This is a genomic window from Marinospirillum perlucidum (assembly GCF_003336805.1).
Classification (GTDB): Bacteria; Pseudomonadota; Gammaproteobacteria; order Pseudomonadales; family Halomonadaceae; genus Marinospirillum; species Marinospirillum perlucidum.
Genome location: NZ_QFWJ01000007.1, coordinates 1 through 57671, shown reverse-complemented (window position 1 = coordinate 57671; position 57671 = coordinate 1). Strand labels below are relative to the sequence as shown.

52 protein-coding genes and 4 tRNA genes (1 of these 56 running past the window's edge) are annotated in these 57671 nt (G+C 53.4%); 27 read left to right on the top strand and 29 right to left on the bottom strand.

Annotated elements, in window-relative coordinates:
• Both DFK18_RS10000 and DFK18_RS09995 read left to right on the top strand, forming a co-directional pair.
• Window positions 1–403, top strand: the 3' portion of a protein-coding gene (locus tag DFK18_RS10000) for an LPP20 family lipoprotein (protein ID WP_114418119.1). The gene continues 206 nt to the left of window position 1, outside the view; only the last 403 of its 609 coding nucleotides appear in the window; its start codon lies off the left edge, out of view; its stop codon occupies window positions 401–403.
• A 91-nt stretch (window positions 404–494) separates the two neighbouring features.
• Entirely contained in the window at window positions 495–1700 is a 1206-nt protein-coding gene (locus DFK18_RS09995; protein ID WP_162299753.1) for a flagella assembly protein FlgT, read from the top strand.
• A gap of 18 nt (window positions 1701–1718) precedes the next feature.
• On the opposite strand, the gene glpE is transcribed toward DFK18_RS09995, so the two are convergent.
• The 6 genes from glpE to DFK18_RS09965 form a co-directional block, all read right to left on the bottom strand.
• Window positions 1719–2033, bottom strand: coding sequence for a thiosulfate sulfurtransferase GlpE (gene glpE / locus DFK18_RS09990; RefSeq protein ID WP_114418117.1), 315 nt, complete (start codon window positions 2031–2033; stop codon window positions 1719–1721).
• 66 nt (window positions 2034–2099) lie between these two features.
• The gene (locus DFK18_RS09985) at window positions 2100–2918 is read right to left on the bottom strand and encodes a symmetrical bis(5'-nucleosyl)-tetraphosphatase (RefSeq protein ID WP_114418116.1); all 819 of its coding nucleotides are present in this window, start codon (window positions 2916–2918) and stop codon (window positions 2100–2102) included.
• Window positions 2919–2938: 20 nt separating this feature from the next.
• Window positions 2939–3742, bottom strand: coding sequence for a 16S rRNA (adenine(1518)-N(6)/adenine(1519)-N(6))-dimethyltransferase RsmA (gene rsmA / locus DFK18_RS09980; protein WP_114418115.1), 804 nt, complete (start codon window positions 3740–3742; stop codon window positions 2939–2941).
• 20 nt (window positions 3743–3762) lie between these two features.
• Window positions 3763–4764, bottom strand: a complete 1002-nt coding sequence (gene pdxA / locus DFK18_RS09975) for a 4-hydroxythreonine-4-phosphate dehydrogenase PdxA (protein ID WP_218563937.1) — start codon at window positions 4762–4764, stop codon at window positions 3763–3765.
• Window positions 4757–6046 carry a peptidylprolyl isomerase gene (locus DFK18_RS09970; protein ID WP_114418114.1) on the bottom strand — a complete coding sequence of 430 codons (1290 nt, stop codon included), beginning with the start codon at window positions 6044–6046 and terminating at the stop codon, window positions 4757–4759. The genes pdxA and DFK18_RS09970 overlap by 8 nt, the downstream gene beginning before the upstream one ends.
• A 15-nt stretch (window positions 6047–6061) precedes the next feature.
• Window positions 6062–8689, bottom strand: coding sequence for an LPS-assembly protein LptD (locus tag DFK18_RS09965; RefSeq protein ID WP_114418113.1), 2628 nt, complete (start codon window positions 8687–8689; stop codon window positions 6062–6064).
• A 173-nt stretch (window positions 8690–8862) separates the two neighbouring features.
• Here DFK18_RS09965 and DFK18_RS09960 point away from each other — a divergent pair, with 173 nt between their 5' ends.
• From DFK18_RS09960 to djlA, 3 genes are read left to right on the top strand one after another with little or no spacing between them, the layout of a single operon-like run.
• Complete coding sequence (locus DFK18_RS09960; protein WP_162299752.1) at window positions 8863–9876, top strand: aminoglycoside phosphotransferase family protein; 1014 nt, start codon at window positions 8863–8865, stop codon at window positions 9874–9876.
• Window positions 9873–10580, top strand: a complete 708-nt coding sequence (gene murU / locus DFK18_RS09955) for an N-acetylmuramate alpha-1-phosphate uridylyltransferase MurU (protein WP_114418111.1) — start codon at window positions 9873–9875, stop codon at window positions 10578–10580. The genes DFK18_RS09960 and murU overlap by 4 nt, the downstream gene beginning before the upstream one ends.
• Window positions 10577–11416, top strand: coding sequence for a co-chaperone DjlA (gene djlA, locus DFK18_RS09950; RefSeq protein WP_114418110.1), 840 nt, complete (start codon window positions 10577–10579; stop codon window positions 11414–11416). Before murU ends, djlA begins: the two co-directional genes overlap by 4 nt.
• 41 nt (window positions 11417–11457) lie before the next feature.
• Here djlA and DFK18_RS09945 read toward each other — a convergent pair whose 3' ends face one another.
• Both DFK18_RS09945 and DFK18_RS09940 read right to left on the bottom strand, forming a co-directional pair.
• Window positions 11458–12465 carry a DUF3530 family protein gene (locus DFK18_RS09945; protein WP_114418109.1) on the bottom strand — a complete coding sequence of 336 codons (1008 nt, stop codon included), beginning with the start codon at window positions 12463–12465 and terminating at the stop codon, window positions 11458–11460.
• Window positions 12466–12552: 87 nt separating this feature from the next.
• Window positions 12553–13767: an ammonium transporter gene (locus DFK18_RS09940; RefSeq protein ID WP_114418108.1), complete on the bottom strand. Its 1215-nt coding sequence runs from the start codon at window positions 13765–13767 to the stop codon at window positions 12553–12555.
• A gap of 361 nt (window positions 13768–14128) precedes the next feature.
• Here DFK18_RS09940 and rpe point away from each other — a divergent pair, with 361 nt between their 5' ends.
• From rpe to trpE, 3 genes are read left to right on the top strand one after another with little or no spacing between them, the layout of a single operon-like run.
• Window positions 14129–14824 carry a ribulose-phosphate 3-epimerase gene (gene rpe / locus DFK18_RS09935; protein ID WP_114418107.1) on the top strand — a complete coding sequence of 232 codons (696 nt, stop codon included), beginning with the start codon at window positions 14129–14131 and terminating at the stop codon, window positions 14822–14824.
• Window positions 14821–15507 (top strand): phosphoglycolate phosphatase, encoded by a 687-nt coding sequence (locus DFK18_RS09930; RefSeq protein WP_114418106.1) that lies wholly within the window; start codon window positions 14821–14823, stop codon window positions 15505–15507. Before rpe ends, DFK18_RS09930 begins: the two co-directional genes overlap by 4 nt.
• 11 nt (window positions 15508–15518) lie before the next feature.
• Entirely contained in the window at window positions 15519–17015 is a 1497-nt protein-coding gene (gene trpE / locus DFK18_RS09925) for an anthranilate synthase component I (protein WP_114418105.1), read from the top strand.
• Window positions 17016–17059: 44 nt separating this feature from the next.
• Here trpE and DFK18_RS09920 read toward each other — a convergent pair whose 3' ends face one another.
• From DFK18_RS09920 to DFK18_RS09880, 9 genes are all read right to left on the bottom strand, one after another.
• Window positions 17060–20809, bottom strand: a complete 3750-nt coding sequence (locus tag DFK18_RS09920) for a translocation/assembly module TamB domain-containing protein (RefSeq protein WP_114418104.1) — start codon at window positions 20807–20809, stop codon at window positions 17060–17062.
• Window positions 20806–22545: an autotransporter assembly complex protein TamA gene (locus DFK18_RS09915; RefSeq protein ID WP_162299751.1), complete on the bottom strand. Its 1740-nt coding sequence runs from the start codon at window positions 22543–22545 to the stop codon at window positions 20806–20808. The genes DFK18_RS09920 and DFK18_RS09915 overlap by 4 nt, the downstream gene beginning before the upstream one ends.
• Window positions 22526–23350 (bottom strand): DUF2797 domain-containing protein, encoded by an 825-nt coding sequence (locus DFK18_RS09910; RefSeq protein ID WP_114418102.1) that lies wholly within the window; start codon window positions 23348–23350, stop codon window positions 22526–22528. Before DFK18_RS09910 ends, DFK18_RS09915 begins: the two co-directional genes overlap by 20 nt.
• A 1-nt stretch (window position 23351) precedes the next feature.
• On the bottom strand, window positions 23352–23606 hold the full coding sequence (locus DFK18_RS09905) for a DUF1315 family protein (protein WP_114418101.1): 255 nt from the start codon (window positions 23604–23606) through the stop codon (window positions 23352–23354).
• Complete coding sequence (locus DFK18_RS09900; protein ID WP_162299750.1) at window positions 23603–24469, bottom strand: rhomboid family intramembrane serine protease; 867 nt, start codon at window positions 24467–24469, stop codon at window positions 23603–23605. The genes DFK18_RS09905 and DFK18_RS09900 overlap by 4 nt, the downstream gene beginning before the upstream one ends.
• 116 nt (window positions 24470–24585) lie before the next feature.
• Window positions 24586–25599 carry a metallophosphoesterase gene (locus tag DFK18_RS09895; protein WP_342769756.1) on the bottom strand — a complete coding sequence of 338 codons (1014 nt, stop codon included), beginning with the start codon at window positions 25597–25599 and terminating at the stop codon, window positions 24586–24588.
• Window positions 25599–26489, bottom strand: coding sequence for an NAD(+) kinase (locus DFK18_RS09890; RefSeq protein ID WP_114418098.1), 891 nt, complete (start codon window positions 26487–26489; stop codon window positions 25599–25601). Before DFK18_RS09890 ends, DFK18_RS09895 begins: the two co-directional genes overlap by 1 nt.
• Window positions 26489–27001, bottom strand: coding sequence for an outer membrane beta-barrel protein (locus DFK18_RS09885; RefSeq protein ID WP_162299749.1), 513 nt, complete (start codon window positions 26999–27001; stop codon window positions 26489–26491). The genes DFK18_RS09890 and DFK18_RS09885 overlap by 1 nt, the downstream gene beginning before the upstream one ends.
• 71 nt (window positions 27002–27072) lie before the next feature.
• A complete protein-coding gene (locus DFK18_RS09880; RefSeq protein ID WP_114418096.1) occupies window positions 27073–27957 on the bottom strand; it encodes a carboxylate/amino acid/amine transporter in 885 nt (294 codons plus the stop codon).
• A gap of 133 nt (window positions 27958–28090) precedes the next feature.
• Here DFK18_RS09880 and DFK18_RS09875 point away from each other — a divergent pair, with 133 nt between their 5' ends.
• The 4 genes from DFK18_RS09875 (at window position 28091) to gshA (ending at window position 32610) form a co-directional block, all read left to right on the top strand.
• Entirely contained in the window at window positions 28091–29533 is a 1443-nt protein-coding gene (locus tag DFK18_RS09875; RefSeq protein WP_114418095.1) for a dihydrolipoyl dehydrogenase, read from the top strand.
• 3 nt (window positions 29534–29536) lie between these two features.
• Window positions 29537–29953: a CBS domain-containing protein gene (locus tag DFK18_RS09870; protein ID WP_114418094.1), complete on the top strand. Its 417-nt coding sequence runs from the start codon at window positions 29537–29539 to the stop codon at window positions 29951–29953.
• A 154-nt stretch (window positions 29954–30107) separates the two neighbouring features.
• Complete coding sequence (locus tag DFK18_RS09865) at window positions 30108–30818, top strand: SapC family protein (protein ID WP_114418093.1); 711 nt, start codon at window positions 30108–30110, stop codon at window positions 30816–30818.
• A 196-nt stretch (window positions 30819–31014) separates the two neighbouring features.
• On the top strand, window positions 31015–32610 hold the full coding sequence (gshA, locus tag DFK18_RS09860; RefSeq protein ID WP_114418092.1) for a glutamate--cysteine ligase: 1596 nt from the start codon (window positions 31015–31017) through the stop codon (window positions 32608–32610).
• Between the two features lie 48 nt (window positions 32611–32658).
• On the opposite strand, the gene DFK18_RS09855 is transcribed toward gshA, so the two are convergent.
• Window positions 32659–34683 carry an NADPH-dependent 2,4-dienoyl-CoA reductase gene (locus DFK18_RS09855; RefSeq protein ID WP_114418091.1) on the bottom strand — a complete coding sequence of 675 codons (2025 nt, stop codon included), beginning with the start codon at window positions 34681–34683 and terminating at the stop codon, window positions 32659–32661.
• Between the two features lie 217 nt (window positions 34684–34900).
• Here DFK18_RS09855 and DFK18_RS09850 point away from each other — a divergent pair, with 217 nt between their 5' ends.
• Window positions 34901–36109, top strand: a complete 1209-nt coding sequence (locus DFK18_RS09850; RefSeq protein WP_114418090.1) for an ABC transporter substrate-binding protein — start codon at window positions 34901–34903, stop codon at window positions 36107–36109.
• A 266-nt stretch (window positions 36110–36375) separates the two neighbouring features.
• On the opposite strand, the gene DFK18_RS09845 is transcribed toward DFK18_RS09850, so the two are convergent.
• The 9 genes from DFK18_RS09845 to DFK18_RS09805 all read right to left on the bottom strand — a co-directional run bounded on the left by DFK18_RS09845 (window position 36376) and on the right by DFK18_RS09805 (window position 42193).
• Entirely contained in the window at window positions 36376–37656 is a 1281-nt protein-coding gene (locus DFK18_RS09845) for an MgtC/SapB family protein (protein ID WP_114418089.1), read from the bottom strand.
• A gap of 51 nt (window positions 37657–37707) precedes the next feature.
• Window positions 37708–39000, bottom strand: coding sequence for a branched-chain amino acid ABC transporter permease (locus tag DFK18_RS09840; RefSeq protein ID WP_114418088.1), 1293 nt, complete (start codon window positions 38998–39000; stop codon window positions 37708–37710).
• The gene (locus tag DFK18_RS09835) at window positions 39000–40004 is read right to left on the bottom strand and encodes a branched-chain amino acid ABC transporter permease (RefSeq protein ID WP_114418087.1); all 1005 of its coding nucleotides are present in this window, start codon (window positions 40002–40004) and stop codon (window positions 39000–39002) included. The genes DFK18_RS09840 and DFK18_RS09835 overlap by 1 nt, the downstream gene beginning before the upstream one ends.
• A gap of 31 nt (window positions 40005–40035) precedes the next feature.
• Window positions 40036–40740, bottom strand: a complete 705-nt coding sequence (locus tag DFK18_RS09830) for an ABC transporter ATP-binding protein (protein WP_114418086.1) — start codon at window positions 40738–40740, stop codon at window positions 40036–40038.
• A gap of 30 nt (window positions 40741–40770) precedes the next feature.
• Window positions 40771–41556 (bottom strand): ABC transporter ATP-binding protein, encoded by a 786-nt coding sequence (locus tag DFK18_RS09825; RefSeq protein ID WP_114418085.1) that lies wholly within the window; start codon window positions 41554–41556, stop codon window positions 40771–40773.
• A gap of 241 nt (window positions 41557–41797) precedes the next feature.
• Window positions 41798–41873: transfer RNA gene (locus DFK18_RS09820), tRNA-Val, on the bottom strand.
• A 20-nt stretch (window positions 41874–41893) separates the two neighbouring features.
• Window positions 41894–41970, bottom strand: a tRNA-Asp gene (locus DFK18_RS09815).
• A 37-nt stretch (window positions 41971–42007) separates the two neighbouring features.
• A tRNA-Asp gene (locus tag DFK18_RS09810) sits at window positions 42008–42084 on the bottom strand.
• 33 nt (window positions 42085–42117) lie between these two features.
• Window positions 42118–42193: transfer RNA gene (locus tag DFK18_RS09805), tRNA-Val, on the bottom strand.
• A 489-nt stretch (window positions 42194–42682) separates the two neighbouring features.
• Here DFK18_RS09805 and ccoN point away from each other — a divergent pair.
• The 12 genes from ccoN to DFK18_RS09745 all read left to right on the top strand — a co-directional run bounded on the left by ccoN (window position 42683) and on the right by DFK18_RS09745 (window position 54557).
• The gene (ccoN, locus tag DFK18_RS09800) at window positions 42683–44104 is read left to right on the top strand and encodes a cytochrome-c oxidase, cbb3-type subunit I (RefSeq protein ID WP_114418084.1); all 1422 of its coding nucleotides are present in this window, start codon (window positions 42683–42685) and stop codon (window positions 44102–44104) included.
• A gap of 17 nt (window positions 44105–44121) precedes the next feature.
• A complete protein-coding gene (gene ccoO, locus DFK18_RS09795) occupies window positions 44122–44727 on the top strand; it encodes a cytochrome-c oxidase, cbb3-type subunit II (protein WP_114418083.1) in 606 nt (201 codons plus the stop codon).
• A gap of 4 nt (window positions 44728–44731) precedes the next feature.
• On the top strand, window positions 44732–44932 hold the full coding sequence (locus DFK18_RS09790) for a cbb3-type cytochrome oxidase subunit 3 (protein WP_114418082.1): 201 nt from the start codon (window positions 44732–44734) through the stop codon (window positions 44930–44932).
• Window positions 44925–45926 carry a cytochrome-c oxidase, cbb3-type subunit III gene (ccoP, locus tag DFK18_RS09785; RefSeq protein WP_114418081.1) on the top strand — a complete coding sequence of 334 codons (1002 nt, stop codon included), beginning with the start codon at window positions 44925–44927 and terminating at the stop codon, window positions 45924–45926. Before DFK18_RS09790 ends, ccoP begins: the two co-directional genes overlap by 8 nt.
• Before the next feature lie 196 nt (window positions 45927–46122).
• A complete protein-coding gene (ccoG, locus tag DFK18_RS09780; RefSeq protein WP_114418080.1) occupies window positions 46123–47568 on the top strand; it encodes a cytochrome c oxidase accessory protein CcoG in 1446 nt (481 codons plus the stop codon).
• A complete protein-coding gene (locus DFK18_RS09775; protein ID WP_114418079.1) occupies window positions 47568–48077 on the top strand; it encodes a FixH family protein in 510 nt (169 codons plus the stop codon). The genes ccoG and DFK18_RS09775 overlap by 1 nt, the downstream gene beginning before the upstream one ends.
• A gap of 119 nt (window positions 48078–48196) precedes the next feature.
• Window positions 48197–50668 (top strand): heavy metal translocating P-type ATPase, encoded by a 2472-nt coding sequence (locus DFK18_RS09770; protein ID WP_114418078.1) that lies wholly within the window; start codon window positions 48197–48199, stop codon window positions 50666–50668.
• Window positions 50665–50895: a cbb3-type cytochrome oxidase assembly protein CcoS gene (gene ccoS, locus DFK18_RS09765; protein WP_114418077.1), complete on the top strand. Its 231-nt coding sequence runs from the start codon at window positions 50665–50667 to the stop codon at window positions 50893–50895. The genes DFK18_RS09770 and ccoS overlap by 4 nt, the downstream gene beginning before the upstream one ends.
• On the top strand, window positions 50892–51593 hold the full coding sequence (locus tag DFK18_RS09760) for a sulfite exporter TauE/SafE family protein (protein WP_114418076.1): 702 nt from the start codon (window positions 50892–50894) through the stop codon (window positions 51591–51593). Before ccoS ends, DFK18_RS09760 begins: the two co-directional genes overlap by 4 nt.
• A 12-nt stretch (window positions 51594–51605) precedes the next feature.
• Window positions 51606–53003, top strand: a complete 1398-nt coding sequence (gene hemN, locus DFK18_RS09755) for an oxygen-independent coproporphyrinogen III oxidase (protein WP_114418075.1) — start codon at window positions 51606–51608, stop codon at window positions 53001–53003.
• A 194-nt stretch (window positions 53004–53197) separates the two neighbouring features.
• Window positions 53198–53977 (top strand): fumarate/nitrate reduction transcriptional regulator Fnr, encoded by a 780-nt coding sequence (fnr, locus tag DFK18_RS09750; RefSeq protein WP_218563936.1) that lies wholly within the window; start codon window positions 53198–53200, stop codon window positions 53975–53977.
• A gap of 40 nt (window positions 53978–54017) precedes the next feature.
• A complete protein-coding gene (locus tag DFK18_RS09745) occupies window positions 54018–54557 on the top strand; it encodes a purine phosphoribosyltransferase family protein (protein WP_114418073.1) in 540 nt (179 codons plus the stop codon).
• Here DFK18_RS09745 and ttcA read toward each other — a convergent pair whose 3' ends face one another.
• Window positions 54558–55412, bottom strand: coding sequence for a tRNA 2-thiocytidine(32) synthetase TtcA (gene ttcA / locus DFK18_RS09740; protein WP_114418072.1), 855 nt, complete (start codon window positions 55410–55412; stop codon window positions 54558–54560).
• A 146-nt stretch (window positions 55413–55558) separates the two neighbouring features.
• On the opposite strand from ttcA, the gene DFK18_RS14690 reads away from it, so the two are divergent.
• Together DFK18_RS14690 and DFK18_RS09730 are read left to right on the top strand one after the other, a co-directional pair.
• The gene (locus DFK18_RS14690) at window positions 55559–56164 is read left to right on the top strand and encodes a DNA-J related domain-containing protein (protein ID WP_162299748.1); all 606 of its coding nucleotides are present in this window, start codon (window positions 55559–55561) and stop codon (window positions 56162–56164) included.
• A gap of 14 nt (window positions 56165–56178) precedes the next feature.
• Complete coding sequence (locus DFK18_RS09730; protein WP_114418070.1) at window positions 56179–57312, top strand: polysaccharide deacetylase family protein; 1134 nt, start codon at window positions 56179–56181, stop codon at window positions 57310–57312.
• Between the two features lie 69 nt (window positions 57313–57381).
• Here the strand turns inward: DFK18_RS09730 and DFK18_RS09725 are convergent, their stop codons facing one another.
• Window positions 57382–57525, bottom strand: a complete 144-nt coding sequence (locus tag DFK18_RS09725) for a hypothetical protein (protein ID WP_178006185.1) — start codon at window positions 57523–57525, stop codon at window positions 57382–57384.
• Between the last annotated feature and the right edge of the window lie 146 nt (window positions 57526–57671).

The window sequence follows — 57671 nt, the reverse complement described above, 5'->3', positions numbered from 1 at the left end:
CGGTCAGGCGGCAACAGCGACCAACAGCCAGCAACGTCGTCTGCTCGCCATGCGCGCCTCCAAAATGGATGCTTATCGGGCTATGGCCGAACGAGTTTATGGTGCACGTATTCAAGGTAATACCAGTGTTCAGAACCTGGCGACCCGCGACGATAACATCCGCGCCTTTGTTGATAACCTGGTTCGTGGCGCCAAGGTCATTTCCACCAAAATGGAAGACGACGGCACCTATGTCACAGAAATGGAACTGGTACTTGAACCCCGCTTCCAGCATTGCATGGTTAACCCTGGCTCCATGGCGGCCGACCCCACCTGTAACCAGTACACGGTTCATGGTGAACAGCCTAACCAGCGGATTCCGGTTTCCCAGTCTCAGCCCAGAACCCGCTATCACCTAAACTAAGCGGTTGATTTGGAGTCTTAGGGGTTAGACTTTAATGGCGGGAAGTGTCATCTTTGACACTTCCCGCTTTAGCTTATACGGATCCTGTTTTATGTACAAAGCAATCATCTTTAGCCTTTTGTTCTTCTTGGCTCTTCCCGCCCAAGCCAACTGGGTCGAAGCGACTGGCTCCTCAGTCATTCACCAGCAGGACCTGATCTCAGCACGGCGGGCAGCAATTCGTGATGCACTTCGCCAAGCCAGCTTTCAGGGAGCTCTGCAGGTCAATGGCTACCAGGCCATGAACCAGGGCGAAGTCCATACAGATCAACTTTCCATTAGCACGCAAAGCAGCATCAGTGAAATGGAAGTGCTCAACGAAGAAGTGAACAATGGCATTCTCTTTGTACAGGTACGTGCCCGTATTGAAAGCAGTGGCAGCTGCGAAGGCGGTAACTATGCCAATGGCTATAAACGCAGTCTTGCCATCAGCAACTTCTATCTGGAAGACACCCTTTCGGCCAATATGGGTGCCCTGCATGACGTCAACGAAAGACTTCCCAAGGAAATTCTGAGACGGCTGCAAAACCAGGACAATATGCGAGTCCTTGATGCTGTGCGCTTTCAGCTCTATCCCGATGTTTCCAGCATCCCGACTTCAGTCAGCGATCGCGGCACCCTAACAACAGCCGTGGATACCGCAACTCGCATTGGTGCTCAATACGTCCTCACCGGTGTTGTTCGGCATCTGGATCTGCAAAACCCTGAGCTGGCCCAGGAAAGAAGCACGCTTCAGGGAATTTATGAACGCATGCGTTTTCAGGAAGAACGTTTTGCCCGCGATTTTGCCGTAGACCTCTTCATTCATGACGGTTTCAGCGGCAATCTGGTTGCCAGCCGCAGCTACTCAACCAGTGGTTACTGGACCGAGAACCGCACTGAGAAAGTCGGCTTTGCAACTAACCGTTTTTGGGAAATTGACTATGGTCAGCAGGTGGATACCCTGATCGAACAGATGATCAGCGACCTTACCGTTCAAGTGGGCTGTCAGCCCTTTATGGCAAGAATTACTCGAGTTGATAACCGCAATATTTATATCGATACGGGATCCGATGCAGGCCTGCAACCCGGTGATACCCTCAGTGTCTATCGCAAAAACACCTTTTACGATAATACTCAGCGCCCCTATACCGAGCTACAGCCGGTTGACCTGACACTGAGTCTGGAACGTATCCAGCCTAATTTTGCGGTAGGAGAAGTCCAGACCCTGCCGGAAATCTATAATATCCAGCAAGGGGATCTGGTGATTGCCTGGTAGAAGAGCTAGTAGCCGGGCTCAGTGGCACCAGTCCGGCTGACAAGTCTTCCAGAATTCGAAGCCACCTTCCAGGCTGTAAACCTCTTCAAAGCCCTGATCAGAGAGGAACTGGGCTGCATTCTGGCTACTCATGCCGTGGTAGCAGACCACGATCAACGGCTGCTTCTTATCGGCACTGGCAACAAAATCAGCGACTGAATTATTGTCCAGATGGATGGCACCCTTGATACAGGATTGCTGATAGCTTTGTGGATCACGAATATCCACTACCTTGGCCTTGCCTGCTTCCAGCAGCTCACAGGCAGCCTGGGCGTTAATTACTTTAAAAGACATTGACTTTCCTCGGCATCAAAACCCTTAATTATATAAGCATCAGCTTACTTATTACAGGCTTCGCAGTTATTTTTTCGCCCCTGCTTTGACCTGGAAGATCTGCTGGTCTTCCAGACAGAGGGCCGTCAACTGGTTACCCCAGACGCAGCCGGTATCCAATGCATAAATGCCCGCCACGCCAGTATGGCCTTCCAGCGCTGCCCAGTGGCCAAAGAGCAGGCGGGTTTCCTGAAGCGCCGGACTGGGATAGGTAAACCAGGGTGCAAAGCCCTTGGGTGCCTTGTTGGCTTCACTCTTGGTTTCCAGCTCCAGGCTGCTGTCCGGCGCGCAAAAACGCATGCGGGTCAGGTAATTGACGATACAGCGGTGACGCTCATAACCCTTGAGATCATCCGACCAGCGCCGTGGCTGATTGCCAAAGAGATGCTCCAGTAATTGCTTCTGGCGCGAAGAACGCATTTCCAGCTCGACTTCCGCGGCCAGCGCCTTGGCCTTGGCCAGGTTCCAGGCCGGTGGAATACCAGCATGGGTCATGACAAAATTCAGCTCCGGATCATGATGCAAGAGCGGTTGCTGGCCCAGCCAGGCCAATAATTCTGGTGCATCCTTGGCCTTGAGCAGAGCATCCAGCGTGTCTGAGCGTTTGCTTTTACGCAGACCACAGGCAACGCCCAAGAGATGAAAATCATGGTTGCCCAGCACAACGCGTACAGCGTCACCCAGATCGGCGACATAGCGCATCACTTCCAGCGAACCCTCACCGCGATTGACCAGATCACCAGCCAGCCAGAGCTGGTCTCTTTGCGGATGAAATTTGATTTCTTTCAGCAGCTGCCTGAATTCGCTATAGCAGCCCTGGATATCACCGATTGCATAGGTTGCCATGATTCAATCCTTGCTAGCATTTATGAAGCCAGGTCTTCTTGCAGCTTTGCCAACTGCACAAATTCTTCCAGCTTAAGTGTTTCCGGGCGTCTTTGCGGATCAATGCCCAGGCTTAGTAGGTGTTCACTATCGAGAATACCCTTGAGGTTGTTTCTCAGGGTCTTGCGGCGCTGGGCAAAAGCCTGGCGCACCAGACGTGAGAACACCTCCAGATCCACTGACTCGCGTTCGGCAGCAGGTTTCGGTGTCAGGCGCACTATGGCCGAATCCACCTTGGGACGCGGGTGAAAACATTCCGGCGGCACCAGGAAAAGATTGTCGATGCTGCAGAAATACTGGGCCATGACACTTAAACGGCCCCACTGCCCACTTCCCGGCTCAGCCGCAAGACGCTCCACCACTTCCTTTTGCAGCATGAAGTGCATGTCTTCAATCAGACCTTCAAAGCCCAGTAGATGAAAGATCAAGGGCGTGGAAATGTTGTAGGGCAGATTGCCGACAATTCTCAGTTTTTCACCCGCTTCCTGCAGGGAAGAGAAATCAAATTTCAGCGCATCGGCTTCGTGAACCTGGAAATTGGGATGATTGAAAAACTTGACCCTTAAACCGGGAATCAGGTCTCTATCCAGCTCCACGGCATCCAGACGCGCGTCTGAATCCAGCAATAATTCAGTAATCGCCCCCATACCCGGTCCAATTTCCACCAGGTGATCACTGGCTGTGGGGCCGATGGATTTGACAATTCGCCGGATAATACCCGGATCCTGCAAAAAATTCTGACCGAAACGCTTGCGCGCCCGATGCCCGTTCAGGGGTGCAGACATGCTTTTCTCTCAAAAGGTTGCTAGTGCTTGAAACGACTGGCGTAGTGGATGGCTGTCAAAAGACTGCCTGTTGAAGCCTGCCCGCTGCCGGCCAGATCCAGCGCCGTACCATGATCCACGGAGGTTCGAATAATCGGCAAACCCAGGGTAATATTAGCGGCCCGACCAAAGCCCTGGTATTTGAGTACCGGCAATCCCTGGTCGTGGTACATGGCCAGAACCGCATCCCCCTGTTGCAGGTTTTTTTCGGTAAACAGGGTATCGGCAGGCCAGGGGCCTAGTAGCTGCATACCGGCTTCGCGGCGCATTTTTTCCAGCGTGGGAATAATGATATCCAGTTCCTCACGCCCCAGGTGTCCATCTTCTCCAGCATGGGGGTTGAGTCCGCAAACCAGAATGCGTGGTTGAGTGTAACCAAAGCGCTGCGTCAGGTCACGGTGCAAAAGAGTAAGTATTTGTTCCAAACGTCGGGGCGTAATGGCTTCCGCCACCTTTTGCAGGGGTAAATGCGTTGTTACCAGTGCCACTCTTAATTCTTCGGTAGCCAGCAGCATAACCACCTGCTCGCAACCGCAGCGTTCCTGCAAAAATTCAGTGTGACCGCTAAATGCCTGACCGGCTTCGTTGATAATTCCCTTGTGCACCGGCCCGGTAACCAAACCATGAACCCAGCCATCCAGGCAGGCTGCCGTAGCCTTCTCCAGGGTTTCCAGAACATACTGGGCATTGGCTTTATTCAGCACACCCGCTTTGACCTCGGCCTGAAGCTCAACAGGCCAGACCCGCAAACAGCCGGGTTTGACTGCTGGCAACTGACCTGTCTCAAGATCAGTAGTGGTGACCTTTTGTATCTCCAGATTCAGTCCCAGCTGGCGGGCTCTTTGCTGCAGCAGCTCAGGGGCAGCCACCACCACCCAGTTGCCGTTCAGGCCCTGGGCAGCCAGTTGAACAACAAGATCAGGTCCTATGCCCGCCGGCTCACCCGGGGTGATCACCAGGGGGCGTTGGCAAGTATCAGTCACGAATTTCCACCCAGGTATTAGCACGAATTTCACGCAGCCAGTTCTGCACTTCTTCTTCAAAACGTCTTTCCGATAGCAGCTGACGCACCTGCTGGCGGCGTAGATTGGCGGTTTGATCCGACTGGCGTTTATCCTCGACCTCGATCAGATGCCAACCGAAACGACTTTGCACCGGACGCGAGACTTGCCCCGGTTGCAGCGCCAGCATGGCGGCTTCAAAAGCAGGCACCATCTGGCCGGGGCTCACCCAACCCAGATCTCCGCCGGATTGCTGACTGGCCTTATCATCGGAATATTCCCGTGCCAGGTCAGTCAGACTTTCTCCGGCTTGAATACGCTGATACAGATCTTCAATCAACTGTCGGGTTTCGCTGGGGCTGCGTAGAGCATTGGGGGTTAATAGCAGGTGACGGGCGCGGGTCTGCTCTACCAACTGTTTGTTTTCGCCACGGGTTTCCAGCAGCTGGATCAGATGAAAGCCACTGGGGCTGCGCAGAGGACCAGCAGTTTCGCCCACATCCAGGGTCACCACCTGGTCTGCAAACAAGGATGGCAGTGCAAGCGCCGAGCGCCAACCCAGGTCACCGCCACTAAAGGCTTGATCACCGGCAGACGCCGAGACGGCCAATTCCTGAAAATCTTCACCTCGGCGTACCCGCGCCAGCAATGCCTGGGCCTGATCTTCAGCAGCAGCAATTTGCTCCGGTGATGGATCTTCAGGAACAGGGATCAGAATATGCCCGACCCGAAATTCCAGTCCGGATTCCTCCAGGGCTTCCGGTGAAGAAAGGTAGTTATCCACTTCCTGGGGGCTGATTTGAACCCGGGAGCCCACCTGACGCTGACGAACCTGGGAAATCAGCATTTCCTGACGGATTTGTTCGCGAAAAGCAGAAAAGCTCATGCCATCGGCCTCAACGGCACGGCGAAAGGCCTCACGCGAGAGGTTGTTCTGCTGGGCAATTCGATCGAGCGTGGCATTCAGGGTCTGTTCATCGATTCTCAGCCCCATCTGATCGGCCAACTGCAGCTGGATGGTTTCCAACACCAGGCGTTCCAATACCTGATCACGCAGGACATCATCAGGCGGCACCCCTAGCCCACGTTCGCTGATCTGGCTACGTACCAGGCGCATGCGCTGCTCCAGCTCACTTTGCATCAGAGCTTCTTCACCAACCACAGCAATAACCCTGTCCAGCAAGCGGGGTTCAGCAGATAGGGGGGCAGCCACCAGAAGCAGGAAGCAACCCAGGCCAACAAGCAATTTCTTCGCGTTCAGCACTCTTAGCACCTTGTTTTATCTTTCATTTGTATAATTTCGTGGAGAATAGCCCTGAAGCTCTTCGGTCAATACATCATCAACGCCCTGGCCCGCTCCACCCAGGCCCCGGAAAATCACCTGGAAGAAAATACCGGCATCTCTTTCCCGCTCGGCAAAACCATCAGTGTAGCTGGCTGGCTGATAGGCTGGACTGACATCGGGATTCTTGACCCAGTCACGGTACATCAACTGCAGCTGCCAGCAACAGGAAGAGTATTCGATGCCCAGCAGGCTATCCAGACTTTCGTCCCTTTTCCAGTCCCAGGACTGCTTGAAGAACATACGCAGCTGATGATTACGCAGGGGGAGAACACCGGATACATAGGCCTGTTCCTCCGCCGAATCCAGGTAGGAGTAATTTTCTATCAGGGAAGGATCGGGGTCCTTGCCCAGGGGATTGATATCCAGGTAGTTGGAGGTGTAGCTATAGCCCAGATTCAGATGGGTACCTAGAGGGTCCTGGTAACTCAAGGAGAAGTTGGAGCGGTCGGTTTTTTCAAAATGATCGTCCCATAAAAGGCTGGAGCGCACTTGCAGGTTAGAGGTCAGCGACCAGTTAAGCTGTACGGCCAGATTGGATTGCTCACGAACCTGTGAATAGGGACGTTGATCAGCGGCCAGATTTTCCAGACGCCCGGGATCCTCTGGGTGCAAAGTCTGCTGGCTAAGACGGCGATCGGCAAAATAAAACTCTCTTGCAATCCCCAAGCTGGCAATTTCGCGGCCGGATGAGGGGCTCAACAAGCGCTGGGTTACGCCCAGGGTCACTTTTTGCTGGTCTCCCACCCGATCACGACCTGTACTCCGTTCAGCCTGATACAGCTGGTTAATATTGAATTCGGAAAAGCCGCCATCGAAAATCGGCGGTATTTCATATTGTTCTTCATAGGGGATGTAGGCGGCAAAAAGGCGTGGCTCCAAGGTTTGGAGCCAATCTTCGCCCAAAATACGTGCCTCCCTTTCCAGAAACAGGCCGGTATCCAAGGTGTAAACGGGCAGGGTGACTTGAGGTTCCAGATTCACCGCCTCACGCTTGTCTGCGTCTGCCAAATCTTGGGCCGGGTTCCAATAGGGGTCCAGTTGGTAGCGATTGTGTTTCAGATGAACACCAGGGCGAAGATAGGCCCAGGGCCAGCTGAAATCAGCTGCCAAGCCGGCATCCAGATGCAGGCGTAGAGCCTGGGTGGCGCCCCAACTGCGCAGGTAGTAGTCATCACTACTGCCCGGAATCAGCGTCGGTGAGGGTGCATACTGACTGCTACCACTGACTTCTGGGTCAAACAGCTTGTCAAACTGAGTAAGATCAACCAGTAAAGAGGTATTCAGGTAACGCCCCCAGTTTTCACGGCCACTCAGTTGCAACTGCGGAAAACGATAGTAATCCTGATTACTGGCTTGCCGTCCCTGCTCAATATCAAACAGTGCGAAGGTTTCTTCAGCAGTGGCCAGGCTGCTATTGGGGTCTTGTGAAGGCAGGAGCTTCTGATAGCCCATCCATTGCAACTGCCCCTGCCAACCCCGGCCTAAGTCAGTATCCAGCTGCAGCTTCTGCAGGAGTTGATCGCTATCACTTTCACCAAAAGCCCCCTGCCCTAATTCCAGAAAGTAACGATGATCACTGACCTGGGAAAAATCCCAGGTGTAACTGAGCGGCAGGCTAGCAAAACGCCCCTGATGGTTCGTACTCAGGTGCCAGCGATCCAGATCATAATAACGCTCATCGCCGGGCAGGTAGGCATAGAAGATTTCTCCCCGATCCCTGGCTTGTAGATAACGCAGCTCCGTACCCAGCATCTGTCCACGATCACTGATATGACGAGGATAGAAGGTGGCATCATAATTGGGTGCCAGATTCCAGTAAAAAGGCTGGGTAAAATCCACCACCTCGTCGCTGGTAGAAACAGAAAAACTGGGGGGCAAAAGACCGGTATGGCGTTTGCCATCAATGGGAAAACGCAGCCAGGGCCAGTAGAAAATCGGTAGGTCGCGTACCTCCAGACGCACATGGTAAGCATCACCAAAACCGCTGTCCCGGTTCAGGTCGATACGACCGGCGACCAGTTGCCAGGCGGCATCCTGGGGAGCACAGGTGGTCATACTGGCGTCTTTCAGACGCACGCGTCCATCCGGTAGCTGCTGCAGTTGCCAGGCTGAGCCACGAAGATGCTGATCATGCAGCAGGTAATAGGCTTCACGGGCTGAAAAATACTCATCATCCAGCCGGTATTCGCCTTCCCGGGCACGTAGCAGCAAGCCTTCTTCACGCACCTGAAGGTTACCACTCAAGCGGGCGCGGGTGCGCTCGGCATTGATCCAGGCCTGATCCGAAAGCAGATAGAGCGGCCCCTTGCGCAGGCGCACGCCGCCACTGAGATTGAGGCCACCTTCCTGGGAATAACTCAAATCCTGAGAGTCAGCAAAAAGCCGGGCCGCTTCGGGCGACAAATGAGCTTCCGGCAAATCCAGAGCAGGTGCCAGATAATAGCCCGAGCAAAGCTGGCCAGCTTCTGCCCCGGGCCTTGTCTGCCAATCCAGCTGCTCGGGCGGCAACTCTGGAGGCAAAGCAGCTGAGGCCAGGGTGGCAGTGGCGAGCCAGAGACCCAAACAGGAACCCCTTAAATAGACTGGCTTCAAAAGCAACTCCCAGACAACGGCAAGGCAATAGCAGACCTGCTAAAGGGTGAAAAAAGGCGTATTATAGCGATTCTACTCATCACTGCCATGCTTGCTTGATTATGATTCAGGAAGAAAGATCTCAGGATACTCGCCAACAGCAAATGTTGAACTGGCTGCAACCCTGGCTGACAAGCGCCAGCCCGGCTCTGGAAAAGGTTGCCGGAGACGCCAGTTTTCGCTGCTACTACCGCCTACCCGCCAGTAATAGCCGCTTTCAGGAAGACGCCATCATCATGGATGCGCCCCCGGAAAAAGAAAGCTCGGAGCGGTTTTTGCACCTGCTGGATCTTTGGCAGCAAGCTGGCATTGCAGTTCCCCGCCTCTATGCCTCCAGCCTCGATGAAGGCTTTGCACTGCTGGAGGATCTGGGGGACCGGCAATTCATGCAGGTGGTTGCCCAGCTTACACCCGCAGCAGCCGATCCCTATTATCGCCAGGCGCTGGACCATCTGGCTCACCTGCAGCAAGCCAGCATCCCCGATGAAAAACTGCCCGCTTATGATTACGCCTTGCTAAAGCGCGAGGTCGAGCTGTTCAATGACTGGTTGCTGGACCGGCTCTTGCAGTATCCACAGGAGCAGCGCCCCGACCGTTGGGAGCTCTTCTGTGAACAGCTGATTCAGGAAGCCCTGGAACAACCCCGCACCCGAGTTCACCGCGATTATCATTCGCGCAACCTGATGCTGGTCACGGATAACCGCCTGGGCATCATCGATTTTCAGGATGCTGTCCTGGGCCCCTACACCTATGACCTCGTCTCCCTGGTACGCGACTGCTATCTGGATTGGCCCCAGCAATGGCAAGACAACTGGCTGCAATATTTCCATCAGCAAGCCGGAATCACGACCGATGAACAGGCCTTCAGACGTCATTTTGACTGGATGGGCATGCAAAGGCATCTGAAAGCTGCCGGTATTTTTGCCCGCCTTTGGCTACGCGATGGCAAGCCCGGTTACCTGCAGGACCTGCCGTTAACCCTCCAGCATTTATCCCTGGCCCTTAAAAATTATCCACAATGGGCCGATATACAAGCTTGGCTGGATGCGGACATCATCCCCCGAGTCAGCCAGTATTTGCAGTACCGAGATTCCCAGACCATTCAGGAAGATGCATGAAGCAGGCCATGATTTTTGCGGCCGGGGAGGGCAAACGCATGCGCCCCCTGACCCTGCAGACCCCCAAACCTCTGCTCCCGGCAGGTGGCAAGCCTCTGATCGTTTGGCAGTTGGAAAAACTGGCTCGACAAGGGGTAGAAAGGGTCGTCATCAATACCGCCTACCTGGGTGAACAGCTTCCTCCGGCACTGGGCAAGGGCGATCGCTGGGGACTGGAGATCCGTTATTCACCGGAATCCCAAGCCCTGGAAACCGGCGGAGGCTTGCTTCAGGCCCTGCCTCTACTGGAGCCTCAGGATTTCCTGCTGGTCAATGGTGATGTCTGGTGTGATCCCCTGCCACAACTAAGACTAGAAGCTGGCAAACTGGCGCAACTCCTTTTGGTGCCCAATCCTGAACACAACCCTGAAGGGGATTTTTTCGTGGATTCGCAAACCGGGCGAGTCTACAACCAGGCGGCAACGCCCGCCTGTCGGGCTTTTACTTTTGCTGGCATCAGTCATTTGCATCCAGCCTGTCTAGAGCCCACTTATCTCCAGCAGGCCTACCAGCGCAGCTATCAACCCGGTGAGGCTTTTGCCCTAACCCCCTTGCTACGGTTGCTGGTCGACCAGGATTTGGCCGCCGCCGAAGTCTACAAGGGCCAGTGGCTGGACGTAGGCACACCGGAGCGACTTCAATACTTGCAAGAGCAGTTGGCATGAAGCTGAGATTCCCTACATTTGCAGGCAAGGCCCTGGGCGCACTCCTGGGGTATGTGATTGGAAACTGGGTGGGTATGGCCTTGGGCATTATCCTGGGCCACAGTTTTGACTACCACCGAACTTCACTGATTTCCCAGTTGAAGCGCTTGCCACGAGGCCGCCTGCCCCGGCCCAACGAACGTTTTTATCGCGACACGCTTTTTGTCAGTCTGGGCCATCTGGCCAAGCAGGATGGCCGCGTTTCACCCCAGGAAATTGCTGCCGCCGAAGCCCTGTTCAAACGCCTTAAACTCAAACAAAAAGAGCGGCAGGAAGCTATCGACCTTTTTAACCAGGGCAAACTGACTGCCAGCGAGGAAGTCGATCAAAAGCTTTATGAAGTGGGTAAATGCTATGCCAGCCGCAAGGCCAAGCGTCTGGAGTTTATCGATCAGCTACTGATTATGGCCTATGCCGAAGGTGGCCCCCGAGAAGCCCAGCTGCAAAGACTACAAGGTTTGCTGCAACCCCTGGATATCAGCCCCACCGACTTTAATCGCCTGCATCGGCGTCTGCGTCAGAACAAGGGCTATCAGCAGGAACAACAACAAAAGAAACAACAGCGAGATAAGAACGAAGAGCAGGGCAAGCTGGTCTCTGCCTATCGAACCCTGGGCTTGAACTCCTCGGCCAGTAACGAGGAGATTAAATTAACCTACCGTCGCCTGATGAGCCAGAACCATCCGGACAAGCTCATGGCGCAGGGATTAACGGAAAGAGCTCTGGGCCAGGCCAAATACCGGGCCCAGGAGATTCAGCAAGCCTATGCGCTACTCAAGAAAGCCAGAGGCATCTAAGAAACCTCCAGCCATTGTAGCCCCGGCCTGCAATGCCGGTATCAGTTGAGGCTACGCAACCAGCCTTCCACGCGTTGAACCAGCCAGGTATTCATTCCCCGGGCTGCAACACCGGTTTCCTGTCTGACCGGCAGTTGCACCGCCAGATCATTACCGGCACGCAAATAAGCCCGACGGCGCTCTTCAGCAGCCCTGGCCTGGGCAGGCTGTTCACTGGAATAGATATCCAGCAGAGGCTGGCGACCCAATTCCTGGAGCACCCGGATTGCAGTTTGCAAGTCCGCTCCTTCAGGCACCTGCAAATTCAACAGCACCAAAGGAGCCCGCGCTGGCCAGTTGCCTTCTTCGAGCCAGGGAAGAATCCAGAAAAGGCTTTCTCCCTGGAGTACCAATACTTGACGCGAAGGGTCGGCAAAAGGATGCGCCAAGGCAGCTTCAACACGCTCCAGAATTTGCACCCGATGTTCGGCCAAGCGTTCAGCGGGATCAGCCCTTTCCGGAGGGGGAGCTTCTTCCTCTTCCTCTTCTTCACCAAAAGCACCGCCAAAGGCAGATGCCGGATTCTCTTCCTCGCTGCCCTCGTCTTCGGCTGGCTCGGGATTGTTATCCATCCGAGTCAGCAGAGGGCCGGGAGGTAGAGTTCTGGGGGGCGGCCCCAGTGGCTTGTAATTGGGAAGGGCCAGGGCCAGGGTGCTCCAGCCATAGTCGGGCAGTTGGCGCCTCAGACTGGCCAACCCCAGGGGGTTGTCCGGATGTTGTCCATCAGCAGGCAGCAACAACAGCCGCCCCTTGGGGTTAGCACTCAATCCCTGACGCTGTAAGGTCAGGAATTCACGGTCTTCATCCAGGGGCAGGTAGAGCACCTCCTGATCATCAACCTGCTTGAGCAGAGCATTCAATTGCAACTGCTGATAGTTGACGTCCGCTCTTTCCGGAGCCTGATCTTCTTCACTCTCCTCCTCTTCACCGAACCCGGGAGGAAGGCCTGCCGCCCCGACGGGCGGCAGGATAAAGGCGAGTAAAAACAGAGCAATCAATAAACCCTTCACGAGGTAGCATCCTTTACTGACAAGCCAGCGAAAAAGTCAGTATAAACAGCTGGGACGCTACAACCAAGCTCCCTGGATAAAACCGGATTAACGGTCTTCTGAAGTCGCTGCAATCTTGTGGATGGCCAGGTCGGCGCCATCAAACTCCTGTTCTTCAGACAAACGCAGACCGCTGACCAGCTGTACGCCACCATAAATCAGGCCACCGCCGACCAGAGCAACAGCAATACCCACCAGCGTACCCACCAGCTGAGCCATCATGGAGACGCCGCCCAGACCACCCAGGGCCTGAGTACCAAAGATGCCTACAGCAATTGCACCCCAGGCCCCACAAAGACCGTGCAGAGGCCAAACACCCAGGACATCGTCAATACGGGGCACCTTGTTCTGGAAGAGGGTAAAGGTGTACACAAACAGGGCACCGGCAACACCACCTACCGCCAAAGCTCCCAGAGGGTGGAAGAGGTCAGAACCGGCGCAAACCGCCACCAGACCGGCCAGAGGGCCATTGTGAATAAAGCCGGGGTCGGTTTTACCCAGCAGCATGGCCACCAGCGTACCGCCCACCATAGCCATCAGGGAGTTGACCGCGACCAGACCACTCACTCCATCCAGTGTTTGCGCCGACATGACATTAAAACCGAACCAGCCGACAGTCAGTATCCAGGCACCCAGGGCCAGAAAGGGAATACTGGAAGGCGCAAAAGCCTTGGGGCGACCATCGCGGTAACGACCCTGGCGTGCTCCCAGCAGCAAAATGGCAGTTAAAGCCAACCAGCCACCCATGCCATGAACCACCATGGAACCGGCAAAATCATGGAAACCAGCACCAAAAGCAGCAGCCAGCCAATCCTGAAAACCGTAATTGCCGTTCCAGATCATGCCCTCAAAGAAGGGGTAAACCAGGGCTACCAGCAAAGCGGAAGCAATCAAAAACGGATAAAAGCGGGCTCTTTCCGCAATACCACCGGAGACGATAGCCGGAATCGCTGCAGCAAAAGTCAGCAGGAAGAAAAACTTAACCAGCTCATAGCCGTTATTTTGCGTCAGCTCACTGGCGTCAGCAAAAAAGTCAGCACCATAAGCGATTGAATAGCCAACAAAAAAGTAGGCCAGCGTTGAAACACCAAAATCGGTAATGATTTTGACCAGGGCATTGACCTGATTCTTATGCCGGACGGTGCCCACTTCCAGAAAAGCAAAGCCGGCATGCATGAAAAGCACCATGATGGCGCCCAGCAAAATAAACAAAGTATTGGAGCTGCTAACCAACAACTCCACTGCACTATTTAGGTTATCCACGAATCTCTCCAGGCTTTTGGTTTGGCCTTAACAACCGGCAAATCATTTATTTTTTATCTTTGCCGCCCAAAACGCCCTACAAGCAAGCACAAAACATGCCAAGCGCATCAATTTAAAGCTATTAAAGCGCCAAGGCCGCACCATAAAAGCCATAAAGCAAAACCATTAAAGTGCAAGCTCACCAAACTAGAGCATCATCTTTTTGGAGATCGTGAATAAAAATGCACTAACCCTTAACTCAATGATCTATATTGGTGCACATCAAAAAACTACACGACCACTGACCTGAGCCCCGTTTAGGCCTCTGCATCCAGCATTTTCTGTTAAAATGCAGCAAATTTTCTCTTGCAGGTTTTCCTTTATGTCTCAACAAGATTTTGTTCTGGCGCCTTCCATTCTCTCGGCCAATTTCACCCGCCTGGGCGAAGAAGTGGATCAGGTGTTAAGCGCCGGTGCTGATTGGATTCATTTTGATGTCATGGACAACCACTATGTCCCCAACCTCACCCTCGGCCCTATGGTGTGCAAAGCCCTGCGTGACGAAGGTGTCCAGGCTCCCATCGATGTCCACCTGATGGTCAAACCCGTGGATACCATGATCCAGGCTTTTATTGAAGCCGGCGCCACCAGCATCACCTTTCACCCGGAAGCTTCCGAACACCCGGACCGTAGTCTGCAAATGATCCGCGATGGCGGCTGCAAGGCTGGACTGGTTTTTAACCCAGCCACCCCCCTGACTTGGATGGACCATGTAATGGACAAGTTGGATATGGTGCTGCTGATGAGTGTAAACCCCGGTTTTGGTGGCCAGAAATTTATTCCTCACACGCTGGAAAAACTGCGCAGCGCACGCGCCAAAATTGATGCCAGCGGCTTGCCCCTTCGCCTGCAAGTGGACGGGGGCGTTGGCCTGGGCAATATTGCCGAAATCGCCGCAGCAGGTGCCGATACCTTTGTTGCTGGCTCAGCCATCTTTGGTGCTCGCTCGGCTGACGACCCTCATCAGTTTGATAGTGTTCTCCAACAGATGCGTGCTGAACTGGCCAAAAGCCAATGAAGCTGCACCCGCGTTTGCAAGAAATCCGGCTGCTGGCTTTTGATCTGGACGGCACCCTGATTGATTCAGTGCCCGATCTGACCACAGCCGTGGATCAGGCGCTGAAGCAAATGCATCTGCCTCTGGCTGGCCCCGGCCAGGTTCGTCATTGGGTGGGTAATGGCAGCCAGGTACTCATCCAGAGAGCCGTAACCGGCCAGGACCAGGGCGAAAAACTGATTGCAGCCGATGATCCCCGGGTTATTCAGGCTCACGACCTTTTTCTGGAGGCCTATGCCGCCACCCAGGGTGAAGCGACCCGTCTCTATCCCGGGGTGCTGGAAACCCTGGATCAATTAAGCCGGTTGCCCCTGCCACTGGCTCTGATCACCAACAAGCCAGCCCGTTTTTTGCCAGAACTCCTGGCTGGACTGGGTATCGACCACTATTTTCAGTTACTTTTGGGCGGTGACAGCCTAGCGCAAAAGAAGCCCCATCCTGCCCCACTGCTGCATGCTGCCGAACATTTTGCCTGCCCACCCAAGGCAGCGGCCCTGGTTGGTGATTCCCGCCATGATATTGAAGCGGCCAGGGCTGCCGGTTTTATCAGTGTTGGTGTACCCTATGGCTACAACCACGGGCAACCCATCAGCCAGAGTCAACCGGACCTGCTGATTAATCATCTGACTGACTTGCTGAACTAAGGATTACTGGCATGACCCCCGAACTCTTTGCCTCTCTGGCCGCACAAGGCTATAACCGCATCCCGGTCGCCAGAGAAGTGCTGGCCGATCTCGATACGCCCCTGTCCACCTATATGAAGCTGGCTCAGGCACCCTACACCTACCTGCTGGAATCGGTTCAGGGTGGTGAAAAATGGGGGCGTTATTCAATTATCGGACTGCCCAGTGAAGAGCGCATTGAAATTACCGGTAAAACCTTCACCCATTGGCGTGCCGGTGAGGTTTTACAGCGTGAAGAAGTGCTCGACCCCCTGCAAAGAATCGAGGACTTTCAGGCTAGCTTTAAAGTAGCACCCCTCCAGGGCCTGCCTCTGTTTACCGGTGGCCTGGTGGGTTATTTTGGCCATGACACCATTCGCTATATTGAACCTCGGTTACAAAACAGTCCGAGTGCCAACGACAAAGCCGATCCGTTGGAAGTACCTGATATCCTGCTGATGGTGTCCGAAGAAGTGGTGGTTTTTGATAATCTTTCCGGCAAGCTGTATCTGATCACCCATGCTGATCCTAACCAGGAAGCACCACTGGAAACCGCTTATCAACGCCTTGAAGCCCTGGAAATCCAGCTGCGGACAGCCACCCTGACCACCACCAGCCCCGGCACCGGTCGTGCCCAGGTGGAAGAAAGCGATTTCAAGGCCGGCTTTAGTGAGCAGGATTTCAAACAGGCAGTCGAGCGCATCAAGGAATACATTCTTGCCGGTGACATCATGCAGTGTGTGCTGTCCCAGCGCATGAGCCTGCCGTTTCAGGCCCAGTCGCTGGATCTCTACCGAGCTCTTCGCTGCCTGAATCCTTCGCCCTACATGTTCCACCTGCAACTGGACGAATTCCAGGTGGTGGGCTCCTCGCCGGAGATTCTGGCACGCCTGGAAGAAGGCGAAGTCACGGTTCGCCCCATTGCCGGCACACGCAAGCGGGGCAACAGCGAAAAAGAGGATCAGGCGCTGGAAAAAGAACTTCTGGCCGATCCCAAGGAACAGGCTGAGCATTTGATGCTGATTGATCTGGGGCGCAATGATGTTGGCCGTATCGCGCAAACCGGTAGTGTCCAGGTCACTGATAGCATGGCGGTGGAGCGCTATTCCCACGTGATGCACATCGTCTCCAATGTAGTGGGGCAGCTTAAACCGGAACTCACGGCCATGGATGTCCTCAGAGCCACCTTCCCGGCGGGAACGCTTTCCGGTGCGCCCAAGATCAGGGCCCTGGAAATTCTCGATGAACTGGAACCGGTTAAACGCGGCGTCTACGGTGGAGCAGTTGGCTACCTGGGCTGGCAGGGCAATATGGATACAGCCATTGCCATACGTACCGCTGTGATCAAGGGTGGAGAACTGCACATTCAGGCCGGGGCCGGTGTTGTTGCCGATTCTCAGCCCCAGCTGGAATGGGAAGAAACCCTGAACAAAGGGCGTGCGGTTTTTAGGGCTGTAGCCATGGCCGAAAAAGGATTGGATAATCTCTGATTCTTGAGCCCCTCTGCTGCAGAGGGGCCAGGTACCCACTCCGATCAGTAATCCACTTCCCAGAAAATATCCAGGGAGTTTTCCAGGGAACTGACCACCTCGATATACAACTGCCGGGTCAGCTCGTAGCGCACGGCAACCCGGTTGATATCATCATAGATACCCACCCCATAGCGCACACTCAAATCCGAATTCAGATAGCCAGCCGCAACCAGGCTCTGCTCTTGACCCTTGCCCTCGGCAGCCAGTTCAAATTCCTCCACCCCAAAAGCTTCACCCACCGCCTGGGTGTAATCGGAAATACCTGCCAGGCCCATGGATAGGGCCAGGGAGTTCATATCCACTTCTTCATCCAGGGGGCTTCCGGTTAACAGCCAGGATAAAGCCTGCTCACTCGACATGGCTGGCTCGGAGAAGATTTCTGTTTCCGGCTCATCGATCCGCCCGGTTACACGAACCCCAACCAGCACCTCCTCAATTTCCCGAACCGCCTCGATATCCAGATAAGGCTGGGTTAAAGGGCCGTTAAAATTCAACCGGGCACGCCTTAGTCGCAGATCCTGCCCCCAGGACTGATAGCGGCCTTCCACCAGCAATAGCTCACCGCGGGTATTTAAATTATCACCCAGTCCCAGACGCCCTTGCACAGCTGCTTCCAACCCCAAGGCTGACAATTGCAGACGGTCGCTACCCAGCAAAATTTCGATGTCTGTCGAAATCCTCTTAATCAAGGGGTCAGCTGCAGGTTGACGATTGAGCACTTGCACATCATCACTAACTCGCACCGCTTGTGCAGGCAGCTGCTGTACTTCCAGTTGACCTCGGGGGATGCTGATTTGCCCAGTCAGCTCTAGTTCATCGTCAACCCAAGCAAGGTTGAGATCAGGATAGATTTCTAGACTAGCCCAGGGCTCAATCCTTATATCCAACTGCCGACCCTGTATATTCAATTCCCCCAACAGATCTGTTTGCCAGTTCAATTCGCCTTGAAACTGCCCTCGCCCCCGGCGCCCAGCCTGATAGTCACCTTCCAGGGTCAACCCATCCGCCTGCAAGTTGAGATGCGCATCCAGTCGAGTCAGGCTGGTCGGCCACTGCAGATCGGCTGCAGCAATTTTCTGCAAATCCAGCTCTCCCTGAACCAGTGGCTGCCTGAGGGTTCCACCCAAAGATCCTTGACCTTGCAGTTGACCTGACAGGCTGTCCAGATTTAAGAACGGCTGAAAAAGCTGTACCTGTACCTGCTTGAATTCAAAGCGCCCGTCCAGTGGACGCGAGTCTCCCACCGGGCTGACTAAAGCGGTTTTCATATCCAGGGCTAGTTGGCCGATCTGCGGCCCATCCAGTAACCCGCTAATTGCTAGCTGCTGGTCGTGAAATCCCAGAGATACTTCTAGTTGCTGGTAAGCAAATTCCAGCCACTCTTCTTCATTCGTCACCTCATCCAGTTGGCGGATGCGTAGCTGTCCATCCCCGGCAGTCAGGGATAAATCAAAAACCTGCTCTTGATTACCCCAAGCCAACATCATATTGCCTTCCAGAGTCTCATCCCAGTCCAGGTCAGCAGGTAACCACCAGGCCAACTGGTTCATGGCAAAGGGTTCAAGGTGATAGTTTAGCCGGCGCTGTCCATCCGAACTTTCTTGCCACCCTCCTCGCCAGACCAGTTCCAGTGGCTGTTCTTCAGCCACGGCGTCTAACAGCCAGGATTGCTCCGCCAAAGTACCGGAAAGATCGAGGTGAACATTTTTTAATGGCACCTCGGCTACAGTGATCGTTTCTATCAGCCCTTGAGCCGAAATACTGGATTCTTGCCAGTCGTTCATCCGACCTTGAAAATCGACGGCCACTGCGGCCTGCTGAAGATAGGAATCCTGCCAGGACAAGTGATCACTGGCACCTCTCAGGCGGTAGTCTCCCTGCTGCATTCGCTGCAGCAGCATTTGGTTGGTGGGCCAGAGTAAATCCACGCCTAAAAGAGCAGGCAAGCTCAAGTCCGCCGCCATTTGCAAGTCACCCTCAAATGGCGCCGTAGCCTCCAGGGGTAGATCAGCCAGCTGGGGCAGATAGCCCGCCAAACTCAATTGCCAGGTATCCGGTTGCAGATCCAGACTGGCTTCCAGCATGGCCTCATCATCACCCTGCACGCTGATTTGAGGAAATGCCAAGCGGTAATGCTGTTCAGGCCCCAGCCAGCCAAAGTGGTATTCAGCTGCTCCCGTGAAAAGCTTCTGTGCCAGTTCTCCCCGGCCCGTTATCTGACCTTCAGCTCCCCAGCGGGTGGTTTGCAGCCACTCTCCCCAGGTAATCAGGGTTGCGGCAAAGGCCTCACTTTTTTCAGCATCGGCCGTAAACGGCAATGCAATCAACTGCTGAGTCGGCAAGTGACCGGCAAACTGGCTGGAGATCTGCAAAGCACTCGCATCCGTCTTCAACTGACCGGCAAACTGCCCTCCCCAATACAGCTGGCCAGCATTGAAGTTCAACTGCAAATCCAGTTGCTCTTTTTCCAAAGGCTTGGCAGGAAGTGAAGTAAACACCTGTCGCCAGGGCAGCTGGGTATTGAGAAAATCTCTCCAGGAAAGGTGCACTTGTGCTTCCAGCCTTTGCGGGTGGGTCGCAAGCTGACTGAGCCCCTCCCAGGTCATGCGGCCCTCAACCTGCAACTGGTGTTCACGATGGTGGCTCAGTTGCAATTGCTTTAATTGCAACTCTTGGGGAGTAATCAGGGCATCCAGATCCGCCAACACCAGAGTTTCATCAATCAGTAACTGGCCCCATCCCTGTAACTGCCAGCCTTGATTCAAATCGCCCTGAAAGTGTAAACGTAGATGATCCAGCAAGGCCAAGTCAGGCCAGAACCGCATCCAATCAGGTTGCAGCTGATCGGGCAAGGGAGAAGTCTGCGGATGAAAGGGGCTGACTTCCAACTGGATTTCCATAGGCACTTCAGCCACCAGAGGCTGGATCTTGCCGGAGGCTTGTAAAGGCAACCCCCTGGCTTGCAGCCTCTGTAACTCCAGGTTTTGTAGGCTACCGGCGAAATCGGCTTCCAATTCCAGACCGGCTGCAAGCCCCTGTGCTTGCAGCATCAGCGGCCAATCGCCCTGCAGAGTCAGGCTGCCTTGGGCCTGTAATGCGGTGTGATCATCCAGGGGAACCCAGGGGCTCTGCAGATAAATTTCAGGAAGCTCCATCCACTCCCGATACCAGTGCCCCTGCTGTAGTATCACTGCTTGCAGATGCGTAGTGTGGTTAATCTGGAATTCCCCCAGATGCAGGTGTTCGACCTGCAATGGCCAGGGCAAGCTAATTCGTGGCAGTTCAACCCCTGGCATGCGAAAGGCATCCAGGCCTTCGGTCTGCAGTTGCTCCAGCTCTTCCATGACCTCGGTCTGTTTAAGCAGCTGGATATTGAAACGGCTGGCCTCTAGCTGTTGGATACATATATTTAAGCGCAACAAGCACCAGGGTTGCCAAGCCACCGCCAGGTGTTCGCCTTCGAGCAGCAGATCCTGGTTGTGCCAACTGACCTTTTCCACCTGCCATTCATCCAGCAATTGACCGGAAAAACCCTGAAGCTCCACACCCGGAAGCTGACGCAGCAACCAGCTACCCCCGGCCTCGCTCAAGAAGAGCCAAAAGAAGGTCAGTAACAGCAAAAGAGTCGCCAGACTGAGACTGGCAGAAACCAGATAAACCAGCCAACGCAGTAGCAGGTGCACCCAAAGCAGGGGCCGGAGTAGGCGTGCTTGTACGCGTTGGCGAAAATACATCCACGAGCGGCGGATCATATTTCCGGCCCCAGAGTCAGATGCAAGCGAGTCCCACCCAGTTCATCATCCAGGCTTTCCGCCAAGTCCAGACGCAAGGGCCCAACAGGAGAAACCCAACGAATACCAAAACCGACACCCCACTTGGGCTCTTTTAATTCCTGTGGCTCGGCAACCGCATTTCCGCCATCAGCAAAGACAGCCAAGCGCCAGCTCGAGTTAACGACCCACTGATATTCCACACCGGTCGTCATTAGATAACGCCCGCCAATTTGGCGTCCATCATCGCCAAGTGGTGATAATTCCTGGTAATCATAACCACGCAGACTTTGATCGCCCCCGGCAAAGAAGCGCATTGACAGGGGCACTCGTTCAAACTCATTGGTCGCGGTTGCTCCCAGACGCAACCGCGCCAGCAAGCGGTGCCGGTCCAGCAGGGTCACCAGTCCGCGGGCCATCAGGCGCAACTGAAAAATATCCACATCGGCCAGGATACTCTCACGACTGCCTTCCATATCTACCTGCAATCGATAACCCTGGGTGGGGTCAATGCGCCGGTCCGTTTGCAAAAAACCATAACTGAGTCCGGGAAGCGTGAGCCAGGTTGCGCCTCTGTCTTCACCAACATAATACTCTTCTCTTTCCCCTCTTAGAGACAGCACCCTCTCCCAGCCATTGGCGTGTTTATAAAACCACTGCAGGCTCGCCCCATAACGCCGGCTTTCTTGGTCATCATAAACCTCTCGGGTAATGTCACTACTGACTCTCAGCTTGTCCGTCATGGGCGGGTCAAGAGGAAATTCATACCAGCCTCCCAGGGTTTGTTCCGGCTGCGAAATCTGGGCATCCACCCCCCGCCGTAAACCCTGTTCATTCACCCAGTGTTCGACCCAGTTGGCACTGGCTCTGGGACCGGTATCCGTGGAAAAACCCAAACCCAGGTTCAGAGTACGTGGTTCACGTGCCTTGAGAGAGACATCGACCGGTAGATGCAAGTTATCATCAGCGCGATCTGGATCGGCATCCACAAACACTTCTTCAAAATAGCCACTTTCACGAAGATCACGACTTAATTGACTCAGCTGCTGAGAGGAATAGGGCATACCTGCCACAAACCCGACGAACGTCTGCAAAAAATCTTCATCCAACGAACCCTGCTGCTGAAAAGTTACTTCCCCCAGCCGGTAACGGGGACCGGAATCAAAATGCAAAAAGACATCAGCTACGCCGGCATCCGGGTCGACCAAAAGCTCCTGGCGGGTAAACCGGGAGGCAAAATAACCATAACTGAGAGCCTGATTGCGAAAATGCCGCTTGGCTGCTTCATAGTCACTATGGTTCAAGGGGTGCCCGGAGACCAGCCGACCACTGGGCAGGGTAAAATCAGCCTGTTGCAAGGCCTCCCCTTCCAACCCCAGACTCACCTGCCCCAGCAGAACGCGTTCCCCGGGCTCCACTCTAACCTCCAGGGTCGCAGGATCACCCTCTATCACCTGAAGCTGTAGCTGGTATTGGTAATACCCCAAGGCTTCCAGGGCCTTGCTGATTTCGCCACGAGCAAAACGCGAATAACGCCGCATTTCACGTGTATTTCTCGGTTGAATTTCACCCAGATAGGCTTGGATATTGGCCCTGACCTCGGGATTATCTTCAGGAAGCAGTGTAAGAGCCAGACCCGCTCCCAGCCCTGTCTCCACCCACAACAGCAGAAACCCGCCCACTAGCAGGCGAGTGAATCTAGGGAAGGCTGAATTCAACCGCATAACCGGCAAATTTACGCAGGTTGATCACTCCGGTATCCAGGAGCAGATACTGCCCCTTGATGCCCCAAAGCTGACCTTCGATCAGGGCTTCCTTTTCCGGGTTAAGAGATTTGATTTTAGTCGGGTAGTTGATAACCGGGTAATCAAAATACCAGGGATCAGAAGCCAGTGGCTGAATGCCCGATGGCAAAAGCTCGTCCAGCTGAGACTGATAATCCTGATAGACTCGCTGGGCTTCTTCAGTGAGATCCAGCGCTTGCACCTGGTTCTTCAACATCGCCTGCCAGGCCGTCTTATCCTTGAGGGTTTGGGCCAGCAGGGTCTCCACCTGGCCGGAGGTGAGCCGATCCGGCACTTCGAACAAGGGCAAGGCTGCCACAGCGCCCTGATCCATCCAACGGGTGGGCATCTGGGTCTTGCGGGTGATTCCCACCTTGAGACCACTGGTGTTGGCCAGGTAAACCAAATGAGGTTGAAAGCAGTGACTCAGGCCCCACTCAGGTTCCCGACAGGTCCCCAGATGGTAGTGGCAGGTTTCCGGCTTGATAATACAGCGGTCGCACTGAGCCAGTTTTTTGAAACAGGGATAGCAAAAGCCTTGGTTAAAACTCTTGCTGGTCTTGCGTTCGCAATGAATACAATGAATGGCTCCACTGAAATCCAGACGCAGGGTCCGCCCCAAAAGGCTGTTCAGCGGCAGCTGGGTGTCTGCAGATCCAGGCTCAACCAAACGCAGTTGATATTCCACCTGCTTGCCGGCCTGCGTCGGCATTTTGCGTAGACGTCCCTGATAACGCATGCTAGCGTCCGGAATCGACAATTTTTAGCGGATCTTCGCTAACAGCGGGCTTTTTGGGCTTGGGGGCGATATAACCTACTCGCTCCTCTTCCGGAATCCCCGTATTCATTTCATAGCGCAGTACAGCTTCCATACTGATCTTTTTCTGCTCTTCAGTTAGTAGTTTGCCATTGGGCCATTTCCCCAGTTCTACGCCGCGCTTGAGGGCCTGGTAGATATCCGGGGTCATTTTTTCGATCATTTCCGCAAAAGTCATGGAGAAGAGTTCCTCGTCGTGGAAGTCGGTGGAGTCGGCCAGGGCAAGAGAGCAAAAGCCAGGCCGGTTAACAGACCACCCAAGTGGGCTTCATTAGCCATGTTCAACCCCAGGCTAGCAGCCAGAGGGGTCATGCCCAGCAGCATCCAACCCAGCATCATTGCCATCAGCCCAGGCGTCAGGCCCAAAGCAGCCTCGGGGTGGCGTCTATCCCAGAGCCAAGTATAACCAAGATAAGCATAAACCACCCCGGATAAGCCGCCAAACTGGCTGGAGCCATTCACCCAAAACTGGGCCGTATTGGACAAGAGGGCAGCCAGCAGTATCAATACCAGCAGGCGCAAGCTGCCCTGTTGCCTTTCAATGGATTCACCCAGTATCCAGGCCCAGAGCAGGTTAAAAACCAGGTGCATCCAGCCAAAATGCAGAAAGATGGGGGTAATCAGTCGCCAGTAGTGGCCACTGGCCAGGGTCGCACTCAAGGGTTGGCTGATGACCTGGCCGGATTCAATAGACAGGGGGGTAAAAGATACAGCCAGAAAGACTACCGGCCCCAGAAGAATTTCAAAAGCCAGGGTGACCAGCAGCGCCAGCGACATGATCACCAGCGTGACCGGAGCTTTCTTTAACCGTTGGCTCCAGGAGCGGCCAGAAGTGCGTTGCCGGCCTTGAGGCCTTGCTCCCTGCTGCCAAGCTTCCAGAGCTGCGCGGCATTCTTCCAGTTGGTCAGGATTTAACAACCAGAAGGTTTGCCCACCACTGCTTTCATCCGGCAGGACACGATGGGCAATTTTCGCCTGCCAGAGATGCCGTGATAGCGGCATGGGATCCTGATCCGGGGGGAGTACAAAGAGTTTAAGCATATTCAGCTGGGTTTCCGGCAAAAAAATGGCGACACCAGGGTCGCCAAAGCAGGGAACATCATGAGGTAACTACACCTGCTTGGAAAAACGAATTATACGGAAGTTCCCCAAGGCTTTCAGATTTTCTGGTTTTTTTCAGCGGTCATTTCCGCCCTGAGTTCATCCATGGGTGGGAATTCGTCCCGCTGGACCTCAACCCAGACAAACTTGCCTGCATCCAGGCTGGCCTCACCATCATAACGATAGGCCACCAGACGGCCATATTTGACCGCACTATAATCGAGACAGGCCAGGTTGGGACGGATAATACTGGGAAAACCCTGGCACCAGTAGTGACCGAAGAAGAGTTTCTTTTCATCCGGGGCATAGTAGCTGAGATAATGGCGCTCTTCTTCGCTCAAACGCCGACTCTCCAGCTCGGGACTCAAGCGATCGGGCTGAAAGAGCACATCGCCCCAGGTTCGTGGCTGATCCACCCAGTAGCTGGTTCGAAAGCGATCACGTACAAAGCCATCACCGCTTTTTTGCGTAACCCCTTCCGGCAGTCGCAGCCAGGTTCCCCGCGTACAACGGTCCACCACCTTGAATTCAAAACTGCCAGGACGGGCTGAATCCAGAAAAAACTCCGGTGTCATGCAGGCGTCCGGATACTTGGCCAGAAAAGGGTCCATGACCTCCCGATCCCAACAGGCATGCACAACGCGAAAATCTTCGACTTCCAGAGCCAGGGGAAGGCTATGAAACCATTGCAGAAATGCCTGCCATTCCTGCGGATAAGCGGCAAACTGATCCAGCGTTTCTTGGATCACTCGCTGGTGGCGGGGGTTATGAGGACGCAGCGGTTGCCCTTCGGCATCCCGGGTAAAATAAGCCAGGGCATTGTATTCATGATTTCCCAGAACCATGAGGGCCGTTCCTGCCTCCAGCATGGCATGAACATCATGCAAGGCCTGGCGAATTCGCGGACCCCGGTCAACAATATCACCAACGAAAATCACCTGGCGCCCCTGAGGATGCCGCCAGGCTCCACCCTGATGCCGGTATCCCATCAGCTGCAGCAGATGCCTGAGGGTATTACCACACCCGTGCACATCGCCAATGAGATCATAGCCACGCATACGTAAACTCACTAGTAATTACTATGCTGAGAATTCCAGCCCAGTTTACTGCGGCAGATCTGGTAGAAGTCATGACCCAGAGGATGAATCAGCTTGAGTTTGTGGGGTTTTTTACGGATATAAATCACATCGCCCGGCTTGGTCACCAAATGGGTCTGGCCATCACAGGAAACATGCGGATAGGTTTCGTTGGTCTCGGTAATCAGGATTTTGATTTCGCTATTACCGTCCACAACGATGGGGCGGCTGGACAGGGTGTGGGGGAACATGGGCACCAACACCAGAGCATCCAGCTTGGGATGCATAATGGGGCCACCCCCAGAAAGGGCATAGGCGGTAGAACCCGTCGGAGTAGCTACGATCAGACCATCGGAACGCTGGTTGTAGACAAACTGGCCTTCAATGTAGAGATCAAACTCGATCATACGGGCTGATTTACCCGGATGCAGGACGACATCATTCAGTCCGTCAGCCGAACCGATAGGTTCTCCCTCGCGCATGACTTCAGCATCAAGAAGAAAACGCCTTTCCGAGGTGTATTTGCCAGCCAGGACTTCTTCAACACGGCTTTCCAGCTCATCGGGACTGATATCGGTAAGAAAACCCAAACGCCCCCGGTTAACACCCAGAACAGGAACACCTGTTCGGGCCATGGCTCTGGCCGCGCCCAGCAAACTGCCATCCCCTCCCACAACAATCACCAGGTCACAAATCTCGGCCAGCATCTTGCGATTGGCTTCCTGAAAACCGTGACCGAGAAGCACTGTCGCCGTACGATCTTCAACAATAATCTGGTAATTATTGTCATCCAGGTAACGCATCAAACGCTTCAGGGTTTCTACCACCCGGGTGCTGCCTAGACGACCTATCAGGCCAATATTCTTAAAACCGGTTTTTTTCATCAGAATTTGTAGCCTGCGCCTAGAGTCAATGCATTCAAATTCGTGTCCACACCTTCAGCATCAGCGGTTAAATAGGACATATACTCAATACTGGCATAAGAGGAATAGGGCAGGTCAAACTCGAAACCCAAGCCATAGCCCCAGCCAAAGTCAGTGGTGCTGGTGTCACCATCGTTGAGGGAAACACTGGTCAATCCGACCTTGGCAAAGGGGGTAAAACCATTCAAGGGAAGGGTAAAACGCAGATAACCACCAAACAGCCAATCCATGGTGATTTCTTCTTCGGTGCTGCCGGCAATACCGAGTTGAGCCTCGGCACCCACAAAGGCATCCAGTTGCTGGCCGTAATGCAACTTGGCACCCATGGCCGAACCATCACCGTTATTCCACATATGCAGGCCACCACCGGCATAGCGGTAGACATCACTGTAATCGTCATAATAAGCCTGGGCCGGGGCAGCCACCAGCAGGACGGACAGGAGTAGACCGCCTGCGGCTATCCAGTGCTTCATCAAAAACTCCTTCATCGAATCTAGATGCTTTAGTCCCGATTAAACACTGAATAAAAACAGATTACCAGCCTTCAACCTGCGCGGGCTTCGATACGTGGCTTGACCCAGACTTCATTCACCACCAGGGCCAGCAGGATAATCAAGCCCCCCAGAATCAAACGCGGCAAATCCACATCCCGATTCCAGATCAAAAGGTTCACCAACAGGCCAGCGGGCACCAACGCATTGTTCATAATCGCCAAAGCACCAGCATCTACCAGGGTGGCTCCCTTGTTCCAGAGGAAGTAACCGGCCCCTGAAGCAACCAGACCTAGCCAGAGGAGGACACCCCATTGAGTCAGGCTGGAGGGCAGCTTATCCCAATTGCCAAATAACAGCATACCCAGTAGAGCCGTTAGGAAAGCCCCCAGGTAGAAATAGCCAAAGACTTCATGATGCTGCAGGTCTTCATTCTTCTCTTGCTGGTAAGCCAGCATCACCCGACGATAGGCCACCTGGCCGAAACCGAAACAGAGGTTGGCGGCCTGTACCAGCAGGAAACCGGCCACAAAATCCGCACTGATTTCGTTATAGCGAATCACCCCGGCCCCCACGACCGCCAGAAGGGCTGTTACCAGATACCAAGGGGTAAAACGCTGCTTCCAGAAATCATCCAGAAGCGTGATATAAACGGGTGTAAAGATGGTGAAGAGTACGACTTCAGGTACCGACAGAAGCGTAAAGGACTGATAAAAACAGATGTACATCAAACCCAATTGTACGGCCCCAATCAGCATCAGCTTGATGGCCAGGGCTGAGGGGATGCGGGCAAAACGCAACAGCGGCAAAAAAACCAGACTAGCCAGAAGTGTTCGCGTAAAAACAGCAAAATAGGCATCCACACTACCGGCCAGATAGACACCAATAAGACTAAAAGAAAAAGCCCAAAGCAGGGTAACGCCCCAGAGATAAGCCACTTGTTAACTCCCGAAGAAAATAAAGTTAACCAATTATAGTGATCCGGGAAAGTGACAACAAGCCAGGAACCTCTTTAATCCGTACCGCGAAGGCCTCATACTTGCACAGACACTAATATTGGGGAGGCCAAGCATGCAAGAATTCAAGGTAGATGTTGCCATTCTGGGTGCAGGAACAGCAGGGATGGGGGCTTACCATGCTGCTAAAAAAGCTGGTAAGAAAGTTCTGCTGATTGAAGGCGGCCCCTATGGCACCACCTGCGCCAGGGTCGGCTGCATGCCCAGCAAGCTTTTGATTGCAGCAGCAGAAACAGCACATCAAATGCAAAAGGCCGACCAGTTGGGCATCCAACTGAACGCTGGTTATCAGGTCGATGGTAAACGCGTCCTGGAACGCCTGCGCCGGGAAAGAGATCGTTTTGCTGCAGGGGCAGCCCAAACCGTTGAAAACTGGCCCAGCGAGGATCGCCTGCGCAGCTACGCTCATTTTATCGGCCCCAACGAGTTGGAGACCGATAACGGTGACCGTATCCATGCCACCAGTATCGTCATAGCAACCGGCTCGAGCCCAGCAATTCCCGAGCCCCTGCAAGCTGCTGCGGATCGCCTCATCACCACCGATGAAATCTTTGAATGGACTGATTTACCAGACTCAATCGCGGTTTTTGGTCCGGGTGTCATCGGTCTTGAACTAGGCCAGGCTCTCCATCGCCTAGGTGTGCGCATGCGCCTGTTTGGTCGCGGTGGCAAAATTGGCCCGCTGAGCGACCCCAAAATCCGCTCCTTGGCTGAAGAGCTATTCAACCAAGAGTTTTCATTACTCAGTGATGCTCAGGTCAGTCAGGTGAGTTTAGATGATCAGGGAGTCAAGATTCGTTTCACTCTGCCGGATGGCCAACAGAAAGAAGAATATTTTGATTATCTACTGGCAGCTACGGGTCGACGCCCCAACCTGGAAAACCTCAACCTGGATGTACTCAATCTGCAACTGGATAACCGGAAACAACCCCTGTTCAATCCCCAAACGGGCCAACTGAAAGATCACCAGGGCCAAGCACTACCCATCTTTATTGCTGGTGATGTAAATAACTATCGCCCCCTATTGCATGAGGCCAATGATGAAGGGCATCTGGCCGGAAAAAATGCTGCCACCTGGCCAGATATCAACGAGTATCCGCGACGCACACCTCTTGCCGTAGTTTTCAGCGACCCGCAAATTGCACTGATTGGCGAAACCCTGCCGGAACTGGAGAAGCGCCTGGGTACCGAGCAGCTGGCCATCGGTGAAGTCGACTTTACCAACCAGGGACGCTCGCGTGTCATGCTGGTTAACAAAGGCCTGCTAAGAGTCTATGCTAATAAAAAAGACGGCACTCTTTTGGGAGCAGAAATGCTGGGGCCAAGAGCAGAGCATCTGGCTCATCTTTTAGCCTGGTCCATTCAGCTTGGCATGACGCTGAATCAGCTTTTGGAATTACCTTTTTACCATCCGGTCATCGAAGAAGGTTTGAGAAGTGCTCTACGCTCGGCCGCAGCTCAGCTGGACACTCGCCATCAGGAAACAACAAGGAGATAAACCATGACACAACAAATTCTGGTCAAAGACGCCATGTCTTACGATAACTACACGGTTGAGGCCAACGCGAGTGTTGAAGAGGCGGCAGCCATCATGCAAAAGCACCAACTGCCGGGTGCCCCCGTAGTCAATGAGCGCAAGGAACTGGTCGGCTTCGTATCTGAACACGACCTTCTGCATCAAATGCTGGAATCCAGCTACCACAGTACCAGCAAAGCCAGCGTTCTGGATGTCATGCGCAAGGAAGTCTTTACCGTCAAGCCGGATGACAACATCATCGATGTTGCTGAAACCATGTCGCAACTGGATAAACCCAAACTCTATCCGGTGGTTTCTCATGGCAAGGTACTGGGCCTCATCACCCGAGGACTACTACTCAAGGCACTGATCAAAAGCCGTACCCAGGGTTCACGCGTATAACCTCCTGAATTCGGGGCAGGCAAATCCGGCCTGTCCCGGCTCCCCCAACATATTTACTGCATACTTCACCGGAATTATCCGGCCCCCCTTCTCTTTGCTGGCAGGGGTCAGTAGTATTCCTGCTACTCGCTTTTTTTAGACAGGATGTGACCTCATGGCTGAAGTGCTCTTTTACCAGAAAATAACCCCCGTCAATAAGGAAGAACACAAGTCCCACTTCCTCAAACCCTATGACAATGATTACAGCTTTGCCCGCAACACGCCCATCGTACCGCTAGCTGCCAGTGAATTTTTCAGTGCCTGTCGCCACTATCCAGTCCTCTTTTCCGGCGATACTGCCTCCCTGGTACCTGTGGCTATCCTGGGCTATACGGAAAAACAGAATATCTTTATCAATGACGCCAACCAGTGGCAAAAGAACACCTATATACCAGCGTTTATCCGCCGTTATCCTTTTATTCTGGCCAACTCCAATGATGCCTCGCAATTAACTCTCTGCTTTGATGATTCCTGGAAGGGGTTTAACACCGAAGGTGAAGGCGAGCCTCTGTTTAATGAACAGGGTGAAGAAGCAGAATACCTGAAAAAAGTACTGGGTTTCGTGGAAAGTGTTCACCAGGAAATGCAACGCACCCGCCCCTTTGTGGAAAAGCTGGTGGAACTGGAGCTTTTGGAAAAAAGGGATTTGCAAGTCACCCGGACCGAAGGCAACAGCTTTCTTCTCAAGGACTTTCGGGTGATTAACGAGGAAGCCTTCATGAAGCTGGAGGATGCCCAGGTGCTGGAATTCCACAATAAAGGCTGGCTACCCTGGGTCTATGCCCACCTGCTCTCCTTGTCCAACCTACAAACTCTGGGACAATAACCCGCCCTGCAGGGTGGCAAGGAGCGCTCGAGTCCTTGTCACCTGATAACCGCTTCTTGCAGTTAGACCCAAGAGTATAAGCCGGGGTTGTGACCCGGCTTGTTGTCGCTGCTGAAACTGGCTAAGATTCGCCCCATCAAGTCTCATTCCAATCTTTGGTATCCAGCAACTGCTAACCTGCAAAAAGGCAGCCTCAGTGACTCAAGAACTTCTTCAACGCCTGCACCAGCTTGAACCGGCCGCCCGTCAGGGGCTTTTTGATCATCTGCGCCGGGGGCTGGAAAAAGAAACCCTGCGCACGACCCCCGAAGGCAAGATCAGTCAGGCCGATCATCCCCGAGCGCTGGGATCCACCCTGACTCACCCGCATATCACCACGGATTACTCCGAAGCCCTGCTGGAATTTATTACCCCGGTCAGCAGCAGTCGGGAAAACTCTCTGGATTTTTTACTGGATCTTCACCGTTTCAGTCTGAGCCGCCTGGATCACCAGGAATTACTTTGGCCCGCCAGCATGCCCTGCAAGCTGGACGGTAATGCCAGTGTACGTATTGCAGAATTTGGTCAATCCAATGTGGGGCGCATGAAAGAGGTCTATCGTCAGGGTCTTGATTGGCGTTACGGCCGCATCATGCAGAGTATTGCCGGGCTGCATTACAACCTGTCATTTCCCGATGAACTCTGGCCACTCTTGGCAGAACTGGAAGGCCTGTCACCCGAGGCCGCGGACGCTGCCTGGCGCTCGGACAAGTATTTTGCCCTGATCCGCAATTTCAGGCGCTATTCCTGGCTGCTCCTTTACCTGTTTGGAGCCAGCCCGGCCGTGGACGACAGCTTCCTGGATGGCAAGCAAGATCATCCCCTGAGCCGGATCACGCCCGATACCCAGGGCGGCCCTGAGGCCACCAGTCTGCGCATGTCAGATTTGGGCTATCAAAATAAGATTCAGGCCAGCCTGAAAATCTGTTTCAACTCCCTGGATAATTACCTGAGCACCCTGGAAGAAGCCATTCATACCTCCCACCCGACCTACGAAAAAATCGGGGTCAAGGTAGATGGCGACTACCGCCAGCTGAACACTAATATCCTGCAGATTGAAAACGAATACTACAGTGATATCCGCCCCAAGCGGGTCACTCAAAGTGGCCAGAAACCCGGGGAAGCCCTGCGGGAAAAAGGCGTGGAATACATCGAAGTTCGCTGCCTCGATCTCAATCCCTTCATCCCCGGTGGGATCGACGCTGCCCAGATGCGCTTTTTGGACACCTTCCTGCTTTTCTGCCTGCTGGAAACCAGCCCCCAACTCAGCGATGAAGCCTGCAAGCAGGTAGAAATCAATAAACAGCGGGTTGTGAACCAGGGCCGACACCCGGATACCCGTATCTGGTGGATGAATGCCGGTAAAAGTGAAGAACTTCCCCTGCGCGAGGCCGCCACAGCTCTGCTGGAAGAATTACAAGCCGTAGCCCTGCTACTGGATAAGAGTCATCCAGAAGAAGCCCTTTTCTGCACGGCGCTGGAACAGCAACAGGCAAGGGTTGATGATGTCAGTCTGACCCCTTCGGCGCGTCTGATGGAGCTAATCAAGGAAACCGGAGGCCACCAAGCTGCTATCCTGCAGTTAGCGCGGGCACAAAGGGAGCAGCTTCTGACTTGCCCCATGAACAAAGCAAGGGAACAGCTTTTCAGTGAATTGACGGCCAGTTCTCTGCAACAGCAGGCAAGTCTGGAAGCTGAGGAACAAATGAGCTTTGACGACTATCTGGCGCAGTATTTTTCTAGCGGCGCCTGATCATTCGGGCAGCTTCAACCCGGTTCGACCGGGTTGAAGGCCTCGCAGCTACAGCTGAATGCCCAGTCGATAGCCCTGCTCAATTGCTCGTTTGGCATCCAACTCGGCGGCCACTTCCGCACCACCGATCAGATGGCTGGAAACCCCTTGGGCTTGCAACTGGGTATAGAGATCCTGGACCTCTTCCTGACCGGTACAGAGCACCACCTTGTCCACCGCTAGGCAGTGAACTTCTCCGTCCAGGCGTAGATGCAAGCCTTCATCATCAATCTTCAGGTACTCACAGCCTGCCAGCATCTTGACGTCATGCGCTTTAAGAGCTGCCCGGTGAATCCAGCCGGTGGTTTTCCCCAAGCCTTTACCCGGCTTGCTGCTTTTACGCTGCAAAAGGTAAACCTCGCGCGCGGCAGCAGGCTTTTCCGGTTGGGCCAGCCCACCCGGTTGACTGACGTCCAGATCCACGCCCCATTCCTTGAAAAACTCTTCCTTGCTCTGGGGTTCACCTCTTTCATGAACCTTGACCAACAATTCGGCAACATCAAAACCTATCCCGCCGGCCCCGAGAAGAGCGACCTGCTGACCCAGATTTTCCGGGTGGCGGATTGCTTCAGGATAGGTCACTACCTTGGGGTGATCGACGCCGGGAATAGCGGGAATTCGCGGAGTGACGCCCGTGGCTACCACTACTTCATCAAAACCCTTGAGTTGCTCGGCAGTTACTTGAGTATTCAATTTCAAGTCAACGCCAGTTAGCTCCACCTGCTTGCGGAAATACCTCAGGGTTTCACTAAATTCTTCTTTCCCGGGAATCTGACGGGCTAAATTGAATTGCCCACCAATTTCTGCAGCCTTCTCAAACAGAGTCACTTCATGCCCCCGGGAAGCCGCCTGGGTGGCACAGGAAAGGCCCGCCATGCCAGCACCGACCACGGCTATTTTCTTCGTTTGGGCAGCAGGTGCTGAAACCAGCTCGGTTTCATGACAAGCCCGCGGATTGACCAGACAGGACGTCACCTTGCCCATAAAAATCTGGTCCAGACAGGCCTGATTGCAGGCTATGCAGGTATTGATTTCATCGCTTTTATTAGCAGCCGCCTTGCTGACCCAGTGGGCATCCGCCAAAAAAGGGCGAGCCATGGAAACCATATCGGCATGCCCCTCAGCCAGTACCTCCTCGGCCACCTCCGGCATATTGATGCGGTTGGTGGTAATTAGCGGGATGTTGACTTCTTTTTTCATCCGCTGGGTTACCTGGGTAAAGGCAGCCCGGGGGACACTGGTGGCAATGGTGGGAACCCGGGATTCATGCCAGCCGATCCCCGTATTGATCAGGCTAGCGCCCGCTTTCTCAATGGCCTTGGCCAGGGTCACCACTTCTTCCCAATTACTGCCTTCTTCCACCAGATCAATCATGGAAAGGCGAAAGATGATAATAAACTTTTCGCCCACAGCAGCACGTACACGTTTTACCGCTTCAATTGCAAAACGGCTGCGGTTGGCAAAACTACCGCCCCAGCGGTCTTCACGTTGATTGGTTCTTAACGATAGAAACTGATTGATCAAATAGCCTTCACTGCCCATGATTTCCACGCCATCATAGCCAGCTTCCTGAGCCAAGCTGGATGCCTTCACATAAGCATCCAGCTGTTCTTCAACACCTTCATCCGTGAGTTCCTTAGGCGTAAACGGATTGATGGGAGCCTGAAGGGGCGAGGGAGCCACCAAATTGGGTGAATAGGCATAGCGACCGGTATGTAGAATCTGCATGCAGATTTTGCCACCAGCTGCATGAACAGCCTCGGTAACCTTGCGATGCTCGGCCGCTTCTTCGGGTGTGGTCATCTTGGCCGAGCCCTGAAAAACCACTCCGGCATCGTTAGGGGCAATACCACCGGTTACGATCAGGCCTACACCAGCGGCTGCCCTCTCGCCATAGAAGGCAGCCAGACGCTCGAAACCTCCCGGAGTTTCTTCCAGATTAGTATGCATGGACCCCATCAACACCCGATTTTTCAATTGAGTAAAGCCCAAATCCAGGGGGGCAAACACATGAGGAAAGGTCTCTTGACTCATTCTTTAGGCTCCTGCAACAGTTATTTTTATCAATTTTTCCAGTCTAACCCACTTCATATTCAAGCGCACGTTTGAAACGATCATGTGAATGACTCGTGAGTTCTTGCACTGCCCTAATGCCAATGCTAGAAATATTTTGACCTTGTTTTTCTTAAAAAAAGCTCTCAAGATTAACGAGGTTCAGGGAATACTTCGTAATAAAACAGAGAGAAGAATCATGATGAAAAAAACTTTACTGAGTCTGGGGCTGGCGACCGCCTCAGTCTTGGGTGCAGCCCAACTGCAAGCTGAAGTAAAAATCGGTTTTCTCGGCGGCTTTACCGGCCCGATCGAAGGCATGACCCCAGCAATTCACGAGGGTGCTCAACTGGCCCAGAATCAGGTCAACCAGCAAGGCGGCCTCTTGGATGGTCAGGAATTTGCCATGCCTACGGGTGATACCACCTGTGCCGACTCCTCTGCAGCCTCCAACGCAGCGGACCGTATGGTCAACTCGGAAAAAGTTACCGCTATCGTTGGTGCCCTCTGTACAGGTGCAACCCTGGCTTCTGCCAACAACGCGGGTATTCCCGGTGGCGTGGTCATGATTTCTCCAGCTTCCACGGCTCCGGCAGTGACCGCTATTGAAGATGACGACCTGGTTTTCCGTACCGTTCCTTCTGATGCCTTTCAGGGCGAAGCTCTGGCCCACCTGCTGATTAACAAGGGCATTGATGAAGTAGTCGCCACCTACGTCAACAATGACTATGGTCGTGGCCTGTCCGATCAGTTTGTGGAAACCTATGAGTCCCTGGGTGGCTATGTTGCCGACAACCTGGCTCACGAAGACAACCGCGCTGACTATCGTTCCGAGCTGGGCTCCCTCTCCTCTCACCTGGTCGATACTCTGGTCGTCTTTGCCTATGCCGATTCTTCCGGCCAGACCATTCTGCGTCAGGCGCATGAAAGTGGCTCCTTCTCCCAATACGTGGGCGTTGACGGCATGATCAGTGATAGCCTGATCGAAGCTCTGGGGGCTGATGTACTGGAAGGCATGATTGCCACACGTCCCGGTTCTCCTGATCTGCCCGGCACCGAGCTGTTTGAAACTGCAGCCCGTGAAGCCGGCCTGGACCCCAATGCCGTCTTTGCTGCCCAGGCTTACGATGCCGCCTTTATCCTGGCACTGGCAGTAGAGAAAAATGGCAGTGATGCGCGTGAAGGCCTATCTGATGCCGTTCGCTCTGTAGCCTCTGCTCCCGGTGAAGTCATTCTTCCTGGTGAGTGGGAAAAGGCCAAGCGACTCCTGGCAGAAGGCAAGGATATCAACTACGAAGGTGCTGCCGGTCGTCATGACTTTGACCAGAACGGCGACATCATGGGCGTTGTTGTGGAGATGGAAATCACTGATGGCGAACTGGTCACCAAGGACCAAATTGACTTCTAAGTCTTTTGCCTGAACCTGATACAGGGCCTATCGGCCCTGTATCCAGGCGTTTCGGATGCCTGTAAATACCCGACTAAAAAACCCTGTCCCGATTTTTAGCCCGCACACTAGCATGCCTAGCCTCTCCCCTCTGATCAGACCAACTGCATCTTAAGAAGCCTGCGTTAAACGTGATGAGTGCTGGCTAGGGCTGAATTCCTTCCTGATCAATCCCAGTACTTCCTACATCCATGTGGGTCGCCGAACAAGAGTTCATCAGAGGTTTCTTAAACCAACCAGGCGACCGCTAACCCGGCCATTAACGACAACGCCATGGGAGCAGCCACCTTCCAACCCAGGGTCACGCTTCCCAGAGAAATTGCCATACCGGCTTTGATGGCATTATTGACACTGGCAGCCAGAACAATAGCCAGAACAGCCGTGGCCTCGTCTATTCGATCCTGAGCCATGCGTGTCAGCGATAGCGTAATAGCATCCACATCGGCAATGCCCGAGGTGGCGGCCAGCAGATAGATGCCTGCACTGCCCAGGCTTTCCCGCAACCATTCACCCAACACCAGAATCAAGGTTAACAAGCCCCCGAAAACCACGGCTGAGGTGAGGTCCAGAGGATTCTGATTTAAGCTGGGCTGGCTGATTTTCAAATCTCTGTGAGTCGATCGCCAAATCCAGAAAGCGGGCAAATACAGTAGCAGCGTCATCACCAGCACCGGCAGCCAGAGTTGATCCAGCAAGGCAGGGTTAATCACCAGGGCATAAAGCAGGATACGGGGAAACATGGTGCCACAGGCCAGCAGGATTCCCGTAGCCAGAAGAGAAGACAGCTGAGGCGAATGCCGGGATTGGCGTGCAAAATGCAAGGTCAGGGCCGTCGAAGAACTCAGGCCGGCAAAAAGGCCGGTAAAGAGAATGCCTTTTTCGGCCCCGCCTACCCTCACGGCAAAGTAACCGACAAAGCTAACCGAAGCGATCAGTACCACCAGCCACCAGATTTCGTAGGGATTGAGAGCCCCACCTGGCCCCAGGTTCTGGTTGGGTAAGAGAGGGAGAAACACCACACTGATCAAAAGCAGCTTCAAGGCGGCATCCAGCTCATGAGCCTGGAGGTGATGCAGCAGCCCGTGTATTTCTTCCTTGTTATCCAGAATGATGGCAGTAATAACAGCACAAGCTGCCGCCAGCGCCGGATCCTGGGCCACAGCCAGAGCACCATAGCAATAGGTCAGCAAGAGCCCTATCAGGCTGGTGATGCTGTAATCCTGTATCTTCTCGGATTTGACCCGATAAGCCACCAGGCTGATGGCTACTACACCCAGAAAAATAACCGGCAAAATCCAGGCGCTCAGGCTATCACTCAAAAGAGCAGCGACCCCGCCCAAGAGTCCGACCAGCGAAAAGGTACGTATCCCGGCAATGCGCTCGCCGGATTGACGATCTCGGGCCACCCATCCCCGTTGCAACCCGATCAACATGCCTAGCAGGAGAGCAACCGCCAGACGGATACTGGCGTGGTTATCGGCAATCAACTGTTCGGTCAAACCTTCCATTCTGACCTCCGAGAAGAAAAAAACGGCCCCATGTAATGGAGCCGTTCAATTTTAACTGATGTGCTTGAGTTTTTCCGGCATCAAGCCCTTGGGGGCGTACCTCAGAACCAGAACTATCAGCAAACCGATAACAAAAACCCGGGCCTGAAGCGCACGACTGGATAAATTATCCGGTGCATCCCAGCCAAAAGCGCCGCTACCCAGATCAGCAAACAGCTGCATAATCCAAAGAGCGAGAGGCTCAGACATGACCCAGATAATATAAACCAGCAAGGCACCCAGAATGGTTCCCAGGTTATTACCCGGTCCACCCAGGATGACCATGACCAGTACCAGGAAGGTGTGGTTAAGCGGCAGATAACCGGTGGCATCAAAAATACCATTGAAACTGGTCAAAGCTCCGCCACCAATACCGATGAGTACACAGCCAAAGACAAAGACTTCCAGGCGGCGTTTTTCGATATTCTTACCCATGGCTCTTGCTGAAATCTCATTGTCGCGAATCGCCCGGATCATCCGGCCCCAGGGGGCGTTATAGGCTTTTTGCAAGAGATAGAAAATGGCCACGATCATGACTGCAGTAATGACCAGATAAAGCGACCTGGCCCAGATAAAGCCCAGTTCACCGGGTCCCGGCGTTGGCCAGGGAAGCGGCGAGACCGTTGCTGTTCCGCGAGTCAGCCAGTCGGCATTTTTCAGGAAAGCCTTGATGATCTCGGCAATCCCCAGGGTGGCAATGGCCAGATAATCACTGCGCAAGCCCAGACAGATATGACCGATAAAGTAGCCCACGACACCGGCCAGCAGACCCCCCATCAACCAGCCAATCCAGGCAGGCATACCCAGGCCACCGACAAAATCGACTTCCGACTCGATCGCGGAAGTCACTGGGTCAAACAGGGAACGGAAAACCATCCATACGATCAAGGCAAGAATTATAGTCAGGATCGTGCGCAGTTTCTTGGGCACCCCGAGACGGTGAACCTGGGAAACAGCCACCACCAGGGCAATACCGACCAGTCCCCAGAGAAAAGTTTGTCCCAGGCGTCCGGGCAGATCGGAATTCCAGAATTCGGTATTCACCGGCATGCTGAAAGACATGGCACAAAAACCGCCCAGGGCCACAAAACCCATAACACCCGCATTGAACTGCCCGCCATACCCCCACTGGATCGTCAGACCCAGGGCGATAATGGCGTAGCAAGCGGCTTCAACCAGCATGCGCAGGCTATAGGCATTGCCCTGACTTAAAAACACAAACAGGAGGGCGACAAGAACGAGAGCAGCCACTACCAGTTCGCGTAGTGGCAGATCAGGATATTTATCGAAAAGTTTGGCCAACATCAGATCACCTTCCCTTTAAAGATACCGGTAGGACGCCAGATGAGTACGACGACCAGAATAAAGAAGGGCACGACTATCTTGTACTCGGTGCCAACCAGAGAAAGGTTGCGGGGAATCTCCATCCATTCGGGAAACCAGTGGTTAATCGGGCGCAACAAAACGGACCAATTGAAGACCGACAGGGTTTCGGCATAGCCCACCAGAAATCCCCCTGCAATCGCACCGTAGGGATGGCCTACGCCACCCACGATAGCAGCAGCAAAGATCGGTAGCAGGAGGAAGAAACTGAGATCAGGACTAAGACTGACATCCAAGGACAGGAAGGTGCCCGCTGCCGCAGCCAGACAACCGGCCAGAACCCAGGTGACCATCACGACCTTATTGGTATCTATCCCTGAAACCCGGGCCAAATCAGGGTTGTCCGACATGGCGCGCATGGCTTTACCCATGCGGGTACGATTGAGGAATAAATGCAGACCAAAAACAGCAAGAATGGTGAAAACAATCAACAGAATCTGGGGTTCGGTAATAACCAGAGGGCGGGAAGCCAAATCTCCAGGCAGATCCAGACGAAAAATTGCTTTGCTTTCCTCGATGTAGAGACTACGTGAACTGGTACCGGCAAAGAGCCGGATAATCCCCTGCAGCATCAGGGTAACACCCAGGGAAGCTATCACGATCACGATGGGTTTAACCCCATGTTCTCTCAACGGCTTGTAAAAAGCCTTGTCAATTCCAATCGCCAGTACCGAGGTTGCCAGCATTGCCAGAGGCAACATCAATAAAGGTGTAGGAATCCCCAGGGCCGCTCCGGCACCTGGAAACAGGGCGGTAAGAAAGAAAACGATCAGGGCACCAAAGGTCATCTGGTCGGCATGGGCAAAATGCGCAAAGCGCATAATACTGAAAACCAGGGTGACACCCACTGCGCCTATGGCATAGATGGATCCTGCCACAGCACCGGATATCAGAGCTTTATTGATAAAAAAGACCAACTCGTTCAAGGTTCTATCTCCCGTGGTTAGGGGCAGGACATTAACCACCCAGAAAGCTTTTGGCTACTTCCGGGTCATTGAGCAGATTGTGTCCACTGTCGGTATAAAGATTTTGACCGGAGGCCAGAACAAACCCCTTGGTCGCGATTTCCAAAGCCTGTTTGGCATTCTGCTCCACCATAAGAACACCAACACCGGCCTTATTGATTTCTACTATGCGATCAAAGATTTCCTGCATGTAGAGCGGTGAAAGACCCGCCGTGGGTTCATCCAGCAGTAACAGTGTCGGTTCGGTCATCAGGGCTCGCCCCATGGCAACCATTTGCCGCTGACCGCCGGACAACTCACCTGCAGGCTGTTTGCGTTTTTCTTTTAGAGGAGGAAAGAAACCATAGATTTTTTCCAGCATCCGGGCTGTTTCCTGGGGTTTGATGTAAGCCCCCATCTCCAGATTCTCTTCTACCGTCATGCTGGGAAAAATATTCTTTTCCTGGGGAATAAAGCCCATCCCCAACTCAACCAGCTTGTTGGGTGCCAGGTTGGCAATGGATTGGCCCCTTAGCTGGATATCACCGCCATTTACTTCTACCAGACCAAAAATGGCTTTAAGCATGGTGGATTTACCCGCCCCGTTGGGGCCTACAATCACGCCGATGTCTTCCTTGTCGATGGCCATATCCACGCCCTTGAGGATATTCATTCCACCGTAGCCACCCTCAACCTGGGTTGCATTCAGTAACGACATTGTTGAATTTCTCCGATTGGTTGCAGCAGCTTAGCCCGCCTTTCCGAAGTAGGCTTCCACTACTTCCTGGTTATTGCGTACCTCTTCGATGCTTCCCTCCATCATCACCTCACCCTGGGCAAGAACGATGACGGGATCACATAGGCGAGCAATCATGTCCATATCATGTTCGATTACCAGGAAGGTGTAGCCCAGTTCCTGGTTAAGACGTTCAATATTGCTGACCAGGTCAACAAGCAGGGTACGGTTTACCCCGGCTGCGATCTCGTCCAGCAAAACCACCTTGGCATCGGTCATCATCGTTCGACCCAGCTCCAGCAGTTTTTTCTGCCCACCAGAGAGGTTGCCAGCCAATTCATTCTTGACGTGGCCCAGGTTGACGAAATCTATGACTTCCAGAGCCCGACGACGAACCTCTTCTTCCTGGGCATGAACCCGTCCGGGCTTCAGCCAGGTGCTAAAGAGGTTTTCACCTTCCTGCGCAGGAGGAACCATCATCAGGTTTTCCAGAGCAGTCATATGAGAAAATTCGTGAGCAATCTGAAAGGTTCGCAGCAGACCCTGATGAAAAAGCTGATCAGGTGCTTCGTGAGTAATATCACGCCCTTCCATCAAGACCTGTCCGGAATCCTCTTCCAGGGTTCCGGCAATAATATTGAAAAGAGTACTCTTGCCCGCACCATTGGGACCAATCATGCCAGTAATCGAACCCTTAGCCACATCCAGAGAGCAGTCATTGATCACCTGGAGGCCGCCAAAAGCCTTGCTGACATTCTTGACCTCTATGATAGGCCTTTCTTGTGTTTGAGCTTGCATCCTACCCCCGCCAGATACGTGCAGCAGTCATGAATTGGATCTTGAATTTAAACCAAGGTCGCATTCTAGCGGCATCATTGCCCCACCACAACTGAACCTCGGCAGAGGCTAAAAAATGGGCGCAGAAAGATACCAGTTCAATGACTATAGCAGCTAATTCCTGACCGACCGGTCAGTAGAACACTAAAAAGAGAGACTGGAGATAGACTTGCAGGATATAGAGGAGACTTGCTACTGAGTATGGTGGGTGGTACTGGGTTCGAACCAGTGACCCCCAGCTTGTAAGGCTGGTGCTCTCCCAACTGAGCTAACCACCCGAAGACAAGAAGACAGTAAATGGCGGACCGGACGGGACTCGAACCCGCGACCTCCGGCGTGACAGGCCGGCATTCTAACCAACTGAACTACCGGTCCGCAGCATACTACTGCATCTTGGGGGGAGAAGTTTAAGTGGCGGACCGGACGGGACTCGAACCCGCGACCTCCGGCGTGACAGGCCGGCATTCTAACCAACTGAACTACCGGTCCGCATCAAACTTCACTTCCAAGGAAGCACATGATTGGTGGGTGGTACTGGGTTCGAACCAGTGACCCCCAGCTTGTAAGGCTGGTGCTCTCCCAACTGAGCTAACCACCCCGCTCATGTGGCTGCGCATTCTACAGGCTTTTTCATGGCTGTCAATTTCTTTTTTAACTTTTTTTCTGATTTTTTTCAGCCGATTGCATTCCTCTATAGAGATAAGTTTTGTCCCGAATTCAGACCCCTATTCAAGGGTCATGGAACTTTTACTATTGCGAAAGATCACAAGAGCGTCAGGTAGTGAATCCCCACTTGCAGTTACGCCTTTAAACAAGAGGTAAACCAAGCAAAACAACAACTTAAAACTTTAGTCGATGAGGCCGTTTGTCGCATCAACCTAAGTTGTTGTTTTCTATGCATAAACACCTCCAATCAGTCACTCTTATTCGCATTTTCCCTTTTAATCAGCACACTTAGGTTCAGGTCATTCTAGCTCTGAGTTAGAATGATCGTGATCCATTGACATGTATCATGGCTGGGGAATCCCAGCTGCTGGAAACTTGGCGCTGGATTCCTCCAACTAAACTGCTGTAATGGGAACCTGACATGAGCACAGCAATTGAACACCCAACCTATAACTACAAGGTGGTTAAGCAATTTGCCATTATGACCGTGGTCTGGGGTATCGTCGGCATGCTTGTCGGCGTCTGGATCGCGGCCCAACTGGCATGGCCCGCACTTAACTTTGACCTTCCTTGGACTAGTTTCGGACGCTTGCGTCCGCTGCACACCAACGCAGTAATCTTTGCGTTTGGTGGTTCCGCACTTTTTGCCACCTCCTACTATGTGGTTCAGCGCACCTGCCAAACCCGACTCCTGTCGGATGGCCTGGCTGCCTTTACCTTCTGGGGCTGGCAACTGGTAATTGTACTGGCTGCCGTTACTCTTCCACTGGGTCTGACTCAGGGTAAAGAATACGCCGAGCTGATCTGGCCAATCGATGTCCTGATCACTCTGGTATGGGTTGCCTATGCCATTATCTTCCTGGGCACCATCTACAAGCGTAAAACCTCTCACATTTATGTGGCCAACTGGTTCTTCGCTGCCTTCATCCTGACCGTGGCTGTTCTGCACCTCGGTAACAGCATGGCACTGCCCACTTCCTTCCTCCACTCCTACTCCATCTATGCCGGTGCTACCGATGCGATGATGCAGTGGTGGTATGGTCACAACGCAGTAGGCTTCTTCCTGACCGCTGGCTTCCTGGGCATGATGTACTACTTCGTACCCAAGCAGGCTGAGCGTCCTGTTTACTCCTACCGCCTGTCGATCGTGCACTTTTGGGCACTGATCTGTGTTTACATGTGGGCCGGTCCTCACCACCTGCATTACACTGCTCTGCCTGACTGGGCTCAGTCTCTGGGTATGATCATGTCTCTGATTCTGCTGGCTCCTTCCTGGGGTGGCATGATCAACGGTATGATGACTCTGTCCGGTGCCTGGCACAAACTGCGTACTGACCCAGTTCTGCGCTTCCTGGTGGTATCTCTGTCCTTCTACGGCATGTCCACCTTCGAAGGCCCCATGATGTCCATCAAGACAGTTAACGCTCTGTCTCACTACACAGACTGGACTATCGGCCACGTACACGCAGGCGCTCTGGGCTGGGTTGCTATGATTTCCATCGGCTCCATCTACCACTTGATTCCCAAGCTCTTCGAACGCAAGGAAATGCACTCTGTTGGCCTGATCAACGTGCACTTCTGGCTGTCTACTGTAGGTACCGTTCTCTACATCGCTTCCATGTGGGTCAACGGCATCATGCAGGGTCTGATGTGGCGCGCAGTTAATGCTGATGGCACCCTCATGTATACCTTCATCGAATCAGTTGAAGCTAGCCATCCCGGCTATATCGTTCGCTGGCTTGGTGGCGCTCTGTGGCTCTTGGGTATGCTACTGATGGCCTACAACGTTTTCATGACTGTTAAAAGCACTGCGTCTGAAAAAGCCGCTGCACAGACAGCCTAAGCGAAGGGGTTATCTTGATGAAACACGATATTATTGAAAAGAATGTTGGCCTGATGGCCGTACTGATCCTGGTTGTGATCAGTTTTGGTGGCCTGGCTGAGATAGTTCCTTTGTTTTTCCAGAAGTACACCACAGAACCTGTTGAAGGTCTGGAGCCTATCAGTGCTCTGGAACTGGAAGGCCGCGATGTGTATATCCGCGAAGGCTGCTATGTCTGCCACTCGCAACAGATCCGTCCTTTCCGTGCTGAAACCGAACGTTATGGCCACTATTCAGTAGCCGGTGAATTCGTTTATGACCACACCTTCCAGTGGGGTTCCAAGCGTACCGGTCCTGATCTGGCCCGCGTTGGTGGTCGCTACAGTGATGACTGGCACTATGCCCATCTTCACAACCCACGTGATGTAGTGCCTGAATCCATCATGCCTGCCTACCCCTGGCTCAACTACGCCACCCTGGATGGCAGCAACACCGCCACCAAACTGGAGCGTTTGAGAATGCTGGGCGTGCCTTACACCGATGAGGATATCGCAGGTGCCGCGGACGCTGTTCGTGGAAAGACAGAAATGGACGCTCTGGTTGCTTACCTACAGCAACTGGGTACCGTTCTGCAAGACAGGTAAGGTTATGGATATCAACGTTTTTCGCGGGCTGATGACCATTGTTCTGCTACTGGCCTTTCTAGGCATCGTCTACTGGGCCTACAGCAGCAAGCAAAAAAAGCCTTTCGACGAGGCGGCTAACCTGCCCTTCGCCGATGACGACGAAAACGAAAAAAACCATAACCAGGATGAAAGCTCATCACTGGAGAAAAATAAGCATGAATAGCAGCCCCTTAGCCATGAGCGGTTTCTGGAGCCTGTGGATTTCAGTAATTACCCTAGGTGTAATTGCCTTCTGCTGGTGGCTTCTTTATGGGAACCGCAAAACAGATAAAGCCCCGTCTGCATCCGGCGAAGTAGAAACTACCGGTCACGCTGCTGACGGAATCGAAGAATATGACAACCCCCTGCCTCGCTGGTGGTTCATCATGTTCGTCATCACCATCGTCTTTGGTCTGGTCTACCTGGTTCTCTATCCAGGTCTGGGTAGCTACAAAGGCGTTCTGGGCTGGACTGCCCACAGCCAGTGGGAAGAAGAAGTGGCTGAAGCTCGTGAAGAGTACGCGCCCATCTTCCAGAACTATGCCCAGATCTCGGTTGAAGAGCTGGCTCAGGATCCTGAAGCCATGCAAGTAGCTGACCGCCTGTACCAGAACAACTGTGCTATTTGTCACGGTTCTTCTGCCCGCGGTGGTTACGGCTTCCCTAACCTGACCGATGACAACTGGATGTATGGTGGTGAACCCGCGCAAATTCGTCAGACCATCATCTGGGGCCGCAACGGTAACATGGTTGCCTACCAGAACATCCTGGGTGAAGAAGGTATCGAGAACATGGCCAACTATGTTCTTAGCCTTTCCGGCCAGGAGCACGATGCTGACAAGGCGGCAGAAGCAGCGCCTCAGTTCCAGGCACAGTGTGTAGCCTGTCACGGCCCCAATGCCAAGGGCGCAGCTGCCCAAGGTCTGCCTGACATCGGTGCACCAGATCTGACTGACGACTACTGGCTGTATCAGCAGCCTGGACAGGAGCTGAAAGCCTCTATCGTCCAGACGCTGACTCATGGTCGTAATGGCCACATGCCTGCCCAGGCCGGTTACCTGGACGTAGGTGTTGACCTGCCCAGCGATCTGCGCAGCAAGAGTCAGGATGAACTGGCAGAACTGCTGCCCAAGGTTCACCTGGTTACTGCCTATATCTATAGTCTGAGCAATCAATAAATCAGGCTGATAGACCAAGGGGATGCGGCGTAAAGTCGCATTCCCTTTTATCGTTTCACCCCAGTATAGTGCTGTTAAAAATACCCAAGCGAGCTGCTTGGTTATTTTTAACAATCCTACCTATAAAAATAAGCCCAGCAAGAGTCAGGGTCTGAATAAGTAACTTCCTTTTCCATTCCAGCTTGGTGATGAGCGAATGACTGACAAGATACCGACTAAAGACGTTACCCCGAAGGATGCTGCGCAAAGCCGCAAGTCGCCTACGACGGGGGGGCCCCAGGGCCACCTGTATGCCAGCCGCAAACACATTTACGTCAAACGTGTACAAGGGGTCTTTCAAAAACTGAGAACAGCAACCAACTGGGTGTTGATGCTGGCTTTTTTTCTGGGTTCTTTCGTACCTTATGGCGATCGCCAGGCCGTTCTTTTTGATCTACCCAACCGCCAGTTCCACATTTTTGGCACCACCTTCTTCCCCAGCGACTTTGTCTTACTGGCTTGGCTGCTGATTATTCTTGCCTTTACCTTATTCTTTGTGACCAATTTTGCCGGGCGCGTCTGGTGCGGCTATTCCTGCCCCCAGTTTGTATGGACCTGGCTGTATATCTGGGTTGAAGAAAAAACCGAAGGCAAACCCAATCGCCGCAAGAAACTGGATAAGCAACCCCTTAATGGTGAAAAATTCCTGCGTAAAGGGGCCAAGCACCTCATCTGGTTGCTCATTGCTCTGGCGACTGCCATTGCATTTATCGGTTATTTTTCTCCCATTCGAGATCTGCTTGCTCGCCTAGTCAGCTTTGATCTGGGTGGCTGGGAAATTTTCTGGATGGGCTTTTTCACCCTCTTCACCTACCTTTTTGCCGGTTGGCTGCGTGAGCAGGTATGCATCTACATGTGCCCTTATGCCCGCTTCCAAGCGGTGATGTTCGACAAGGACACCCTGATCGTCTCCTATGACGCAGCCCGTGGTGAGCCTCGCGGTCCGCGTAAAAAATCCACTAACCTGGAAGAGGCCAATCTTGGCCACTGCATCGATTGTGATCTCTGTGTTCAGGTCTGCCCGGTAGGCATAGATATCCGCAACGGCCTGCAATACGAGTGTATTACCTGTGCCGCCTGTATCGATGCCTGTGATGAAGTCATGGACAAGATGGAATATCCACGCGGCCTGATTCGCTACACCACCGAAGAAGAACTCTCCGGACGCAAGACCAAAATCCTGCGCCCTCGTTTGATCGGCTATTTCCTAGTCCTCGTGGCCATGATCATTGCCTTCACAATTGCCCTCAGCAATCGTGTACCCATGGAGATGGATGTACAGAGGGATCGCAACCAACTCTATCGCATGACAACAGAGGGGCTGGTTGAGAACAGCTACCGTGTAGGCATTACCAACATGGACCAAGAAGCCCACACTTACCGCTTGAAACTTCTAGGCGAAGAAGAACTCCAATTGCAGGGCAATCTTGAATACACTCTAGAAGCCGGTGAATCCCAGACCTATTCCGTCCGGATTATTGCCGATCCCGAGCAACTGCCCGACCGTCCTGCCATGGACATTCAGTTCCAGGTAGAATCCACGGAAGATGCAAGTATTCAGGACTCTCGTGAATCCCGTTTCATCATAAGGTCTATACGCTAATGGCAACACTGGAAAAGAAATCCCGCAAACCCTGGTACAAAGAGCCTTTTGCCTGGTTGGCGTTTTTCCCCGTCACCCTGGGGGTCTTCTTTGGTCTATCACTGCTGGTGATAGGTAACATCAACTACGACGGTGTCGTTGATGAAAACTATTACAAGGAAGGTCTGGCCATCAACCAGTCATTTGAGCGGGATCGTTTTGCCGAAGAACTAAATCTGACGGCCAGCCTCAGATTCGTTCAGGACCAACTGCATATGGATCTCCAGGGCCAGCTACCTGAATATCCCGAAGAACTGCTAGTCCACATGGAAAACCCTACCCGCGCTTCCAAGGACTTCACCATTGCGATGAAGCACCTTCAGGGGGGGCGTTATCTAGGTACCCTGACACAACAGCCGGATAACGACTGGGATGTCAAACTCTACGGGCCTGACCGAGAATGGCGCCTCTCCAGTCGCGCCAGCTTCCCGCTGCAGGCTCCACTGGAAATGGCTCCCAGCCTCCACTAGGAACAGGTTGCTTAATGCTGTTGTAACTATGAATGGGCAGCGGAGCTTAAAACCGCTGCCCTTTTTATTGACCACCTTATTTGCTCCAGCCAAACCTGTAAAAGAGCAGGATAGAGTCTATGACCCAGCCGGATTGCTTTCACTGCGGTGAACCCGTACCCAACGACAGCCCTTATCAAGTAACCCTTGATGACGTCCGTCACCCGCTATGCTGTCCCGGATGCGAAGCGGTATCCCATGCCATTATTCACGGAGGACTGGAAAGCTATTACAAGTTCAGAACCGAGTTACCACCGCGGCCTGAACTTTCCGAAGAGGAGTTGGCTGAACTCCAGGTTTACGACTCACCTGAACTGCTTCAGGAATTTGTGCATCAGGATGAGCACGGAATGGCTGAAACCACCCTGGCCATTGACGGGATTACCTGCGCTGCCTGTGCCTGGCTGATTGAACACCAGATTGATCATTTGGACGGCGTGGAAAGAACGGCGGTTAACTTGAGTTCGCAGCGTGCCACCCTACGCTGGGATATCAACAAGCTTCCTTTCAGCAAACTCCTCCAGGAATTCAAAACTATTGGCTATGCCGCCCAACCCTGGCAAGCAGATGAGCAGCAAGAGAAATTACAACAAGAGCATAAGATGGCGATACGCCGCCTGATTGTGGCCGCAATCGGTTCCATGCAAGCCATGATGTTTGGTATTGCTCTGGAAGCGGGTGTCCTGGAAAACTTCATGCAGCGAGAATTTGTTGTTCTCTTCCAGTGGCTTTCTTTTCTGGTCACAACACCCGTGGTGCTCTATTCCTCCTGGCCATTTTTTATCAGTGCAGCCCGGGAGTTGAAACATCGACGTCTGAATATGGATGTTTCCATCTCGTTGGCTATCGGCTTGGGTTATGGCGCCAGCGTCTGGGGACTGATATTTGATGTGGGAGAACTCCACTTCTACGCCGTATCCATGTTTGCCTTCTTTCTTCTATTCGGTCGCTATATCGAAATGCGGACCCGTCACAAAATTGGCAGTGGCGGCAATGCCCTGGATGAACTGCTTCCTCAAGCCGCCCTTATCCTCAATGAACAGCAACAAGAAGAATACGTGCCCAGCCGCCAACTACGCCCGGGTGACCGAATTCTGATCAAACCCGGCCACACCCTTCCGGTCGATGGCTTTATCCTTGAAGGCCAGTCCAGTATTAATGAAGCCACCATGACCGGTGAATACCTGCCCGTAGCCCGCTACCCCGGCCAGGAAGTTCTGGCGGGCACGCAAAACATCGATAGTCCCCTGGTGGTTGAAGTCAGCAAAATCGGCCAAGAGGTCCGCCTGGCCAGCATTGCCCGTCTGAGTGATCGGGCTCAGGCCGAAAAACCTCGCATTGCAACCCTGGCCAACCAGGTCGCCCAGTATTTTGTCGCCACCTTGCTTGTGGTGGCCACCAGTGTTCTGATCGCCTGGCTATTTATCGATCCTTCGCGGGCCTTTTGGATTACAGTTTCCGTCCTCGTGGTCACCTGCCCCTGTGCCCTTGCTTTGGCTACCCCGACCGCTTTGGCTGTGGCCAATGCCACCCTGGGTCGCCAGGGCGTACTCATTACCCGAGGCCATGTTCTGGAAGGCCTGGCCAAGGCAACTCATATTATCTTCGATAAAACCGGTACCCTGACCGAAGGGCGGCTGGAACTAAAAGAGACCCTCTGGCTTGCCGACCCTCAAGATCCGCGCCAGGAACAGATCACCGCGCTGGCCGCTGCCTTGGAAAGCCAGTCCGAGCATCCCATCGCCCAGGCTTTCATGGGATTTAGAGAAGAGGGGATCAAGGCTGAGGGAATTCAGGCCCTTACCGGCCAGGGTTTAACCGGCAGAATTAAAGGACTGACTTACCGCCTGGGACGCGCCGATTTTGCTGCCCCTGAATCCGCTTTGCAGCCGCCTCAGGGCGAAGGCCAGTGGCTGCTCTTTGCCGATGAACAGCAACCGCTTTGCTGGTTCCGTCTCAGTGATCATCTGCGTCCGGACACCCAGGCGGTCCTCAAGGAATTAGCGCGCCAGAATATCCAAGTGGAACTGCTGTCCGGTGATCAGGAAGGAGCGGTAGCCAGCATTGCCCAGGAACTGGGGATCGAACGTTACCAAGCAGGTGCCACGCCCGAGAAAAAACTCGAGCGCCTCAAGGAACTACAAAACCAGGGACACCAGGTCATCATGGTGGGCGATGGTATCAATGATGTGCCTGTACTGGCCGGTGCCCAGGTCTCCATTGCTTTGGGTAATGCGACCGATCTGGCTAAAACCAGTGCCGATACCCTATTGCTTTCCAGCCGCCTGTTGCGAATTTCCCAGGCTATTGACAAGGCCCGTAAAACCCACAGAATCATTGCCCAGAATCTAACGCTGTCCCTGGTTTATAACCTGCTGGCTTTGCCCGCTGCAGCTCTGGGACTGGTGCCACCCTGGCTGGCGGCTCTGGGCATGACCACCAGCTCCCTGTTGGTCGTACTGAATGCGCTAAGACTGCGAGATCGTGGCAATGCCCAACGACTGAGCGACACTCCATCCGATGACTCACCAATACAGGAGGTCAGTGCGTGAATATTATTTTTTTCTTGATTCCGCTTTCCCTGGTTTTGCTCGGCCTGGCTATCTGGGCCTTCTTCTGGGCCGTGAAACATGACCAGTTTGAAGATCTGGAAGGCCCTGCCTATTCCATACTCTTTGATGATGAGGATGAAAAAAAGCCTGGTGCTGAAAAGCAGCAGGAAGCGCCTGACCAGGAAAATCAAGCAACCCCGGATCAGAAGAGCTCGCCGGACAAATGACTGAGCTTTTGAGTGCGGGTTTACTAACCGCTCTGATTGCCGGTTTTCTCGGCGGCGGTCACTGTATCGGCATGTGCGGGGGGATCGTCAGCGCCCTCTCTTTTGCCCTGCCGCCCAGTCAGCGTCATCCGGTCAGAATTGCCTCGTTAATGCTGATGTATAATCTGGGTCGCCTGATCAGCTACACCCTGGCAGGGGCACTGGTGGGCGGTCTGGGCCAGCTGCTTATTCACTCACTTGAGCCGGTGCGCAATCTCTTGAGTGGTTTGGCAGTGATCATGCTGCTACTCATGGCTTTTTACATCGGCCAGTGGTGGCAGGGCCTGACTCGCGTGGAAGCACTGGGGCGTCACCTCTGGCATTTTCTGGAACCCCTGGGACGTCGACTGATGCCGGTTACCCACCCCCTGCAGGCGCTCAGTATCGGCCTCATCTGGGGCTGGTTGCCCTGCGGCCTGGTCTACTCCATGCTGATCCTGGCACTCAGTAGTGGTAGCGCCTTGCATGGAGGCGCGCTGCTTTTGGCCTTTGGGCTAGGCACGCTGCCAACCCTACTGGTTACTGGCGCCCTGGCGCGTCAGGTCACCGAATTTTTACGCCGCCCCTTGTGGCGCCAGCTATCAGCCTGCTTGCTGATGGCCTTTGCAGTGTGGCAGGCTTTGCCACTTCTGGGTATTTCAGTACCTACCAATCATTAATAGAGATAGCAAATGAGCCAAGTTGATTTTACTCGCTTTGAATGGAACCCTGAATTGGTGGAACGCTATAACCTGGCCGGTCCACGTTATACCTCCTATCCAACAGCACCCCAGTTTCACGACGGCTTTGGCTCAGAAGATTTCTGTCAGGCCCTGAAAGAAAGCAATGCCACCCAGGCGCCACTATCTCTTTATTTTCACATCCCTTTTTGTGCCAAGGTTTGCTTTTACTGCGGCTGCAACAAAATCGCTACAGGGGACACCAGCCGCTGCCAACCCTACCTGCAGCGTCTCTATCAGGAAATGGACCTGATTGCCGAACAGGTGGATACCCAAAGACCCGTCAATCAGCTGCATTGGGGTGGTGGTACGCCGACCTTCCTGTCTGCTGACCAGATGCGTGAACTGATGCAGGAAACCCGCCGTCGCTTCAATCTCAGGGATGATGATCAGGGGGATTACTCTATTGAAATCGACCCTCGCGAGCTGGATGACAACACCCTGCCCCTGCTCAGGGAACTGGGCTTTAACCGCATGAGCTTCGGCCTTCAGGACTTAAACCCCCAGGTACAAAAAGCGGTTAACCGGGTGCAACCGCGGGAGATGACGGAAAATGCACTGATCCAGGCCCGCGAACTGGGCTTTCGTTCCCTCAACCTGGATTTGATCTACGGCCTGCCCCACCAGACCCCGGATAGCTTTGCCGCCACGCTGGAAGAAGTCATTGAAATGGACCCGGATCGCCTTTCGGTGTTCAACTATGCTCACCTGCCCGAGCGTTTCAAACCTCAGCGCCGCATCAATGCTGAAGACCTGCCGACACCTGAACAAAAGCTGGCGATTCTGGAAAACACCATCACCCGCCTGGTCGACGCGGGTTATGTTTACATCGGCATGGATCACTTTGCCAAACCCGATGACAGCCTGGCCATTGCGCAAAGAGAAGGCCGCCTGCATCGTAACTTTCAGGGCTACACCACCCATTCAGAGTGTGACCTGATTGCCATGGGGGCCTCTTCCATCAGTCAGGTCGGCCCGACCTATGCCCAGAACCATCACGACACCGAAAGCTACGAAGCTTCTATCAGCCAGGGCAAGCTAGCTACTCTTAGAGGACTCAAGGCCAGCCGTGAAGACCTGCTGCGCCGTGCCGTGATCAATCAGCTGATTTGCCACTTTGAACTCGACTTTGAAGCCTTCAGCAAGGAATGGGACATCAACTTTACCGAGCACTTTGCCAGTGAATTGCAAAGCCTGCAGCAGCATGAAAAGGATGGCCTCCTGGTGATGGAAGATCAGCATCTCTGGGTTCGGCCAGCCGGTCGCCTGCTGATTCGCAGCATCTGCATGATGTTTGATAGCTACCTGGATCAGCAGGGATTGGGACGCGCTTTCTCCCGGATTATCTAAGCTCAAACCTGACGTTTGACCTCTCGGGCTGGCAGGCACACGTCCTGCCAGTCCACTCTCTAGTTCCCTTTGCCCAGCTACCTGCCTCAGCCGCCACAAATACTTGGCTTGTGCCTTTCTCTCATTGCCATAGATCAGGTCTCATGGTACAAGTAGTTGAGTTATGTCATGCTTGATTAAGTAATAGGGAGTTAATGATGTCCAGCCAAGCCAACAAAGGGGCCTGCCTGAATTTGGCCAAGGAAACCCGCTGCATGACTTGTAGTCTCAGCGCTCTATGCTTGCCGTTATCCTTGAATCTGGAAGATATTGACCAGCTGGATCGCATCATCAAACGTCGCCAACCGCTGAAAAAAGGTGACCACCTCTTTCGGCAGGGGGACCACTTTGATTCCGTCTATGCTGTTCGTTCCGGTAGCTTGAAGAATTACATCATGACCAATGATGGTGAAGAGCAGATTACCAATTTCCACCTTCCCAGTGAGCTGGTGGGTCTGGATGGTGTAGATTGCAGCAGCTACCCGGTATCTTCCAAGGCGCTGGAAACCACAACGGTCTGCGAAATCCCCTATTCACGCCTGCAAAGCCTGGCTCAGGAACTCCCCGATCTGCGCAATCAGATTTTCAGCAGCATGAGCAAGGAAATCCGTGATGACAAGCAGATGATGTTGCTCCTCTCCAAAAAGAATGCAGAAGAGCGGGTAGCCACCTTCCTGGCCAACCTGTCATCCCGTTTCAAGCGCCGTGGCTATTCTCCCTACACCTTCCGGCTACCCATGTCGCGCAACGAAATCGGCAACTATCTGGGACTGGCTGTAGAAACCGTCAGTCGGGTATTTACCCGTTTCCAATCCCTGCAGGTTATTGCTGTTAATGGCAAGGAAGTACATATTACTGACCGACAGCAACTGCATGAGATCGCAGGTGTGACAGAATGCGAGGCAGACCAGCCTAATAAGCTGGTGGCCTCCTAAGACAGAGGACGCCAGCCAACGATTTAAGGAGGAACAAAAAATGTTGGATGATTTTCCACTCAAGCAACTGGTTGTTTCCCATAAGGACTTTCCCAAGAAGGGTTATAACACCAGAGACCTTTCCGGTCTGCTTTACGACCCCAAAGCCCTCCAGATCATCACCGATAGCTTTGCCCACCGCTATGTCGATTCAAAGCTGACCCATCTGGTGGTTCTTAAAGGACGCGGCACCATGTTTGCCGCCGTACTGGCCTACAAATTGAATCTGCCCCTGGTATTGATTCGTGATTTTGGTGAAGAGCCCGGTGAAGTTTTATTTGAACGCGCGCCCAGCTCCGGTGGGGATCGCACCCTGGAGATGCGCGAAGGCCTGGTCAAGGAAGGCGACCAGGTACTGCTGTTTGACGACATCCTCTCCAGCGGTGGCAGCCTGATTGCTGCTGCAGCGCTTTTGCGCCGTCAGGGAGCAGAGATTCATGAAGTAGCCACCCTGATCGATCTGCCCGACAAGGGAGGCAGTGGCCGTCTTCAGGAAATCGATGTCTCCACCTACTCGATCATGGCCTTTGAAGGCGACTGATCAGGCTTCACTGGCCAACTGGTCGACCAGATTGATACGGTCGGCCAGACTCTTTTCCCGCAAGGCTTCCAGTCCCTGAAAATCAAAGATGCGCGTATCCGCCAGCTGCGAGGGGGCGACATTCTGAAGGGCATTGAAAAGTGTCTCGATGCGTCCCGGAAAGCGCTTATCCCAATCATTAAGCATCTCCTTGATCACCTGACGCTGTAAATTTTCCTGGGATCCGCAGAGGTTGCAGGGAATGATGGGGAATTCCATCAGCTCCGCAAATTCGGCGATATCCTTTTCCTTACAGTAAGCCAGGGGACGAATAAGGATATTCTTGTGGTCATCGGACAAGAGCTTGGGTGGCATGGATTTGATACTGCCCCCAAAGAAAAGATTCAAAAACAGGGTTTCCAAGAGATCATCACGATGGTGGCCCAGCGCAATCTTGGTCGCACCTATCTCTTCGGCAAAGCCGTAAAGCGTGCCTCGACGCAAGCGTGAACACAGCCCGCAGGTGGTCTTGCCTTCAGGCACCTTCTCCTTGACGATGGAATAGGTGTCCTTTTCCAGGATGTGATAAGGCACCCCGACTTTTTCCAGATACTCAGGCAAGACTTCTTCCGGGAAGCCTGGCTGCTTCTGGTCGAGATTGACCGCAACCAGTTCGAAATCGACCGGGGCACTCTTTTGCAACCCCATAAGAATATGCAGCAGGGTATAGGAATCCTTGCCACCCGAAAGACAGACCATGATCTTGTCGCCCTGCTGAATCATGTCAAAGTCGGCAATCGCTTGGCCTGTCTGGCGTCTCAACCGCTTTTGTAGCTTGTTGAATTCTTTTCTGGCCTTGGGTAACAATTCCTGCATGAAAGCACCTGTGGAGGTTAACTGAAAGAGAGGCAAATTAACGAAAGCAGCACTAAATGTAAATGCTCAAAGCGTTTTCTATCCGGCCCCGCCCTGTTAAGATCCAAGTCTGGGAATACTTATCCAGCTTAAGGTCTGTTACTACCATGACTGCGTTAAAAGAAACTCGCCTGTTCGAGGATTTACTAGAAGTACTGCAAGAGTTTCCAGAAGGAGTCAATGAGCACTCACTATTAAAGAAGCTGGATCAAAAAGGGACTGTCACACTGGAAGCCGATACCTTCAGTGACAATGTCAAACTCTTCAGAACCCATTTCCTTCTCTATAATGCCCTCTATCAGCTCAGAGATGAACTCTGGCGTACTGCCAAGGGTCATCTGGAAATAACAGCAGTTCGTGTCCAGTTGCAGCCCTATAATCCGGGAACAGCAGCTCTCCAGGAGCATGATCCCATGCGCGACTACTACCTGGACATCGAACAGTTGGAAAAAACCACCCAGCTGGATATAGAGACCGCCCTGAATAATTTCTGGAAGCGCCTGCACGAAGAGAGTGTCTTTACCGGAGGCGGCCTCAAGGCCAGGGCTCTGGAAACCCTGGGGCTAAAAGAAGGGGTCAGTGCCAAACAAATCAAACTGAGCTATCGCCGCCTGGCCATGCAACATCACCCGGATCGTGGTGGAGACCCCGAAAAGCTACAAGATATCAATGAAGCCATGGAAGTCCTCAAACCCCTATTAAAATCCACCTGATCAAAGGCCCGGATATGATTTCGAAAAACACCTGTATCCCTTTATTTATACTCCTACTGCTCGTGTTGCTGACCAGCAGCGGGACACTGGCCGAAGAAACCACGGAAGAGGCGGAGGAAGCACCAGTACCCGCCTTTCACGCCTCTATACTTATGTACCATCACATCAGCAGCCAGACGCCCCCCTCAACCAGCACTTCGGTCGAACGCTTTACCGAACACCTGGATCTACTCGAGGAAGAAGGCTTTGAAGTCTGGCCACTGGATCGGATTATCAGTCATATTCAACGCCGCAGACCTCTACCTGACAAGGTCGCAGCACTGACCTTTGACGATGCCTATGCCAGCGTCTACGAAAATGCCCTGCCTCTACTGGAAGAAAGAGAGCTGCCTTTCACCATTTTCGTCAATGCCCAGCCGATTGATCGTGGCCAACTCATGTACATGACCTGGGATCAACTGCGTGAAGCCAAGGAAAAGGGCGCATTGATCGGTAACCACTCACTAACCCACACCCACATGATTCACAGGCTGGAAGAAGAAAACGAAGAGGCCTGGCTGGAGCGGATGCGCGGGGAAGTTGAGGAAAATCAGGCTGCTCTGGTTCGAGAACTGGGCGAGGACACACCCAAGATCTTTGCCTATCCCTACGGCGAATACAACCCGCAACTGCAAGAACTCCTGAAGGAGCTGGGTTATGTAGCCTTCGGCCAGCATTCCGGACCGGCCAGTCCTTATGCATCACTTCAGGCGTTGCCACGCTATGCCGCCAATGGCATCTATGCCAATCCTAGAACTCTGGGTATTAAACTCAAGGCCCTCCCCTTTGCAGTCATTCAGGAAGAACCGGCATCAGGGGTACTGGAAGCAGATCAGCGCAAACCCACACTTGAATTGACTATTTTCGAGGGTGATTTTCGCATTGACCAACTGCGCTGCTACGGACCCGATGCCCAGCAACTAAGAGTAGCCATTCACTATATCGAAGAGCAGCAAACCTATAATGTTGCGGCAACCCCCTACGAGTTTCTTAATCCGGGTCGCTCCAGATATAACTGCACCGCACCTCATAAGACCGAGAATCGCTGGTTCTGGTTCTCCCGCCAGTGGATGCTGCCCAAAAGAGATGGAACCTGGTACGAAGGCTGATTTTATAATCTCCCAACGTAAAAAGACCGGCACTTAAAGCCGGTCTTTTTTTATGCAGTCTGCAGCCAATTAGCAGGTGGGAATGGGCCCCTTAAGCAGACGTACATACATCAAAGCTGTAGTAATGGCATCCCCCAGGGCGGTATGTCTTTGGCCAACCATAGGTACGCCCAGTTTTTCGGCAATCTTTTCAAAATGCAGATCCGGCTGCAATTCCGGATTGGCTCTTTTCTGTCAATGGCCATTTATTTTGACCCACCTTTGGCCAATAAAATTGACCCACCTGATGCGTTAATTGGTTAACTTTTCTTTCAGTCGATAGCTTTCTCCTCCCAGCATGAAGATGTGTGAGTGATGGA

Coding starts and splice junctions, on each gene's coding strand:
- DFK18_RS09995 (WP_162299753.1), top strand. CDS start 495: ATGTACAAAGCAATCATCTTTAGCCTTTTGTTCTTCTTGGCTCTTCCC.
- glpE (WP_114418117.1), bottom strand. CDS start 2,033: ATGTCTTTTAAAGTAATTAACGCCCAGGCTGCCTGTGAGCTGCTGGAA.
- DFK18_RS09985 (WP_114418116.1), bottom strand. CDS start 2,918: ATGGCAACCTATGCAATCGGTGATATCCAGGGCTGCTATAGCGAATTC.
- rsmA (WP_114418115.1), bottom strand. CDS start 3,742: ATGTCTGCACCCCTGAACGGGCATCGGGCGCGCAAGCGTTTCGGTCAG.
- DFK18_RS09960 (WP_162299752.1), top strand. CDS start 8,863: ATGTTGAACTGGCTGCAACCCTGGCTGACAAGCGCCAGCCCGGCTCTG.
- murU (WP_114418111.1), top strand. CDS start 9,873: ATGAAGCAGGCCATGATTTTTGCGGCCGGGGAGGGCAAACGCATGCGC.
- djlA (WP_114418110.1), top strand. CDS start 10,577: ATGAAGCTGAGATTCCCTACATTTGCAGGCAAGGCCCTGGGCGCACTC.
- rpe (WP_114418107.1), top strand. CDS start 14,129: ATGTCTCAACAAGATTTTGTTCTGGCGCCTTCCATTCTCTCGGCCAAT.
- DFK18_RS09930 (WP_114418106.1), top strand. CDS start 14,821: ATGAAGCTGCACCCGCGTTTGCAAGAAATCCGGCTGCTGGCTTTTGAT.
- trpE (WP_114418105.1), top strand. CDS start 15,519: ATGACCCCCGAACTCTTTGCCTCTCTGGCCGCACAAGGCTATAACCGC.
- DFK18_RS09920 (WP_114418104.1), bottom strand. CDS start 20,809: ATGATCCGCCGCTCGTGGATGTATTTTCGCCAACGCGTACAAGCACGC.
- DFK18_RS09910 (WP_114418102.1), bottom strand. CDS start 23,350: ATGCGTTATCAGGGACGTCTACGCAAAATGCCGACGCAGGCCGGCAAG.
- DFK18_RS09905 (WP_114418101.1), bottom strand. CDS start 23,606: ATGACTTTTGCGGAAATGATCGAAAAAATGACCCCGGATATCTACCAG.
- DFK18_RS09900 (WP_162299750.1), bottom strand. CDS start 24,469: ATGCTTAAACTCTTTGTACTCCCCCCGGATCAGGATCCCATGCCGCTA.
- DFK18_RS09890 (WP_114418098.1), bottom strand. CDS start 26,489: ATGAAAAAAACCGGTTTTAAGAATATTGGCCTGATAGGTCGTCTAGGC.
- DFK18_RS09885 (WP_162299749.1), bottom strand. CDS start 27,001: ATGAAGCACTGGATAGCCGCAGGCGGTCTACTCCTGTCCGTCCTGCTG.
- DFK18_RS09875 (WP_114418095.1), top strand. CDS start 28,091: ATGCAAGAATTCAAGGTAGATGTTGCCATTCTGGGTGCAGGAACAGCA.
- DFK18_RS09870 (WP_114418094.1), top strand. CDS start 29,537: ATGACACAACAAATTCTGGTCAAAGACGCCATGTCTTACGATAACTAC.
- DFK18_RS09865 (WP_114418093.1), top strand. CDS start 30,108: ATGGCTGAAGTGCTCTTTTACCAGAAAATAACCCCCGTCAATAAGGAA.
- DFK18_RS09855 (WP_114418091.1), bottom strand. CDS start 34,683: ATGAGTCAAGAGACCTTTCCTCATGTGTTTGCCCCCCTGGATTTGGGC.
- DFK18_RS09850 (WP_114418090.1), top strand. CDS start 34,901: ATGATGAAAAAAACTTTACTGAGTCTGGGGCTGGCGACCGCCTCAGTC.
- DFK18_RS09845 (WP_114418089.1), bottom strand. CDS start 37,656: ATGGAAGGTTTGACCGAACAGTTGATTGCCGATAACCACGCCAGTATC.
- DFK18_RS09840 (WP_114418088.1), bottom strand. CDS start 39,000: ATGTTGGCCAAACTTTTCGATAAATATCCTGATCTGCCACTACGCGAA.
- DFK18_RS09830 (WP_114418086.1), bottom strand. CDS start 40,740: ATGTCGTTACTGAATGCAACCCAGGTTGAGGGTGGCTACGGTGGAATG.
- DFK18_RS09825 (WP_114418085.1), bottom strand. CDS start 41,556: ATGCAAGCTCAAACACAAGAAAGGCCTATCATAGAGGTCAAGAATGTC.
- ccoN (WP_114418084.1), top strand. CDS start 42,683: ATGAGCACAGCAATTGAACACCCAACCTATAACTACAAGGTGGTTAAG.
- ccoO (WP_114418083.1), top strand. CDS start 44,122: ATGAAACACGATATTATTGAAAAGAATGTTGGCCTGATGGCCGTACTG.
- DFK18_RS09790 (WP_114418082.1), top strand. CDS start 44,732: ATGGATATCAACGTTTTTCGCGGGCTGATGACCATTGTTCTGCTACTG.
- ccoP (WP_114418081.1), top strand. CDS start 44,925: ATGAATAGCAGCCCCTTAGCCATGAGCGGTTTCTGGAGCCTGTGGATT.
- ccoG (WP_114418080.1), top strand. CDS start 46,123: ATGACTGACAAGATACCGACTAAAGACGTTACCCCGAAGGATGCTGCG.
- DFK18_RS09775 (WP_114418079.1), top strand. CDS start 47,568: ATGGCAACACTGGAAAAGAAATCCCGCAAACCCTGGTACAAAGAGCCT.
- DFK18_RS09770 (WP_114418078.1), top strand. CDS start 48,197: ATGACCCAGCCGGATTGCTTTCACTGCGGTGAACCCGTACCCAACGAC.
- DFK18_RS09760 (WP_114418076.1), top strand. CDS start 50,892: ATGACTGAGCTTTTGAGTGCGGGTTTACTAACCGCTCTGATTGCCGGT.
- hemN (WP_114418075.1), top strand. CDS start 51,606: ATGAGCCAAGTTGATTTTACTCGCTTTGAATGGAACCCTGAATTGGTG.
- fnr (WP_218563936.1), top strand. CDS start 53,198: ATGATGTCCAGCCAAGCCAACAAAGGGGCCTGCCTGAATTTGGCCAAG.
- DFK18_RS09745 (WP_114418073.1), top strand. CDS start 54,018: ATGTTGGATGATTTTCCACTCAAGCAACTGGTTGTTTCCCATAAGGAC.
- ttcA (WP_114418072.1), bottom strand. CDS start 55,412: ATGCAGGAATTGTTACCCAAGGCCAGAAAAGAATTCAACAAGCTACAA.
- DFK18_RS14690 (WP_162299748.1), top strand. CDS start 55,559: ATGACTGCGTTAAAAGAAACTCGCCTGTTCGAGGATTTACTAGAAGTA.
- DFK18_RS09730 (WP_114418070.1), top strand. CDS start 56,179: ATGATTTCGAAAAACACCTGTATCCCTTTATTTATACTCCTACTGCTC.